The sequence below is a fragment of the Pseudomonas sp. YuFO20 genome, assembly GCF_035064975.1.
In the GTDB taxonomy this organism is placed as follows: Bacteria; Pseudomonadota; Gammaproteobacteria; order Pseudomonadales; family Pseudomonadaceae; genus Aquipseudomonas; species Aquipseudomonas putida_AE.
This window is the reverse complement of record NZ_JAXDEO010000020.1, coordinates 55467-109574: the sequence shown is the minus strand read 5'-3', so window position 1 is coordinate 109574 and position 54108 is coordinate 55467. Positions and strand designations below refer to the sequence as shown.

Sequence of the window (54108 nt, the reverse complement as noted above, 5' to 3'; positions counted from 1 at the left end):
CGCGGGGCAGGAAGTCGGCGACCTTGCCGGACCGGGGGCGGTAGTAAACGTGCAGGCCGCGTTGTTCGGGATCGTCGGGGTGCGGATCGTTCGCTGTCACCTTGACCCGATGTACTTCGGCCCAGAATCCCGGGCGCGCCAGGGTCGGATCGTCGTAATAATTCATCCAATCCTGCAGGTGCATGTACAGGCTGTAGAAGACCAGGCTCGGCGGCTTGTCCGTGCAGCCCTGGATCTTCGGTGGCTGCAGGCGATGGCGGACCAGCACAAAGTTGCGCGAGAAGGGTTTGTCGACGGTGATCTTGTGGTCGTAGTAGGTCGTCTTCGGCGATTCCTGGTCGATGCGGTAAGCCACCACTTCGCCGTCGGCCAGGCAGTGCACGCTGGATTGCTCCAGGCCCACGGCGGTACCGCTGTCGAAATGCACGCCGCCGTGCCACAGACCATTGCGGCCCAGAGGGTAGTAACCGGCGGTGGCGTTGGCAAGGTGGGTCAACTGCTGCAGTGGGTCGCGCGTGTCCTTGAACGGGTGGCACCAGTTTTTCAGTGGCGGCAAGCCGTCGGTTTTCGAGGCCGTCGGCGGGGTGATGGGCTGGGTGTCGGGGGTAGGCCACACCGAGGGCATGGTCCTGGGGGTGCTTGAGTCGTAGTGGCGTCCAAAAATCCAGTCGAGCAGCTTTCCCATGATGTGTACGCTCCTTGTAATGGAAGGGGATCAGGCAGAGGAACTGTTAGCTTCAGGAGGCTGGCGGGCGCTCAGGCATCAGGGGATTTTTATGACCATCCACGTGCCAACGCTCGCAAGCTTTTACGAAGTCGGTCGAAGTGGAAATAGGGCTTTTCTGATGGATGCGTAGGACGCTTCTGAACATCCTAATCTTTGTCAGAAGGCCCACATTGCCTTGCGTCGTTGCCTACATGTACTCCAGAATCCGCCGGCTTGTGCGCCTTGGGGCTGCTCGGTAACTTGGATCGGGTCACTGATTGTCAGTGATCGGGTTTAGTAGCCCGTGGTGTTATCAGTAAGGTGTACAGGCTCTGTCAATCAGGTATCCCATCCCTGATCTTGATGGTGGCTGGCGCAGGGCGCTTCGGCGCGCCGGTAAATGCTGATCTCCCCGGTCTACTAACCTGCGTCCAGCCGCCACCCTTCTTTTAGTAGAGAAGGGTTGGCGGCTCCAATCAGGAGTAATCAGCATATGATCAGAGAAACGCCGAATCCCCAGCACACTGATCCGACACCCTCATCGGAAAATTCCGAATCTAACAATCCCAACGACCGCATCCCCTCGGCTGCCGACATTCAAGCCACCCCACGCAAACTCTGCAGCATGTTCATCGTCAACCCTGAACTCGATGTCGAAACCCTGCTGGCCCACGCCTGTGAGTCGCTGGCTTCGGCCAACGTCATGGCGTTGGATCTGGCGGATCATATGCAGGGGACTGGCCGCAATTCACTGTTGGGGATTGCCCAGGTGATCATGCTTGGGGAGTTGGCGGTCAATCGCGCGTTGGATCGGATTGATTCGGCGGGATAGAAGATCAAAAGATCGCAGCCTTCGGCAGCTCCTACAGGGGAATGCGTACACCCTGTAGGAGCTGCCGAAGGCTGCGATCTTTTGATTCTGAAATAACGCCCATAAAAAAATGCCCGCATCTCTCAATGCGGGCATTTTTCATTTCAGCTCAGCGACTCAGAAGTCGTACTTGGCCGTGAGTTGAAAGTTACGCGGCTCGCCGTAGAAGGTGGTGCCGAAGTTGCCCAGGCCTGTCAGGTACTTCTTGTCGAAGACGTTGTAGGCGTTGGCGGTGAAGCTCAGGTGTTCGTCGTACTGGTAACGGGTCATCAGGTCGACGAGGGTGTAGCCGCCTTGCTTGAGAGTGGCGGTTGCACCTTGACCGCTGCCATCCACGCTCGGGTTGAAGCTCTGGCCGTAGAAGGCGCTCTGCCAGCTGACGCCACCACCGACGGTGACCTGATCCAGGGCGCCGGGCAGGCGGTAGGTGGTGAACGTACGCACGACGTGTTCCGGTTTAGTGGTGGCCAATGGGAAGCCGTAGATGCGTTGTTCGTCATCGTCACGCGAACGCGCGTAGGTGTAGCCAGCCGACAGGTTCCAGCCTTCGGCCAGTTCGCCGGCCATTTCCAGTTCTACACCCTCGGTGGTGGCGCCGGAGATTGGCTTGTAAACGTCCTGGCCGGTGGTGGTATCCGTGGTGACGTACTGGGCGACGTTGTCCTGTTCAATGCGGAAGAAGGCCAGGCTGGCGTTCAGTCTGCCTTCGAAGTAGGCCGCTTTCAGACCGGTCTCGTAGCTGTCGCCTTCAACCGGGTCCAGGGTCTTGCCGCTGGCATCCTTGTAGATTTGTGGCTGATAGATGTTGGTATAGCTGGCGTACACCGAGTACGTGTCGTCGAGGTCATAGACCACACCCGCGTAAGGCGTGACGACGCCGTGTTCCTTGTAGCTGGCATGGGTGTCAGCCAGGCCGGCGCCGGGGTAGTAGGTGTAATCCTCGTTGTACTTGAAGGTGCTGACACGGCCGCCGAGGATGAACGACAGGTCGTCTGTCGGACGCAGGCGGGTGGCCAGGTAAGCGCCGTTCTGGCTTTGGGTGCGTTCGTACTTGCCGTTCTTCGGAAACTCCGGTTTGGCAATGTGGCCTTTCCAGTCGAAGATGTCACCCGGCACCAGTCCGAACTCGGAGCTGTCGTAGGTCGCACCGGTCTGGCGTGAATGGGAGGTCATGAAACCCGCCACCAGTTCATGCTCGCGACCGCCCAGGCTGAACGGGCCGGAAACGTTGACGTCAGCGGTGTTCTGCACGCGATGGCCTTCCCAGCGCCCCCAGTAGAAGAACATGCCTTCGCCGGTGTTGCGATCCGGGTTGCCGCCGCTGGCGGAGGCCAGTTGGGTATCGTGATCGGTGGTTTTCTGGTCGAACGTGGCCTTGAGTTTCCAATCGTTGGCCAGTGCTTGTTCCAGGGAGGCGAAATAAGTAGTGCTGTCGAAATCACGACGGCTCCAATCGGAACCCGGGTTGAAACTGCGAGAGAAATCGGTACGACCACCGTCGCTATAGAACGGTGAGTTACCGGTCCAGGAACTGCCGCGAGGGGTTGCGCTGGACCTGTCCACACCCAGGGTCAGCAAGGTGTCGTCGGTCAGGTCGGCTTCGAGGATGCCGTAGTACAGGTCTTTCTTCTGGCTGTAGTGGTCGATGTAGGAGTCCTTGTCCTGCAAGGCTCCGACAAAGCGGCCGCGCACGCTGCCGGTGTCGTTCAGCGAACCGGAGATATCACCTTCGGTGCGGTAATTGTCCCAGGAGCCAACAGTGCCGCTGACCGAAGCCTTGAAGTCCTTGGTCGGTTTCTTGCGCACCAGGTTGACGGTGGCGGCCGGGTCACCAGCGCCGGTCATCAGGCCGGTCGAGCCCTTGATGACTTCGATGCGGTCGAGGCTGGCGGAGTCGTCGCTGTTGTTCGGGTTTTCACCGTAGACACCGTCGTAGGGAATGTTGACGCCATCGTACTGAAAGTTGGTGATGGCAAAGCCACGGGTGGAAAACTCGGTACGGTCGCTGTCGTACTTCTGCATGGTGACGCCGGGCGTGTTACGCAGGACATCACCCACACTCTTTGAGCCTTGATCGTCCATCTGCTGACGGGTCACCACGGTCACCGACTGCGGCGTTTCGCGAATGGTCAGTGGCAGCTTGGTGGCGGTGGTGGTCGCGCCCGTGGTGTAGGAGTCGGTGCCTTCAGTGGTCAGTCCCAGGGCCTGGCCGGAAATGGTGGTGGCGCCCAGTTGCAGGCTCGACGAGCCGCCGGACACCAGTGTCACGCTGTTGCCGTTGATCTGGAACGAAATGCCGGTGCCCTTGAGCATCTCGGCCAGGGCCGCGGAAGGCTCCAGCGAGCCGGACACCGCACGGGACTTGATGCCGGCCACCTGATCCGGGCTGTAGAGGATTTGCAGGTTGGTCTGCATGCCCAGCTGGGTCAGGGCGCTGGCCAGTGGCTGAACGGAAATACTGACTTTCACAGGTGCCGCATTGACCATCGAGCTCCCCAGCAAGGTGGCGGTCAGCAGAACGCTGGTCAACAGGGTTTTATGCAGTGACGGGCGCTGTACGGCCAGCGCGAGAGGTGTACGGCGTGGAAGAGATCGCATTACTTGCCTGTGCTCCTGAAAAGTGTTTTGTGAAGTTTTTGTTAATGGGAATGATTATTAAGACGGAGCACTGACAGGAAACCGGAAAAATAATTTTTGAAGGTTCGGAACTGCGCAAAACCTGTGGGAGCGGGCTTGCTCGCGAAGGCGGTGTGTCAGTCAGCATTAATGTCGCCTGACACGACGCTTTCGCGAGCAAGCCCGCTCCCACATTTGAATGGCGCCAGACTTGATCAGGCGGTTGTCAGCTCGGTCACGACCCGTCCGCTTTCCATGCGCACCAGTTGGTCGGCGACGTCGAAGTAGCGGTCGTCGTGGGAGATCACGATGATGGTCTTGCCCAGGCGCTTGAGGTCCGGCAGTAGCTCGGTGTAGAAAATCCGCCGGAAGGTCGGGTCCTGGTCGGCCGCCCACTCGTCGAACACCAGCACCGGACGCTCTTCCAGCCAGGCATTGACCAGCGCCAGGCGCTTGCGCTGGCCGGTGGACAGGTCGGTGGTGGTGAAGTTGCCGTCCTTGACGCTGACCTTGTGCGCGATCTCCAGGCGCTGCAGGTATTTGTTGGCGTCTTCGGGGATATGCGTATCGCCCTGGACCACGTCGTCGAACAGGTAGTAGTCGGCAAAGATGGTGGTGAACAGCTGGCGATAGTCGTCGCGGTTGTGCGCGTCGATGGCCTCGCCGTTGACCCGGATCTGCCCCTGTTGCGGCGTGTATAGACCCAGCAGCAACTTGATCAGGGTGGTCTTGCCACAGCCGTTCTCGCCGACGATGAAGGTGATGTCGCCCTGCTTGATCGACAGGTTGACCGGGCCCAGCTGGAACGGCGCCGCCCCCTCGACCGCCGGGAAGGCGTAGCGTACGTCCGCCAGTTGCAGTTCGTGCACGGCCTGCTTGACCTTGCCCTGGTCGCTGAGCAGCAGGTGCGGTTCCGGGGTGGAAAACTGTTCGGACAGTTCGGCGATGCGGCGGAAGGCGATCTGCGCGCGGCTGACGATGGGCAGGGTGCTGATCAAGTGCTCCAGCGGGCCTTTCATGTACAGCAGCACCAGGACGAAGCCGCTCATCACGGTTTTGTCGGCGCTCGGCCAGAAGGTTTGCAGGGCCAGGGCCAGGCCGATGACTACGAAGAACAGCATCGAGCCGAAGGTCTTGGCGATGACGAAGGTGTTGATCGAACGCACCTGGGTGTTGCAGATGAATTCGGCGGTGCCCTTGATGCCCGCGGTGAACATGCGCTGGCGGCGTGGGCGATGAATGCGCAGTTCCTTGGCGCCTTCGGCAATCGCGTTGTAGTGCTTTTGCAGCTCGTCTTCAGCCTCGCGAGCGGCCATGAAACCTTGCACGCCCTTGCTCTGGGCGTAGGCCTGGATGGCGGTGCCGATCAGGATCGCGGCGACCATGATCAGGAACATCGGCCACGACAGGATCGCCAGGTAACCCATGCAACCCAGGGTCACGGTGACGGAAATCGCCAGCGGGGCGAAGGCGAAGGCGAAGTCGCTGATGGTGTCGACGTCGTGGGTCAGCACCGGGATCAGGCGATGGCTGCGATAGCGCTCGATCTGTTCGATCGGCGCCGACAGCACCTTCTCGCCCAGCTGTTTGCGCAGCTTGGCAATGATGTGCTGGCCGACGTAGTTGGTGCCGATGTCCGAGCAGATCGAACTGGCCAGCGCCAGCAGGCACAGGCCGGCGAACAGCGCGACCACGCCCTGGGTCAGGCCGCTGTCCGAATGCAGGGCATTGTTGATGGTCGCCAGCAACACCGTGACGCTCAGGCCGCCGACCATGCCCAGGAAAGTGGACGCGGCGACGATGAGTCGAAAGGGTTTGAGCAGGGCGAACAGCTCGCCGATGGCGCCGCGGGTGGGCTGGGTCATGGAAGACGGTTCCTTGGGTCGGAAGGCAGATACCCAGTAGAACGTCTGGTCGAGGGGTTAATTTAGACAGTGGGCGACTGGTGGTGACTGTGGGTTGTCAGTTGATTTCTTCAGCGACTGACGCTACGTCTTCGCGAGCAAGCCCGCTCCCACATTCGACCGTGTTTCGTCAGGCGGGATGCGTTCAAGTGTGGGAGCGGGCTTGCTCGCGAAGAACGATTATGCGGTGACCCTGTCGGGCCTAGAGTTCGCGGATTACGCGAAAGCCCATCCAGTCCCCACGCTCCTGCGGGTACTGGCTGTTGCGGTTGCCGGAGCGGGAGAACACCGGGGCTTCACCCCAGTCGTTGCCGCGGATGCGCACGGCTTCGCAGTTGGCTTCCAGCCAGGCGCTGCCGTCGGTGGGGGCGCCGACGTAGTTCGGGTGTTCGCAGTCTTCAACCCATTCATAGACGTTGCCGTGCATGTCGTACATGCCGAAGGCGTTCGGTGGGTAGCTGCCCACCGGCGAGCTGAAGCTGAAACCGTCGGCCGGGCCGTAGGTGTTGGCGTGTTTGGCGATGCTGTATCCCTTGCCTTCATCGAACGGGAAGGGGAATGGGCCTTTGGTGCCTGCGCGTGCGGCGTATTCACGTTGGGCCTCGCTGACCATGCCGTACTTCTGCCCGGTTTTTTTCGACAGCCAGGCGACATAGTTTTTCACGTCGTCGAAGTTCATGCACACCGCCGGCTGGCGCGGGCTCTGCGGGTAGCGCGGCTTGCTGGCGACGCACTCGCGGCCTGGGCGGGTATCGCCGTTGGCGATGGTCACGCCGCTTTCTTTCACATAGCTGTCCCACTCACCGGCGGTGATCTGGAAGCGGCTCATGGCGAAGGGCTTGGCGAAGGTGACTTCATGCATCGGACCTTCATCGGGCTCGCGGCCGACTTCGTCATCGGGGGTGCCCATGGTGAAGGTTCCGGCGGGCAGCACGACCATTTCGGGGCAGTTTTTGCAGTCCTTGAAGACCTTGCCGGGTTGGGGTGGCGTGGCGGCCTGCGCAGCAGCCGGAAGCAGACTGGCGAGGATGGCAGCCAGTCCGGCGGTCAGCAGATTTCGGTTCATGACTCATCTCGATCAAAGAAAAAAACGGGTGTTGTGCGAGGTCCAATGTGGGAGCGGGCTTGCTTGCGAATGCGGTGTGTCAGGCAACATGAGTGTCGACTGACACACCGCATTCGCGAGCAAGCCCGCTCCCACAGGGTTTCGCGTCATGCCTTCAGGCGGTTTTGTTCAGCAGGGACATGAAGCGGTCGATTTCGTGTTCGTTGTTGAGCAGGCCGGGGGCGATGCGGATCACCGGGCCGACGTCGCGGTCCACCGAGTCGCAGACCACGCGGTTCTGCATCAGTTGGCCGGCGACCTTTTCACAGTCCTGGTCCTTGATCCGGAAGAAGGTGAAGCCGGCGGACAATTGCGGGCTCTTTGGCGTGACCAGTTCGATCCGCGGCTGTTCCAGCAGGCGGTCCTTGGCATAGCTGTTGAGTTCATGGATGCGCGCCTGCACCTCGGCCTTGCCCAGGTCCAGATGCAGCTTGAATGCTTCGTCTGCGGCCCAGCGGTGTTCGAAGCTGTGATAGCCGCCGGGGGTCATGATGGTTGCGAAGTCGATGGATTCGCTGAAGGTCGGAATGATCGGCGTGACGTCCCTGACCTCGGCGGAGCGGGCGCAGATGATCCCGGTACCCCGGGGGCCGAACATCCATTTGTGGGTGCCGGCGATGAAGAAGTCGCAGTGCATATCGGGAAACTCGAGGTCCTCGACGCCAAAGCCGTGCACGCCGTCGACCACATAGAGGATGCGGTCTTTCTCGTCGCGCTGGCGGTTCAACTCTTCGACCAGCTTGCCGATTTCGCCGATCGGCAGTTTCACGCCGCTGCCCGATTGCACCCAGGTCATGCCCAGCACACGGGTCTCGGGGCGGATGCCCTGGGTGATCGAAGCGAGCACTTCATCCACGGAAACGTCGCGGCTGTTGTCGAACAGCTTGAGCTTGCGCACCTGGGTCCCCTGGCGTTGCTGACGAAATTCCAGGGTGTAGTTGGTCGAGTAGTGTTCGTGTTCGCTGACCAGGATTTCCTGGTCCGGGCGCACATGAATGCCGCCATAGATCATCGCCAGGCCTTCTGTGGTGCTGCCGGTCAGCGCGATCTGCTCAGGCTTGGCATTGAGGTAACGACCGGCCCAGACCCGCACGTTGTGCTCGCGTTTCTCGGTTTCCTGCAGGTCCCAGTCCATGGCCCGGCCAGGGTTGCGGTCGATGTTGGCGCGGTGCATGTCGATCGCGTTGCGCACCGGCGTGGGGTGCGAGGTGACGAGGAAATTGGCGAAATGCAGGTAGTCCGGGTCCTGATTGAACAGCGAGCGCAATTGCGCCCATTTGCCCTTTGGCAAGGGCTGGGGATTGCCGGCCAGCGCCGGCAGGTTCACGCCAGCAGCCAGGGGCAGGCCAGCGGCGAGAATGCCGGCCTGCTTGAGGAAGGAACGACGGTTGGTCATGGCTTGGGCTTCGCTTGGCAAAAGTGGCATCAGTTTTTCGCGACGGGGCGGGCGGATTTCTCGACCTGGTCCCAGACCCGCAGGAAGTTGCCGCCCCAGAGCTTGGCGATATCAGCCTCGCTGTAACCGCGGCTGATCAACTCGGCGGTCACGTTGCGTGCCTCGCTGACGTCCTTCCAGCCGTCCAGGCCGCCGCCATCGTTGAAGTCGGAGCTGATGCCGACGTGATCGATGCCGATTTTCTTCACCGCATAGTCGATCGCGTCGCCATAGTCCTTGAGGGTGGCCTTGGGTTCTTCGTCGACGATCGCGTAGAGCTCGCTGGCGTATTCGCCGAACCGTTGCTCAGACCACACGGTGATGATCGGGTCGCCCGGCATCAACGCCATCTCCAGGCCTTGCAGCGGTTGCAGGTCGAAACGCGCACGCAGGGCGTTGAGTTTGTCCTGGGTGGCCTGGCTCAGCGGGCGGATGTAGGTCGGGAAACCGACAATCTGCACCACGCCGCCGCTGTCCTTGATCAGCTGCATCTCGTGGTCGCTAAGGTTGCGCGGGATGTCCACCAGGGCGCGCGGGGCAGAGTGCGAGGCGACCATCGGCGTGCGGCTCAAACGGGCTACTTGCTCCAGGGCCTTGGTCGACATCTGCGACACATCGATGATCACGCCGAGGTCGTTGAGGCGCTGCACGGCTTGCTTGCCGATGTCCGAGAGACCGCCGAGGGCGTCCCGGGAATCGTTGAAGAACGGCAATGGCCTGGAAGAATCAGCCCAGGCGTTGTTGCCCACATAACTGAAGCCGAACATGCGCATGCCCCGCGCCGCCCATTTGTCCAGGGCGTTGAGGTCGTTGCCCAGCGGGTAGGCGTTGAGCATGCTCATGAAGATCGCGAACTTACCTTCGCCATGCAGGCGGCGGAAGTCGTCGGGGGTGTAGGCGATGGCGGCCTGATTGGGAAAATCCCGCACCAGGGCGCTGATGATCTTGTAGCGGGTTTCCTGCTCGAAGCGTGCCTCTTCGATGAACCCGGCGGTGGGGCGATGTGGCGCGTTGGCGCCGTTCCAGATTTCCGGCCAGCCGAAAATCGTCAGGGCCGCGCCGGACAGGCGTCCGCGCCCGCTCTTGACCAGGTCGAACTGGCCGCTGCCGTCCTTGTCGGCTTCATTGCCGGCGGTGCCGAAGTCCATGGGGATGGTGATGTGGCTGTCGAACGAGAGAAGGCGCTCATGCAGATCATCGGCCTGTTTCATCACCTTGACCGGGTAGCCGGGATTGTCCTTGAACCAGTAGTTCCAGGCCGCAAAGCCTGCGCCCGCGCTGATCGCCAGGGCCAGCGGCAGGCCGATGAAAAGAGCCTTTTTCGAACGTGGTTTTGTCATTGCCGTCTCAGTCAGGTTCGCCTTTGCTATCTGTGGGGAACGAGTGGCCGAGGAAGGAATTTAGTGTTTGTGCTGGCCTCTTCGCGAGCAAGCCCGCTCCCACATTGGAATGCGTCCTCATGTGGGAGCGGGCTTGCTCGCGAAGCTTTTAAATTTGTGCAGGCAACAAACGTTCTAGCTTGGATAAAGCCTGCTTCATGGCTGACACAGGTAGGGCAATGACGATTTCTCGACGATGGTTCATGGCAGGCCTGGCGCTGACCGGCGCTGCCGTGCCTGCGGCTTTTTATGGGCATCGTGAATGGACGAAGCCGGACCCGACGATCACGCCGGGGGAAGCTTCATTCGATGTGGCGGATGTCGCCGGCCAACGCCTGGCGGACACCCTGCGCGGGGTCTGGCAGATCCGTTTCGAAGGTCGCGATGCCGGGCTCGAGGGCTTGCCACAGGACGGGTTGGAGCTGTTTCTCGACATCGGCCACAAGGGCCGTGGCCTGATCGGCTTTCTCGACACCGCCGAGCGTTTGCGTGGCAGCGAAGCGCCGCGTTATCGGGTGCTCGGCGATGTGGCCGGGGTCAAGCCGGCCCAATTGAGTTGGCGCTTGCTCAGCGCCCGTGGCAGCTGTGATTACGAATTCAGCATGGCACTGGACGAAGTCTGGGCCGGTTTCGGTAACGCCGGCAGCGGCAGCCTCAGTGGTCGCGTGCTGGATCTGGATCGTCCCTTGATGCTGACGGCCCAGGACAATCGCTTCGTCGCGGTCAAGAAAGTGTTCCCCGAAGCCCGCGAGCGAACCGGTCTGAATCCGCCACTGCTGGCCTGGCTGACGTCCCAGGAACATCGGTTGTTCCACCAGCTCTGGCATGCGTCCCGGGACAAATGGCACACCTTGCCCGAAGACAAACGCAACGCCTTGCGCGGCATCGGCTGGCAGCCCGGGCCGCGGGACCAGGAGCGTGACGCCCGGGGCAAGCGCAAGGATCGCAACGGCTCGGGGGTGGACTTTTTCTTCATGCACCGGCACATGCTCGGCACGGCGCGTTCGATGATGGACTTGCCGTCGTGGACGCAGTTCCCCTTGCCGCAACCGGAGCTGGCCCGTGACCGCATCGGCTTCGCCAATTATTTCGACAACCACGACGGTACGGCGCTGCCGCCGACCTGGTTGGCCGAAGACGATGACGAGTATTCGCAGTGGGTCAGCGACATCAAGACCGCCGAGACCTACCACAGCAATTTCCAGGTATGGGAGTCGCAATACCGCGATCCGCGTTACCTGTCGAAGCTGACCCTGGGGCAGTTCGGCTCAGAGGTCGAGTTGGGCCTGCACGACTGGCTGCACATGCGTTGGGCCTCGGTGCCGCGCGATCCGTCCAACGGCCAGCCGGTACCGTTCGCCCGCGATCCGTCGGACTTTTCCGCGCGCTGGTATGCGCCGGAAAACGACTTCCTCGGCGATCCGTTCTCGTCCCACGTGAACCCGGTGTTCTGGCACTTCCACGGCTGGATCGACGATCGCCTGGAAGACTGGTTCCGCGCCCATGAGCGTTTTCATCCGGGGGAGGTGAGTCGGCTTGAGGTCAACGGCGTGCAGTGGTTCGCGCCGGGACGGTGGGTCGAGATCGATGATCCGTGGCTCGGCCCGGGGACCCATGGTTGCAGCACCACGCCGGGGTTGCAGGCGGGGAAATCGGTGGAGATGGACCCGGAGACCATGAAACTGGCGTTGCGGATTACCTTTGGTGAGGATGAAAAGAAGCTCGCGGATCTGTTCCGCAAGGTGCCGCAGCGGCCTTGGTATGCGCGGAATCTGAAGGCCAAGACGGTTTCGAGTTAACCGCCCCCCAACCATGCGGCACACAAAAAACCTGTAGGAGCTGGCTTGCCAGCGAAGGCGGCCAGACAGGAGATATTGATATTGGATGTGCCGGCCTCTTCGCTGGCAAGCCAGCTCCTACAGGTATTGCGGCAATATCACGATCACAAGGCCTGCCACCCACCGCCAAGCGCCTTGTACAACGCAATACTCGCCTGCATCCGCGCCAACCTCAGCTGCACATTCAAATCCTGCGCCGCATACAGCGTGCGTTGCGTCTCCAGCACCGTCAGCAAATCCTCGGCCCCCGCTTCATAACGGCTTTGCGCAATGTTGAACGCGGTCTGCGCCTGGCTCAGTTCCTCGCTTTGCCATTGCCGCTGTCCGTCCAGCCCGCGAATGCTGTTGAGGGCTTTTTCCACATCGGCGAAACCATTGATGATCGCACCGCGATAGGTCTCCAGCAGTTCTTCCTGGCGGCCCAAAGCCTTGTCGCGTTGGGCGCCCAGGCGCCCGTTGTTGAACACCGGCGCCAGCAGCCCGGCGGTGAGGTTGTGAAAAGGGCTGCGCAGGATGTCGCCAGCACTGTCGGCACCCGAGCCGATTTCCGCGCTCAGGGTAACGGTCGGCAGCATGGCGGCGCGGGCGACGGTGACGTCGGCCTGGGCGGCGGCCAGTTGCGCTTCGGCCCGGGCGATGTCCGGGCGCCGGCTGAGCAATTCACTGGGGACACCGGCGTCGATGGCGGGCCAGGACAATTGATCGAAGTGTTCCTGGACCAGCGCCAGTTCCTGCACCGGGCGGCCGAGGAGGGTGGCGAGGCTGATCTGCGCGTCCCTGGCCTGTTGTTGCACCAGCGGCAATTGGCGTTGCTGCGCCGCCACCAGGCTTTTTTGCTGGGCCAGTTCCAGGGCGGTCGCGGAACCTGAGTCGAAGCGGGTCTGCACCAGTTTCAACACGTTCTGCGCGTTGGCCAGGTTCAGCTCGGCAATGCGACTCTGCTCCTGCAACGACAAGGTTTGCGCATAGGTGTTGGCCACGCCGCTGAGCAGCGTCAACTCGACGGTGGCCTGATCGAACTCGCTGGCCTGCAAGGCAAATTGTGCGCTGTCACGGGACGCACGCTGGCCACCCCAGAAATCGATTTCGTAGCTGGCACTGAGGCTGGCGTTGAAGTAATCGACGGCGCTGTTGTCGCTGTCCGCATCCAGTTGGCTGTAGCCATCGCCGCGCAGCAGTTTTTGCCGGTTGGCATTAAGCGCGGCCTTGACCTCCGGCAGCTGTGAGCCCGCCGCGACCACCGTTTGCGCCTGAGCCTGGCGCACCCGGGCGATGGCGGAGGCCAGGTCGTAACTGCCCACCCGGGCCTGTTCGATCAGGCGACCCAGTTGCGGGCTGCCAAAGCGGTTCCACCATTGCTGGTTGTCGCGGCTGGCGCCGGCGGTGTGCGGCGATTGCCAGGCGGCGGGCGGCGTTATGCCGCTGTCCGGGCGCTGGGCAGGACTGCCACAGGCGCCGAGCAACAGGCAGAGGGTCAACACACTCAGTTGCGGCTTCATCGAGAGATCATTCACTGGTAAGGGCCGTGACCGGGTCGAGTCGGGCAGCTTTGCGGGCCGGCATGAAGCCGAAGACAACACCGGTGACCAGGGCGCAGCCGAAGGCGCCCAGCACCGCTATCAGGGAGAACGCCACGGCGACTTCGCTGAGGATCAGCACGCCGCCGACGATCAGCGCCAGGGCGATCCCGGCCAGGCCGCCGACCACCGAGAGCATCACCGCTTCGGTGAGGAACTGGCGCAGGATGTCCCGCTGGCGGGCACCGGTGGCCATGCGGATGCCGATCTCGCGGGTGCGTTCGCGCACGGTCATGAGCATGATGTTCATCACGCCGATGCCGCCCACCAGCAGCGAAATCGCGGCAATCGACCCGAGCATCAGCGACAGGGTGTTTTGCGTGCGTGCTTCGGCCTGGATCATTGCCGCGTTGTTGGTCAGCTCGAAATCCTTCTTGCCGTTGTGCAGGCGCAGCATCAACTGTTCGATGGCGTGCTCGGTCTCCTTGACCTTGCGCGCATCGGCCGCGGCAATCGCGATGTATTCCGGGTTGTGGGTACCGAACAGCCGCACGCTGGCGGCGGAGTAGGGGATGGCGATGCGGTCGTCGCTGTCGGAGTCGCCGGAGCTGGCGCCTTTTTCCGCGAGCACGCCGACCACCTGGAACGGCACGTTTTCGATCAGGATGTACTGGCCGATGGGGTTGGCCACGTCCTTGAGCAGTTTGGTCCGCACCTTGTGGCCGATCACCGCGACCGCAGCTGCGTTCTGTTCATCGGCCTCGGTGAAGTAACTGCCTTCGACCACCGGCCAGTTGAAGATCGCCGGGAAGTTGGTGTCGTTGCCGCCGACGTAGCTCAGGTGGTCGAGGTTGCCGAAACGTACCCCGGCTTCCTGGCCATTGACCGGCATGATGCGCATCACCTGGGGCAGGCTCGCCACCGCCTTGACTTCGTCCAGGGTGACGATGCCCAGCGGCGTTCGCGGGTTGGGCGACGAGCCGCTGAGGTAAATGATGTTGGAGCCGAACGCGCCCATCTGGGCCATGACCTGGCGCTTGCTGCCTTCGCCGACGGCCAGCATCACCACCACCGACGCCACGCCGATGATGATCCCCAGCAGGGTCAGCGCGGTGCGGAACTTGTTGATCCACATCACCCGCCAGGCGGCTTGCACCGCGTCGATCAGTTCGCCTTTCCAGGCGCCGTTGGCTTGCGCGCCTTCCGTCAGGCGCTTGCGCAGGTCCACGGCCTGCAGCGCACCGGGATTGGCCGAGGTTTGCGCGGCGGGATTGTCCCGGGCGCTGTCGCTGATGATCAGACCGTCGCGGATCTCGATGATGCGCTTGGCCCGCGCCGCCACTTCGCGGTCGTGGGTGATGAGGATCACCACGTGGCCCTGGCTCGCCAGCTCGTCGAGCAGCGCCATGACTTCCTTGCCGCTGTGGCTGTCAAGGGCGCCGGTGGGTTCGTCGGCGAGAATGATATGGCCGCCGTTCATCAAGGCGCGGGCGATAGACACCCGTTGCTGCTGGCCGCCGGACAGTTGGTGCGGGCGGTTGCCGGTGCGCGTGGCCAGGCCCAGGCGTTCGAGCAGGGCCGCGGCGCGGGCATGGCGCTCGGCGGCCGGAGTGCCGGCGTAGATCGCCGGCATCTCGACGTTTTCCTGGGCCGAGCCCGACGGGATCAGGTGGTAACCCTGGAACACGAACCCGAAGGCTTCACGGCGCAGCCAGGCCAGTTCATCGCTGCCCAGGGCGGCGACGTTTTCTCCGGCGAAACGGTATTCGCCTGAGGTAGGGCGGTCGAGGCAGCCGAGGATGTTCATCAGTGTCGACTTGCCGGAACCGGAGGCGCCGACGATCGCCACGAACTCGCCGGCATGGATCGACAGGTCGATACCGCGCAACACATGGACTTCAGGGGCGTCGCCACCGCCGTAGGCTTTGCGGATGTCAGAAAGGCAGATCAGGGGCGTCTGCATTCAACCGCCACTCCCGTCGGCCGGGCCGATCAACAAGTGATCGCCCTCCTGCAGGCCGTCGAGGATCTGCACCCGCAGGCGGTCGCTGATGCCGGTGCGCACGTTGCGTTGTTCGATGCTGCCGTTTTTCGCCACCACTTGCGCGGTCTGGCTGTCGGCTTGCGCGCCGGCCTGCAGGGCGGCGATCGGCGCAGTCAGCACGTTCTGCGCCTGATCGGCGACGAAAAATACCTGGGTGGTCATTTCCGCCATCAGTGCGTTGTCGGCGTTGTCGACGTCCAGCAGCACGGTGTACAGCACCACCCGCGCGCTGCCGCTTTTGCTCGAGCTGGCGGGGCTGCCGCCACCCTGGCTGGTCTGGTCCAGGGGTTTGGGCGGTACGGGCAGAATCTGCCGCACGGTGCTTTGCCAGCGCCTGGTGCCGCCGCTGAGGGTGGTGAACCAGGCGTTCATGCCGGGTTTGACGTGGCCGATGTCGGCTTCGGAGACCTCGGCCCACACGGTCATCGGCGACAGCTTGGCGATACGCAGGATCAACGGGGTCTGCTGCTGGGCATTGAGGGTCTGGCCTTCCCGGGCATCCAGCGCGACCACGGTGCCGGACATCGGCGCATAGATCCGCGTGTAGCCGAGCTCGGCCTGGTCGCTGCGCAGGCTGGCCTGGGCCTGGCGGATCTGTGCCTGGAACATGTCGATGCGCGCTTGGGTGGCACGCAGTTCGGCCTGGGCGGTCTGCACGTCTTCTTCGCGAGTGGCGTTGCCGGCCTTGAGGTGTTGCTGGCGCTGGTATTTCTGCTGGGCGAGGTCGTGTTGCGCGCGTTGCTCCTGCAACTGCGCCTTGAGGTTTTCGATGGAGAAGCGCCCCGCATCGAGTTTGGCCTGTTGCGTGGAAGGGTCGATTTCCACCAGCAACTGACCTTCCTTGACCCGGTCACCGACTTCCACATGGATCTTCTGGATCTGCCCGGACGCCTGGGCGCCGACGTCGACATAACGCCTGGGTTGCAGGGTACCCAATGCCGTGACACTGCTTTCGATGTCGGCGCGGGTGACCTGCACGGTGGCGAACTGGTCGCGCCCAGGCGGGATGAACTGCCAGGCGGCGACGGCGACAACGGGGATCAGGCTGAGTGCTACAAGCAGGGCGCGTCGGGTGTGACGGGGACGTTTCATGCAGGGTTCCAAAGCAGTTGAACACTGCCGTGGAGCCGGCAGGGACATGGAGCTGTCCTTGTAGACGAGGACAGCAGCAGGGAATTTAGGCCCGGACACACGGCGTTACACCTGCCCCTGTAGGAGCTGCCGAAGGCTGCGATCTTTTGATTTTAAAGATCAAAGGATCGCAGCCTTCGGCAGCTCCTACGGGGGCGTGCAAGCCGTAGACCATGACTATTTGTCGGGCAAGCCAAAGCAATACTTTAAATCTATATGAGAATTACTATAAATTACGCATCTCAAACTGCCACTATCGTGCCACTGCCAGCTTTTGTGGTCGAGTAGCGGGCTCAAGGACAGTAACCGCACCCGTGCGGACGGGAGTCATGTTGGAAAACTACTATCGAGAGCTGGTGTGTTTCCTCAACGCCAAGCTCGGCAACCGCCAGGTCGCCGAAGATGTGGTGCATGACGCTTATCTGCGAGTCCTGGAGCGCTCCAGCGACACGCCGATCGAGCAACCCCGGGCCTTCCTCTATCGCACGGCCTTGAACCTGGTCATCGACGATCACCGGCGCAATGCGTTGCGTCAGGTCGAGTCGCTGGACGTGCTCGACAACGAAGAGCGCTACTTCAGCCCATCGCCCCTCAGCAGCCTCGATCACGGCCAGCGCCTGGACATGCTCCAGCGCGCCCTGGCGGAATTGCCGCGCCTGTGCCGCGAGAGTTTCCTGCTGCGCAAGATCGAAGGCCTGTCGCACCCGCAGATTGCCGAACACCTGGGCATTTCCAAGGCCTTGGTCGAAAAACACATCGTCAATGCGATGAAGCATTGCCGGGTGCGGATGCGCCAATGGGATGCCCATTGATCTTCGCGTACATCCGTTCTTGTTAAATTTTATTTCACTGTCCTCGTTCCTAATCAACAGACGATCTGCTGTCCTGCTCAAGGCCGGTCAGGTCACTTAGGCTTATCTCCCCGCCGCTCGGGGGCTTATCCAGAGGACACTGGAAATGACACAGGCAATTGCATCGCCCATCGTTCACGACCTGATCGGCGTTGGTTTCGGCCCTTCGAACCTGGCGCTGGCCATCGCCCTGCAGGAGCGCGGGCCGACCCAGGGCGAGCTGGATGTACTGTTTCTCGACAAGCAGGCCAACTACAGCTGGCATGGCAACACCCTGTCGACCCAGAGCGAGCTGCAGATTTCCTTCCTCAAGGACCTGGTGACCCTGCGCAACCCGACCAGTCCTTATTCGTTCGTCAATTACCTCAAGGCCCACGGGCGCCTGGTGGACTTCATCAACCTGGGCACCTTCTATCCGTGCCGCATGGAGTACAACGACTATCTGCGCTGGGTGGCCATGCAATTCGAGAAGCAGAGCCGTTACGGCGAAGAAGTGCTGACCATCGAACCGGTGCTGCACAACCAGCAGGTCGAAGCGCTGCGGGTGATTTCCCGCGATAGCACCGGGCATCAACAGGTGCGCACCACCCGTTCGGTGGTGGTCAGCGCGGGCGGTACGCCGCGTATTCCCGAGGCGTTCAAGGCGCTCAAAAGCGACAACCGCGTGTTCCACCATTCGCAGTACCTGGCGCAGATGGCCAAGCAGCCGTGCGTGAACAACCAGCCGATGAGTATCGCGATTATCGGTGGCGGGCAGAGCGCGGCGGAAGCCTTCATCGACCTCAACGACAGCTTCCCGTCGGTGCAGGTCGACATGATCCTGCGCGGTTCGGCCCTGAAGCCGGCGGACGACAGCCCGTTCGTCAACGAAGTGTTCTCGCCGGAGTTCACCGACCTGGTGTTCCAGCAGGAGAGCAGCGAGCGTGAGCGCCTGGTCAACGAGTACCACAACACCAACTATTCGGTGGTGGACATTGACCTGATCGAGCGGATCTACGGGATTTTCTACCGGCAGAAAGTTTCGGGCGTTGCCCGCCATGCGTTCCGTACCCTGACCACTCTCTCAAAAGCCACCGCCACCGAACGCGGCATTGAACTGACGATGTGCAACAAAGCCACCGGCGAAATTGCGGTCCGTCACTACGACGCCGTGGTGCTGGCCACCGGTTACGAGCGGCAGATGCACCGCAAGCTGCTGGCCCCGCTGGAACAGTACCTGGGTGATTTCGAGGTGGACCGCAACTACAAGTTGATCACCGACGAGCGCTGCAAGGCCGGCATCTATATGCAGGGCTTCTGCCAGGCCAGCCATGGCTTGAGCGATACCTTGCTGTCGATCCTGCCGATTCGTGCGGACGAGATCGCCGGGTCGTTGTATGACCATGGCAAGAACCGTGGGCATCGTTCGGTGGTGGATCTGTTGTTGGCGACTGCCAGCTGAGAACTTCGGCGGCTGTGAGGCCGCCATCGCCAGCAGGCTGGCTCCCACAATAGATCTGCGTACACAGGTCAAATGTGGGAGCCAGCCTGCTGGCGATGAGGCCCTGAAGAACCCTGCGATTCCCCCACGTATCACCAGCGTCAGATTAAGCGGGCAGTATTTCGGATTTTTCCTACAGAACGCTCGGCAGGTCTTCCGTAGTCTTGCCCCCTCATCAATCTGACCCGGGGGGGCACGTTGCCCAACAAGTCCTTACGCATCCTGATCGCTGACCCACAACACTTCAACCGGATGAAAATCGAGCGGCTGTTCAACCAGCTCGATTATTTTCGCGTGGCGCCGGTGCACAGCCTCGAAGAGCTGCTGAACCTGGTCGAGTACGGTTGCGAACCCTTCGATCTGCTGGTCATCAATGCTGGCATGGCCGACGGTAAGCTCGACCTGCTGGATTTCTGTCTCGACAACCGGCAGGTGGCGCACGCGCTGATTTTCGACGGCGAGCACGCGCAACTGCGCCCCACCGCGCCTTTTGCAAGGCAAAAAGTCCAAGTAAGCCATGCCTTGCTGCCGGACCTGGCGACTATCCAGCGGTTGATGGCGGTCGTTGATCGACCTCTACCGTTCGTCGCAACTGTCATTTCTGTCAGGTAGTCCGATCGGTTTTTACGTGCAAGAGTCTATGCGCAGCTGCTGTGTTCATTTCGGGTTCTTGCCCATGGGCCGTCAGTGCCCGAACGTCGTGTTTATGCATAGGGAGTTGCCATGAAGTCAGCGATGGCTGTGGACGATCATCCGGTGGTTCGCGGTGCAGTCAAAAGCGTACTCAGGCATTTGGGATACAAGCGTATCCACGAAGCGGCCTGCGGTAACGAAGTTTTGCCGATGATCCGCGATAATAAACCGGAACTGATTGTGCTGGACCTCAACCTGCCGTCGCTCGACGGCCTGGATGTACTGGCACGGATCCAGATCGAGGAGATGCCATGTAAGGTGGTGGTGTTCACTGCCCAGGAACCGGCGTTTTTCCAGGATCGTTGCATGCGCGCCGGTGCCATGGCCTACGTCGCCAAGACCAACGATCTGGAGCATTTGCAAAAAGCCGTGCAGGCCGTGATGGCCGGTTACACCTATTTCACCCGGTTGCCCACAAGCTCCGTGTCCCTGAGCCAGGCGCAACGCAGTGAAAAACAGATGATCGACAGGCTTTCAGATCGCGAGTTGTCGATTTTCCAGCAACTGGCCCAGGGTAAGAGCAACAAGGCAATCGCCGAAATCATGCACCTGAGCCACAAGACCGTCAGCACCTACAAGACCCGCTTGACTGAAAAACTCAACGTGGAGTCGTCGGTGCACCTGAGAGATCTTGCCCAACGTCATCACTTGATCTGAATGAACGCCATTCGATACCTGCTGTTGGCCCTTTGCCTTTGGGTATCGAGTGTCTGCGCGCAGCCGCAAACCTTGACCTTGCTGGGTCGTTCCAGCGTGGAGGGCCAAGTGCTGCGGTTGTCGGCCGCCGATGCGCGCTGGTTGCAGCAAAAAGACCGTTTGGTGCTGGCCGTTTCAGCCCCGGATTATCCACCTTTCGACATCACCACCGACCACACGCTCGAGGGGGTGACCGCCGACTACGCCGATCTGCTCCGGCAGTTGCTGCGGGTAGAGATCGAAGTCCGGCGCTATCCATCGCGCGAAGACGCCGTTCGAGCCGTCAAGCAAGGCGCGGCAGACCTGCTGGGAACCTCCAACAGCTACGAGTCCCAGGACCCGCAACTAAAAATGTCCCGCGCCTATGCGGTGGATCAGCCGGTATTGGTGACCCGCGTTGATGCACCCCAGGTGCTGGACCCGACACTGGCCGGCAAGCGCCTGGCGATGCTCTACCACTACTTGCCTGAACAAAACGTCCAGCGGTTCTATCCCGAGGCCCAGGTTCAGCTGTTCCCCTCGACACTGGCGGCTGTCGGGGCCGTCGCCTTCGGCCAGGCGGATGTGTACCTGGGCGATGCGATCAGCGCCCATTACCTGATCAGCAAAAACTACCTGAACAACGTCCAGCTGGCTGACTTCTCGCCCATGGAATCCGGGCGCTTCGCCTTTGCCATGGCCGGCGACAACCCGGCGCTGCTGCGCATTGTCGACAAGGCCCTGGCGTTGATAACGGCCAATGAACAGATGAACATCCAGCGCCGCTGGGGAGCGAGCGGGGTGTCCATGCCGGGCACGCAGTCCCTGCAACTGAGTGTGACCGAGCAGCGATGGCTAGACCGGCACCCGCGAGTGAGCGTGGCGATCAACGAGAACATCCCGCCAATTACTTTCCTGGACAGTGAAGGCCGGTTTCGTGGCATCGGTGTCGATGTGCTGGCGAAAATCAGTTTGCGCACCGGTCTGCAATTCGACATCCGCGCCATGCCGTCGGTGGCGCAGATGGTGCAAGCGATCAAGCGTGGCGAGGTCGACGTGCTGGCGGGTATCGGCCTGAGTTCCCTGCGTGAGGAAGACCTGCTGTTTACCCGGGCGTTCCTGACCAGCCCATCGGTGCTGGTGACGCGCCTGGCGCCGGACAGCCCCAGGACCCTGGATGACCTGGCCGGAAAAACCCTGGCGCTGACCCAGGGCAATATCTCAGGCGAGTTCGTTCGCCAACACTTCCCGTTGATCCGGTGTGTGGATGCGCCCTTGTCGGCCGATGCCATGGAAATGGTCGCCCAAGGCAAGGCACAAGGTGCCATCAACTCATTGATCAGCGCCCGTTACCTGATCTCCCGGCAGTACCGTGATCGCCTCCAGGTCACCAGCACGGTGGGCATCGATCCCGCGCGCAGTACCCTGGCGACCGGGCGCGAGGCCAGCGAGTTGCACTCGATCCTGGACAAGGCCTTGCTCAGTATCCCCCCGGAAGAAATCGACGAACTGATACTGCCCTGGCGCAATGACCTGATGGTGGAACAGAGCTATTGGCTGCGCCATCGCCAGAGCATTTTCCAGGCGTTCGCGGTGGCCGGCGCCTTGCTCTTGCTGGCCCTGGCCTGGATCGCCTGGCAGCGCCGGCAGATCCGTCAGCGCCAGCAATGGCTGGCCCGATTGCAGGAGGCCAAGGACGCCGCCGACGATGCCAACCGGGCCAAGACCACGTTCCTGGCAACCATGAGCCATGAGATCCGCACGCCGATGAATGCCCTTATCGGCATGCTTGAACTGGCGCTGAAAAGCGCCGATGAGGGCGTGACCGATCGCCCGGCCATCGAGGTGGCGTCAGATGCCGGGCAACAGTTGCTTGCCTTGATCGGCGACATCCTGGACATTGCCCGTATCGAGTCCGGGCACTTGTCGCTGACGCCGGAGCGAGCCAATCTGCAGGCGCTGGTGCTGTCGGTGTGCCGGGTCTTTGAGGGCCTGGCCCGGCAGAAGAGCCTGCAGTGGCGGGTCGAACTGGACGAGCACAGCGACCGCGATGTGTTGATCGATCCCACGCGATTCAAGCAAGTGCTGTCCAATCTGCTGAGCAATGCCATCAAGTTCACCCACAAAGGCGAGGTCAGCCTGCGCTTGCGAGTCGTGCCCGCGTCGGCGGAGCGTCTCGCGGTCAGTGTGCGTATCGAGGACAGCGGCAGCGGTATCAGCGCCTTTGACCAGCAACGCCTGTTCAGCCCGTTCGTACAGGCCGGCAACCGTCAGCAATCAGGCCGTCAGGGTTCCGGCCTGGGTCTGGTGATCAGCCGCACGCTGTGCGAAATGATGGGCGGGCGCTTGCAACTCTCCAGCGTCCTGGGACGCGGAACCCGGTTGGACATCAGCCTTGAACTGCAGGCATTGCAGACGTTGCCCGGCACTGAAATGGCGCCGAGTGAATCGACGGCAAGGACCCGGCCGCTGACGATTCTGGTGGTGGACGATTACCCGGCCAACCGCTTGCTGCTTTCGCGGCAACTGAGTTACCTGGGGCACCGGGTGCTGCTCGCAGAGGATGGCCAGCAAGGGTTCGAGCAATGGCGTGAACACGCTTGCGATCTGGTCGTCACCGACTGCAACATGCCGGTGGTCAGCGGTTATGAACTGGCGGGTGCGATCCGCGATGAGGAACGCTTCCAGCTGGGGTCGCCAACGGTGATCCTGGGCTTCACCGCCAACGCTCAACCCGAGGAGAAAATGCGTTGTATCGAAGCGGGGATGGACGATTGCCTGTTCAAACCCATTCGACTGGTCGACCTGAGCGCCTGGTTGGCCACGCGTTTTTCCAGCGAATCGCCAGGCCTGAGCGCAGCGCCTTCCAACAGCGAAATCGATTTAAGCGGCTTGCAACGCTACACAGGGGCCGACAATGAACTGATCACTCAGTTGTTGCATGACCTGGCCGTTGCCAATCGCGATGATCGCGAACGTCTGCGGCAAGAACATGCCAGTGGTAACTACCACGGCTTGAAGGACCTGGCGCACCGCATCAAAGGTGGCGCGCAGATGGTCCGGGCGCAGGCGCTGGTGGCGTGTTGCGAGCAACTGGAGCGTGCCTGTGGCGAGGGCGATGCCGCACTGATCGACGCCGCCGTCGATCAGTTGCACCAAGTCATGACGCGCCTGGACCGCAGTCTTGAGCAGGGCTGCGGCTTGAACCCGGCGGTTTAATCCCAGGCTGGCGCCAGGCCCTTGGGCTTGCCCTTGGCGGCGTTCCGACGATGGGACGACTCGGCCTACAGGCTTAACCCCGAGCCTCAAGAATCATGCAAGTCGTCGTCCCCGTCGCATACAACCGTCCATCCACATCATAAATCCGCCCCTCGGCCAGCGCCGTCGAACGCCCCAGATGCACAATCTTGCCCTCGGCCCGCACCGGTCCGCTGGCGCTGTTCAACGCCCGGACATAACTGATGCGCAGATCCAGCGTCGTATAACCCTGGCCTTTTTTCAGTTGCGTATGGATCGCGCAGCCCATGCACGAATCCAGCAAAGTCGCGGCATAACCGCCGTGCACGGTGCCCAGCGGATTGTAATGCCGCGCATCCGGAGTGCCCTGGAAGACGAACAGCCCGGCGGACCATTCGACAGGGATGAAATCCATCAGCGTGCCAATGGGCGGCGAGGGCAATTCACCGTTGCCGATGCCCTCGAAAAATTCGGCGGGAGTCAGCGCACTGACTTCGGCCATGGACAAACTGCCAGGCCCGGCCAAGCGGGCGCGCATGGCCTGCTCCTGGGCGACCCATTGGGCAAGCGTGGCCTCGCGGTTTGGGCTTTGCATGTAAAAGTCCTCTGAAGAAAGCGAATATTATGGTTGTAATTTTCAAACCATATTATGTTCAGAATAAAATCTCCGCTACCCCTCAAATCAACTTGACGCTTGCAGCTGAAAACCTGCAGCTGCTGTCAGGCAATATCGCTGCGGCTGAACTCCTCGCCCAGAAAGTCGATCAAGCTACGCACCGACGGCAGCAGGCCACGCCGCGACGGGAAGATCGCATGAATGACGCCACTCCTGGGCGCCCAGCCCGGCACCAGTTCGATCAACTGGCCGGCCTTGATCTCATCCCGCACCACCACACTGGGCAGGTGGACAATCCCGATGCCGGCCACCGCCGCGTGGCGCAAGGCCAACAGGTCATCGGTGACCATCCGTGGCGAGTGCCTGATCAGCGCGCTGCTGCCATCACCACCGAACAATTCCCACTGATACTCACGTTGCGCCGCCCCCCAGTGCAGGCTCGGCAAGCCACTGAGGTCGGCCGGGGAGGCGGGTGTCGACAGGCGCGGCAAAAAGGCCGGGCTGCCCACCACGCTCTGGGTGCTGTTGCCCAGCACCTTCATCACCATGTCGGTGTCTTCCAGCGGAGGAAATCGCACGCGCAAGGCGATATCGAACCCTTCATGGATCAGGTCGACCCGGCGGTTGGTGCTCTCGATGAACAGCTCCACCAGCGGATATTTGAGCAAGTAGCGGGTCAGCATCGGCCCGACCCAGGAGTTGAGCAGCGCCGTCGGACAACTGATGCGCACCACGCCCTGGGGCTCGGAGCGGTTACGTTCGATCAGTTCGGCGGCGCTTTCCGCCTCCACCCGCATTGCCAGGCAACGCTGGTAATACGCCTGGCCGATTTCCGTCAGCGAACAGTGGCGACTGCTACGGTGCAGCAAGCGTACGCCGAGGCGTTCTTCGAGTTCGGCGATGCGTCGGCTGAGCTTGGACTTGGGCATGTCCAGGGCCCGTCCGGCCGCGGCGAAACCCTGATGTTCGACCACTTGGGTGAAGTAATAGAGAGTGTTGAGGTCTTCCATCATCGTTCTCCAGATAGAACGCTAAAGCTGATTTTTGCAGTCTAGCGCAACAAAGGTCGCAGTTTTAAGCTCTGTCCATGGCTTCACTCACCTCATCAGGAGACACCATGAAAAACATCATCGGTATCTACACCAGCCCACGGGCCCATTGGGTCGGCGACGGTTTTCCGGTTCGCACGCTGTTTTCCTACGACAACCTGGGCAAGCACATCAGCCCGTTCCTGCTGCTGGATCACGCCGGCCCCGCGGAATTCACACCGACCACCGCGCGACGTGGCGTTGGTCAGCATCCGCACCGCGGTTTCGAAACCGTGACTATCGTTTACAAGGGTGAACTGGAACACCGCGACTCCACCGGCAGTGGTGGCAAGATCGGTCCCGGCGACGTGCAATGGATGACCGCGGCCTCGGGGATTCTCCATGAAGAGTTTCACTCCGAAGGTTTCGCCAAGAGCGGCGGCACCCTGGAAATGGTCCAGTTGTGGGTCAACCTGCCGGCCAAGGACAAGATGGCCGACGCCGGTTACCAGACGATTCTCGATAGCGACATCCCGAGCATTGCCTTGAAGAACAACGCCGGCAGCCTGCGCTTGATCGCCGGTGAATTTGAAGGCCACACAGGGCCGTCGCGCACCTTTACCCCCATCGACGTCTGGGACCTGCGCCTGAATGCCGGCAAGTTGCTCACGCTGGATCTGCATGAAGGACGCAACACCGCACTGGTGGTGTTGCGCGGCACGATCGAGGTCAACGGCCTGGAGTCGGTGCGCCAAGGGCAGTTGGCCTTGTTCGACCGCAAGGGCGATCAGATGACCCTCCAGGCCAGCGAGGACGCGGTGGTGCTGCTGCTCAGTGGCGAACCGATCGACGAGCCGATCGTCGGACACGGTCCGTTCGTGATGAACACCGAGCAGGAAATCCACCAGGCGTTCGCCGACTTCCAGTCCGGTCGCTTCGGCCAGATGCACGGTTAATCCGTTTCGCTTCAACAACCCGCTCTACACAGGATGAGTAGGCCGGTTCCCAGGCCAGGGATGGCTGTTGCCTGTCAAAAAGAGGAAACACTGATGAACACCGTCAATGCAGCCAATTTCAATGGCCAGAAACCGACGATCGACCCCAATGACAGCGCCATGCTGTTGATCGATCACCAGAGCGGACTGTTCCAGATCGTCAAGGACATGGATGTACCGCAACTGCGCGCCAACGCCATTGCCCTGGCCAAGGCGGCCACCTTGCTGAAGATGCCGGTGATCACCACCGCTTCCGTGCCCCAAGGGCCAAACGGGCCGCTGATTCCGGAAATCCACGAGGCTGCACCGCATGCCCAGTACGTGGCGCGCAAGGGCGAAATCAACGCCTGGGACAACCCGGAGTTTCACGCGGCAGTGAAAGCCACCGGCAAGAAAACCCTGGTGATCGCCGGCACCCTGACCAGCGTGTGCCTGGCGTTTCCGTCCATTGCCGCGGTGCATGAAGGCTACAAAGTGTTTGCCGTGGTCGATGCCTCGGGCAATCACTCCAAATTGGCCACTGATCTGACAGTTGCCCGCCTGGCCCAGGCCGGGGTGGTGCCGATCGACATCATGGCTACGCTCTCAGAGCTGCAAGGCTCGTGGAACCGTCCGGACGCCGAGCAGTGGGCCGCCGTCTACGCCCAGGCCATGCCGCATTATCAATTGTTGATCGAGAGTTACCTCAAGGCTCAACAAGTGGCGAACGAACATGAAACGCTGGATTCCCAGCGCTAACCGGGACACCCACGCCGACTTTTTATTCGGCATCGATAACACGCGAGGACCATTGCCATGACAACTTCCTACAAACGTCTCGACAAGGACAACGCCGCCGTTCTGTTGGTGGATCACCAGACAGGCCTGCTGTCGCTGGTGCGCGACATCGACCCGGACCGGTTCAAGAACAACGTGCTGGCCCTGGCCGACCTGGCCAAGTACTTCAAGCTGCCGACCATCCTCACCACCAGTTTCGAAACCGGCCCCAACGGCCCGCTGGTGCCCGAGCTCAAGGCGCTGTTCCCGGACGCGCCCTATGTCGCGCGTCCCGGCCAGATCAATGCCTGGGACAACGAAGACTTCGTCAAGGCGATCAAGGCCACCGGCAAGAAGCAACTGATCATTGCCGGCGTAGTCACTGAAGTCTGTGTAGCGTTTCCGGCACTCTCGGCGCTGGCCGAAGGCTTCGATGTGTTCGTCGTCACTGACGCCTCCGGCACCTTCAACGAGCTGACCCGTGAATCGGCGTGGAACCGCATGTCCACTGCTGGCGCGCAGCTGATGACCTGGTTCGGCCTGGCCTGTGAGCTGCATCGCGACTGGCGCAACGACATCGAAGGCCTGGGCACGCTGTTCTCCAACCACATCCCGGACTACCGCAACCTGATGACCAGCTACAGCACGCTGACCAACAGTAAATAAACCAGGCACACATTGCCCTCTGTAGGAGCTGGCTTGCCAGCGAAAGCGGTCTGTCTGGCGCCACGATGTGGAAGGTGCTGGCCTTTTCGCGAGCAAGCTTGCTCCTACAGTGTTCCGAAGCCACCAATTGCTCCTACACTCTGGCCAATCTGTGAGATCTTTCGCTCATTGTCCCGTGCCGGAGCTGCTTGATGCTGTCATTGCTCACCGAACACCCGTTGATCTGCGCTTTCGCCTTGATCCTGATCGATCTGTTGTTGTGGCGCTTGATCGGTACCCGTGGCCACAACGTGAAGCTTCTGGTTCGGCCGGTGATTTTCACCCTGTACAGCCTGGTTCTGTTCAACGAAGGCATGAACCCGTTGGAACCCGCACCCTGGGTCGACAATGTACCCTTGCATCTGGCGGCCACGGGGTTGCAGATCGGCTGGTGGCTGTTCGCTGCGCGCACCCTGACCGTACTGATCGGTGCGGGACTGATGCAACGGGTGGGACATACCGGGCGACTGCTGCAGGACCTGCTGGGTGCTGTGATTTTTCTTGTCGCGGTCATCGCCGCCTTGGCTTATGTGCTCAATCTGCCGGTCAAGGGCGTACTGGCCACTTCCGGCGCCCTGGCGATCATCGTCGGCCTGGCCTTGCAAAGCACCCTCAGCGACGTATTTTCCGGGATCGTGCTGAACACCACCAAGCCCTATCAACTGGATGACTGGATCGCCATCGACGGCACCGAAGGCCGGGTCATCGATATCGACTGGCGGGCCACGCGATTGCAGACCTCCCAGGGCAGCATGATCGTGATTCCCAACTCGCTGGCGGCCAAGGCCAAGATCACCAACTTCAGTCGGCCCAGCGATATGTTCGGCCTGTCGATCAGCCTGCAGGTCAGCCCCCACGTCCGCCCACAAACCGTGATCGATGCCCTCGAGCGCGCGATGCAGGGCTGCCGGAACATGTTGACTTCACCCGGCCCCAAAGTCGCGCTCAAAAGCTCCAATGCTTCCGGCAACGAATACGAAATCAGCGGCTTTGTCGCCTCGATGAGCGAAAAGCGCTCGGCACGCAATCAACTGTTCGACCTGGCATACCGGCATTTGCGAGCATCGGGGATCCATCTGCTGTCGAGTGTCGAACCCAGCCCCTCAAGCGACATCACGCGGCCACGGGCGCTGCTCGACAGCTCGCCGCTGTTTTCCACCCTGCGCCACGAAGAGAAAGAAACCTTCAGCCAGAACATGGCCCTGCAAAGCTTCCGCATCGGCGAGACGATCCTGGAGGCGGGGGAGATCAGTGATCACCTGTTCATCATCGAGTCCGGGGTGGTTTCGGTCACGCTGAACCGCAACGGTATACCTATCGAATCCGGACGCATGGGGCCGGGGGAGGTGATCGGCGAGGCCGGTATCCTGACCGACAGCGCGCTGCCCGCCCATTTCACCGCGAAAACCCCTTGCACGCTTTATCGCATCGAAAAGCAGTATTTGAAGCCCTGCCTGGATGCCCGCCAGGACATCAACGATGCGATGAAATCCTTGATGGAATTCCGCCTGAACAAGGCCCAGTCGCTGATCGCGGATGTACCCGTCGTTGTGCCGAAGAAAGGGTTCTTGCAATGGCTGCGTAGTCGGGTCTGATGGACGCGAGGGGCCATTGGCCTCCTCGATTTCTGCAGGATTGGCTATTTGTGCACGCCGCCCCGGGGGCTAACTTAGTGCCACACCCACTTGCCCAGGAACATGCCATGCAACAGCGTATCGATTTCTACACCGCTTCCCCAGACGCCCTCAAGGCCATGATCGCCCTGGAATCGGCGGTATCAAAACTGCCGCTGGAAAAAAGCCTGATCGAACTGGTCAAGCTGCGCTCTTCACAAATCAACGGCTGCGCCTTCTGCATCGACATGCACACCGCCGACGCGATCAAGGACGGCGAAACCCCACGCCGTCTGTTCGCCGTGACGGCCTGGCGCGAGGCGCCATTCTTCACCGACCGCGAACGCGCCGCGCTGCTCTGGACCGAAACCCTGACCCAGTTGAGCCTGACCCATGCGCCGGACGAAGACTACGAAGTGGTCAGCGCCCAGTTCACGCCCAAGGAAATGGTCGACCTGACTGTGGCGATCAATACTATCAACGGCTGGAACCGTCTGGCGGTGGGCTTTCGCAAGACGCCTCAGGCCTGATTTTTTTCGCTGTTGTTCTGATGTTGAAAACGCCTCCTGTTTGGGGGCGTTTTTTTGCAGGAAGTATGGATTTGAGTCGTTTCGAGGAATGGTCTTAACCTTCCCACACGATGAGTATTTATAACGTTTTTATGCTGCGTCTGGGCAGTTTATGAACAGATGATCTAATAAGCTGGTATTTTTGACAGTGTCATTGGTTTACCCGTTGGCTCTAGCATCTCCTCGTTGTTCCGGGCTTATCTACGAGGAAAATTGTAATGTCCAAAGAAAAAGGCGCTCGTTTATCCCACCTGTATAAAAGCCTTGAACGTCCAGACTGGTTGATTAACGCTGGCATGGATAAGGGCATACACCACGATAAATATACCGTGGGCGCAGTGGTTTCTGCGGGTGCTAAAGTACGCTTTCGGCAAACGCGCCCGGCGTCGACAATCGGAATCAATCTTCAATTGTTGAATGATGATCAGAAAACTGAGCTTCATCGCAATGTGACTATGGAATGGAGTGAAGTGCTTTGCAGTCATCCCTCGGTTCTATTTTTAACTACGCCTTTCACTGATGAAGCAGGTCAGATTGTTACTGTTGATATAGAAATCGTGGGCGATTGGAAAGTACTGCCGATTTACAAGAAGGGAGTCAATCCGAGCGGTTTTTTAAATTTTTGGGATGGGCAGGGGACGCAATTTGCGTTGTTTGAATCTGATTATACAAAAATTTTAATACCGGCTCGCGACAAGGCCGCATTAAGGGCATTGCATCAGGCCTCTGGGTTGGACAGCCTGGGTAAATACTATGATGGAATGTTTGAGTTTTTTAATCATCTTGTCGGGATTTCATCTGAGTCGAATGTGCCTGACAAGAACATTCCCAATCGTTACTTCATGAAGGCAGATAAGAAGGGTGGAGGTGCCGCTTATTATGGTCGTGATTGGACTGCTGAGTCCACAAATTCGGTAGAGGCTTTTTGGTTGAAACCCGTGCCAGAAAACTTTGGAAGTCTTCATGAGGTTGCCCATGGCTACCAAGGTCATTTCTTTAACCATTCGGTCATCCAAATGCACGAGATTTTCCATAACGTATTGGCGACCCTTTATCAACAAAAGTACATGGGAGAGGAGTTTTACACGAAAGGCTGGCTTTACGAAAATGGTGAGGAGAAACTTTACGAGAATGCCCGTATTGCGTTTAATAAAGGTCTGAACGATGTGGCGGGAGCGGGGCACCTGATCCAGTTTTTTTATATGCTTTTAGTCAAGTCCATGGGCGAATCAGGAGTAATCGAGTTTTATCGTCGATATCGGCAAATCAGTAATTCGGACAATTTTGTTGCCAGTGATCATCCGACAATGGACTTGCTGAGTAAGGTGGGTATCGATATCGGTAACGTCGATTTTTCCCCGGCCATGCAGTATGTCAAGGCTTTACCGTTGCAGCGTCAAGTAATCGAAAACAGCTATAGTTATGCATTCCCCGTTTTGTCGCTTTATTTGCTGGTTAAAGAAAGTAGCCTTAAATCGGTTCAGACCCAGTTGAAGCTAAGAAGTCCTTTGGATTTGGTCAGTTCTAAAGACCTGAGTGTAACCGGGTTAAAGTCGAGCGTGTCGTTTACATTTACTCCAGAGATTTATAGTAAGGTTTTGGGTAAGTGTATTTTAATAAGAGATTTGGTCGGGGGCGCTAGAATTGTAAAAGTTAACCACTCAACAGTTCTGGTTGATGATATTTCCGTTGGGGTTCATGCTGTGCAATTGCCTCCTGCTGGTGATGATTGGCCCAAAAATAATTATGTGGCAGTCACTGAGGTGGCAAGTAACTTTGACTGCTCGTATGCACGACGAAGTGCAAGTATTTTGGCCGATCAAACGATCGTGTTTAATGGTTTTTACGGAATTTTCTGCAGGCTTACCGTGCAGGTTTCAGCAGGGCGCCTGTTAGTTGATGTTGTTGGTAACGAACCGCATAACCTCTTTCCTGGTATGGTATATGCGCAGTTTGTGGTGAAAGACTCTGGTGGGGGGGTTGTATTTTCCCTTGAAATGTTTGGTGATAAAACAGAGTTGCTCTCCAAGAGTATTCCGATTGCACCGGGCTTTTCTATCGAGGTGTATCATAGGGAAGCGGTGGGTCTAAGTGTATCTAATAGTAAGCCCTCCGCAGTGATTGATACCGACGCAGAGATCAATTTCCTGGTTGTGACTGAGCAGGGGCTGGTAAACTCTAGATTGGCTACTGAAGCATGGAAAAATCTTAAGCAGGCAGTTGAAAGATGTGCTGCGACTTTTGAAGCGTCACCGCATCTTGCTCTTCATGATGACTATCCTATTAAACAGGATCTGCAGCGGGCGATTAATACGTTCGATCAACCCTTGCGGGGTGAGTTGTTGCGGAAATATCGCACCATTGGATTCACTAGACCGCCGATTACTCGTTATGCTAATGGTCTGGAATTTAGATGGACTTTCAAGGGTAACGCTGATCGCGTTGTGGGTTATATCAATGTTAACCGGGTATCGCGTAAAATTGATCTGGTTTTTTATGCGGTTGTCCCTCATGAGTCCTTTTCATCGGTTTACTTGGCGGTTGTGGTGAAGTCAAAAGAGGGTGAGTTGCTTTACCAGCGAGAACTTCGCGGGGATGTAGTAGGCCAGGTAAGCCAAGTGCAGTTACCCTTCCCGCCGGGAAGCGTAGTCAGTGTCATGCATAGAGAGCCGACGCGAAGCCCTATTATTAATAACGGCCAGTTCACTTTTTCCGTAGGGTGTGTGCAGCATGCCACAAACACCGAAGTGGTTGGGTTGGGCCTGGCCAGCTACTGGCCAGTGACGACGAGCGACATTGATGGAGCGGGAAATACTGTTGAAACAACCTAGACCTCAATGCGCATCCGCACTCGGCGCAGCCGGCGGCTGCACCTTGCGCATCAAGGGCACCATCGCCGTGGCGATGATGAAGCAGACCATGATCATCAGGAACGCATCACCGTAGGTTTGCGTTTGCGCTTCGCGGTAGGTCAGCGACCAGAGCTGATGCAGGCTCGCGGTGACACCCAGGTCGCCGCTCTGGCCGAGGGCGGCGAAGTTGTTGCCGACCTGGGACAGCCACTGGTTGAGCGCTTCGTTGGTGCTGTTGAGGTTTTCCGCCAACCGGGTGAAATGCAGGTTGGTGCGGTCATTGAGGATGGTCGCGCACGCGGCAATGCCGATGGCGCCGCCAAGGTTACGCATCAGGTTGAACAACCCCGAAGCATGCTTGAGTCGCGCCGGTGCCAGGCCGCCGAGGGTCAAGGTCACGGCGGGCGGGACCGCCAGTTGCTGGGCAATCCCGCGCAGGGCTTGCGGCAGCATCAGTTCCCTGGCCCCCCAGTCATGGGTAATCGGGCTGAAATCCCACATCGATAAAGCGAACAGGCCAAGGCCGGACATCATGATCCATCGCAGGTCGACGCGATTGGCCAGAAAGGCATACAGCGGAATCGCCATGATCTGGAACACGCCGGTGGAGAAAACCGCCAGACCAATGTCCAGCGCGCCATAACCACGGACCCGGCCGAGGAACAGCGGTGTCAGGTAGATGGTGGCGAACAGGCCGATGCCGGTGACGAACGAGAAGAAACAGCCGAGGGCGAAGTTGCGGTCTTTGAGGGCACGCAGGTCGACGATCGGGTTGGCCACGTGCAGGGTGCGGCCGATGAAGGCCAGGCCGGCCAGGCCGCTGATCCACGCGGTGGTCAGGATGGTGCGGTCGCTGAACCAGTTCCAGCGCGGGCCTTCTTCGAGGGTGTATTCCAGGCAGCCGAGGAACAGCGCCAGGAACACCATGCTCAGGTAGTCGGCGCCCTTGAGCAGCGACAGTTCCGGTTGATCAATCTTTACCAGCATCGGCACAGCCACGGCGACGAAAATCCCCGGCACCAGGTTGATGTAGAACAGCCAGTGCCAGGACGATATATCGGTGATCCAGCCACCGATCACCGGCCCCAGGGTGGGGGCCAGGGACGCGACCGCGCCGATGGTCGCGGCGGCGATCACCCGTTGTTTGCCAGTGAAGAAAACGAACGCCGTGGTGAACACCAGCGGGATCATCGAGCCGCCGAGAAAGCCTTGCAGGGCGCGGAAGGCGATCATGCTCTGGATGTTCCAGGCCGCGCCGCAGAGCAGGCTGGTCAGGGTGAAACCCACTGCCGACGCGCAAAATAACCAGCGTGTCGAGAACACTCGCGAAAGCCAACCCGACAGCGGAATCACGATGATTTCGGCGATCAGGTAACTGGTTTGCACCCAGGCGGTTTCGTCGGTGCCGGCGGAGAGCCCGCCGCCGATGTCGCGCAGCGATGCCGAGACGATCTGGATATCCAGCAGCGCAATGAACATGCCGATGCACATGCTGGCGAAGGCGAACACCTTGGTCGCCGTCGCCATGCTCGCGGCATTGAACGGTTGGGCCGGAGCGGCGAGGGCGCGGCTCATGGCGCGCTGGCCACGGCTGGGGTTTCAGGCTCCTTGCGCGTGTCCACTTCGGCGGTGACCGACAGGCCGGGACGCAGGTGGCCAAGCACGCTGTCGGCCGGGTCGAGGTGGATGCGTACCGGTACCCGCTGGACGATCTTGGTGAAGTTGCCGGTGGCGTTTTCCGGCGGCAATACGCTGAACTGCGAACCACTGGCCGGCGCCAGGCTGTCCAGGTGACCATGGAATTCCTGGCCGGAGAGCACGTCGGCACGGATGGTCACCCGTTGCCCGGGGACCATGTGCGCCAGTTGGTCCTCCTTGAAGTTGGCATCGACCCACAAGCCGCTGGACGGCACCACCGACAGCAGTTGCGAGCCGGCCTGGGCATAAGCGCCTGTGCGGGCGCGGCGGTTGCCGATCACGCCATCCACGGGAGCTTTCAATTCGGTGTAGCCGACGTTCAACTGCGCCAGGTCGCGTTCGGCTTTGGCTTGGATCAAGGCGGCGCGGGCCTGGCCGATCACGGCCTGTTGCAGTTGTTCGGTGGCGTCGAGATTGGCGAGCAGGGCTTCTTCCGCCGCGACCGCGCCTTCGGCCTTGGCCAGGTTGGCGCGGTAGTCCCGCGAATCGAGACGGATAAGTACGTCGCCGGCCTTGACCGGCTGATTGTCGGTCACCAGCACTTCTTCGATGTAACCCGCCACTTTCGGCCCGATCACCGTCACGTCGCCACCGATGTAGGCGTCGTCGGTTTCCTCGATGAACCGGCCATTGGTCCACCAGTGCGCGGCATACACGCCGGCCAGCACCAGCGCGGCGATGCCCAATGTCGGCAGGAGCAGGCGTTTGAGCAGCGGCTTGCGAGGGTTCACCAGGACGGCAAGGTCGGGCTCTACGGCGGGCATGCTGGTCATGAAGAGGTAACCTGTGGGTTTGATTACGCACGTAATATGACGCATGTCATATTTAGTCGCAAATGATTTTTGCTGCCGGCTGTCAGGTGTTCGTTTGGAGGAGGGGGCGGGTCGTGGATGGCGGTCGAAGCGGCGGCGCGGTGATGTTGACGGTTGAGACGGTCCTGTAGGAGCTGCCGCAGGCTGCGATCTTTTGACCTTGATTTTTTTAGATCAAAAGATCGCAGCCTCGTTTCACTCGACAGCTCCTACAGCTCCTACAGCTCCTACAGGTCCTACAGGTCCTACAGGGAGCAGGGGGGTCAGGCGCGTTCGAAGATCGCCGCGATCCCCTGGCCGCCGCCGATGCACATGGTCACCAGCGCGTAACGGCCGCCGGTGCGGTGCAGTTCGTGGATGGCCTTGGTGGCGATGATGGCGCCGGTCGCGCCCACCGGGTGACCCAGGGCGATGCCCGAGCCGTTCGGGTTGACCTTGGCCGGATCCAGATCCAGTTCCTGGCTGACCGCACAGGCTTGCGCCGCGAACGCGATGTTGGCTTCGACCACGTCCATGTCGGCGACGGTCAGGCCGGCGCGCTTGAGTGCCAGGCGGGTGGCCGGGATTGGGCCCAGGCCCATCAGTGTCGGTTCGACGCCGGCGTGGGCGTAGCTGACCAGGCGGGCGAGTGGGCGCAGGTTGTTGACCTGTACCGCCGCGCCGGTGGCCATGACCAGTGCCGCAGCACCGTCGTTCAGGCCGGAGGCGTTGCCGGCGGTGACCGAGCCGTCCTTCTTGAAGGCTGGCTTCATCGCCGCCAACTGTTCCAGGGACGTGGCGCGTGGATGCTCGTCGACGCTGAACAGCTTGGTGCCCTTGCGATCCGGAATCTCGACGGTCGCGATCTGATCAACGAAGTAGCCGTTGGCAATCGCATGGGCGGCGCGTTTCTGGTCTTCGAAAGCCAGGGTATCCTGCATTTCGCGGGTGATGCCGTTGCGTTCGGCGACGTTCTCCGCGGTGATGCCCATGTGGATGTTGTGGAACGGGTCATGCAGGATGCCCAGCATGTAGTCGACGGCCTGGACGTTGCCCATGCGCGCGCCCCAACGGGCGGATGGCAGCAGGTACGGCCCGCGGCTCATGGATTCGGCACCGGCGCCGACGGCGATGTCGGCATCGCCCAGCATCAGGGTCTGCGCCGCGCTGATGATCGCCTGCAGGCCGGAGCCGCAGAGGCGGTTGACGTTGTAGGCCGGGGTTTCTTTCGGGATGCCGGCGTTCATCGCGGCGACCCGGGAGATGTAGGCGTCGCGGGTTTCGGTCGGGATCACGTGGCCCATCACCAGGTGGCCGACGAGCGCCGGGTCCACGGCGGCGCGTTCCAGGGCGGCTTTCACTGCAGTGGTCGCGAGCTCGGCCGGTGGTACGTCCTTGAGGGAACCGCCGAAGGTGCCAATGGCGGTACGGGCGGCGCTGACGACGTAAATTTCCGGAGTGTTCATGGCTGTGTTCCTTTCGGTGGATTCTTATCTGTACTGCGATTGAGCAGGGCGTTCAAGGCCGTTTTCGCCTCGACGGTATTGAGGCGCTGGATGAACAGCAGGTTTTCTTCGCGCAAGGTGGCTTGCAGTTCGGCCATGCCGGCCTGGGTCATCAGTTGTCGGGACTGACGCAAGGCTTGCGGAGGCATGGCCAGGAAGCGCTGGGCGATCTTTTCTGCCGCGGCCAGGCATTGCTCGCCGTCATCGAAGGCTTCGTTGGCCAGGCCCCAGGCCACCGCCTCGTTGCCGTCGAGGCTGTCGCCCAACAGCAGCAAGCGCGCGGCGCGAGCCTGGCCCAGGCGGCGTGGCAGCAGCAGGCTGGCGCCGAACTCGGGGCACAGGCCCAGATTGACGAACGGCGTGCGCAACTTGGCGTTGCGGGTCACCAGCACCTGATCGCAATGCAGCAGCAGGGTGGTGCCGATGCCGATGGCCGGCCCGCACACCGCCGCAATCAAAGGCTTCTGCAGGTGGGTGACGGCGCGCATCAGGCGGAAGGCCGGGCTGTCCAGGTGCGTCGGCGGATCTTGCAGGAAGTCCACCAGGTCGTTGCCACTGGTAAAGCAGTTCGCACCACCGGTCACGATGATCACGCGAATTTCGTCGTTCTCGTCAGCCGCAAACAGCAGGTCGGCCAAGCGCGTGTACATGCCATTGGTCAACGCATTGAGCTTGTCCGGGCGATCGATGGTCAGTGTCAGCACGCCATCGTGATGGTCTTGCTTGATCAGGTCGGTCATTGCTGGCTCTTGCAGAGTCGGTTCGACGGCCACTTTAAGCGTCAGCTTAGCCCCACAGCTATGACAAAACGGGTCAACCGACCTGATGCTTTTTGCCATATCGCGCCGTCAAAGCCGCCCACACACCCATTCGGGGTATGGTGCGGTCCGGCGAATCCACCAATAGTAGGGTCATCCGCTCATCCAGAGCCGAACTCGCTTGATAAGGTGCATTTGCTATGGGCAAGACACTGCTTAAGGTGATTTCCAGTCTGTTTGTTGTACCCCTGACCCTGAGTGCCCACGCTGGCGAGGTGAACGACAGCAATACGCTGCGGCTGTACAACTGGGCGGACTACATCGGCGAGAAAACCCTGGCTGATTTCGAAAAGGCCACCGGCATCAAGGTGATCTACGACACCTTCGATGCCTATGAAACGGTGCAGGCCAAGTTGCTCACCGGCCACTCCGGTTACGACCTGATCGTGCTCAACGCGTCCCTCGCGCCGCCGTTGATCCAGGCCAAGGTGTTCCAGCCGCTGGATAAAAAGCTACTGCCGGGCTGGAGCAACCTGGACCCGAAAGTCCTGCAAGACCTGCAAGGGTTCGACCCGGGCCCGACCTATTCGGCGCCTTACACCTGGGGCAGCAACGGCATCACCTACAACGTCGACAAGATCAAGGAGCGCATGCCGGATGCGCCGATCGGCTCGCTGGCGATGATTTTCGATCCGAAGATCGTCTCGCGCTTCGCCGACTGCGGCGTGACCCTGGTCGATGCGCCCACCGAAGTGATCCCCCTGGCCCTCAAGTACCTGGGCCGCGATCCACGCAGCGCCAAGCCCGAGGACCTGAAGGCGGCGCAGGAACTGCTGCTGTCGGTGCGGCCGTACATCCGCAAGTTCGATTCGGTCAATTACCTGACCAGCCTGCCCAACGGTGATGTGTGCATGGCCATGACCTGGTCAGGCGACTACGCGACGGCCATGGCTCGCGCCGAAGAAGCCAAGCTGAACATCAACCTGTCCTATTTCATTCCCAAGGAAGGCTCGTTGATCTGGTTCGACAACATGTACATCCCGGCCGACGCGCCCCATGTCGCCAATGCCCACAAGTTTCTTGAATACCTGATGCAGCCGCAGGTGATGGCGGACGTCACCGACTACATCCATTACGCCAACAGCAACGCGGCAGCCACGCCATTGTTGAACGCCGATGTGCGCAACAACCCGGCGATTTACCCCGATGAAGCCACCCGCGAGCGTCTGTTCCCGCAGAAGACCCAGGACGCCAAGGACATGCGGGCCATGACCCGGGTCTGGAGCACCGTGAAAAGCGGCATCTGATTCGTTCGATCGTTAGTCAATCCGGTTAGAGGTTTTTATGGCGACGCCAACACGCAGCGTTTTTTCCCCCGCGGACGAGTCCCGGCTGGTCAAGGCCGACAAGGCCCACCATATGCACGGCTATCACGTGTTCGACGAACACGCCGAGCAAGGCTCGCTGAACATCGTTGCCGGTGACGGCGCCTATATCTACGACACCCAGGGCAACCGCTTTCTCGATGCCGTGGGCGGCATGTGGTGCACCAACATCGGCCTGGGCCGTGAGGAAATGGCCGAGGCCATCGCCGACCAGGTGCGGCAACTGGCCTATTCCAACCCGTTTTCCGACATGTCCAATAACGTCGCCATCGAGCTGTGCGAGAAACTCGCCAGCCTGGCCCCCGGCGACCTCGACCACGTGTTCCTGACTACCGGCGGCTCAACCGCCGTGGACACCGCGTACCGGCTGATCCAGTACTACCAGAACTGCCGTGGCAAACCGGAAAAGAAGCACGTCATCGCCCGTTTCAACGCGTACCACGGCTCCACCACCCTGACCATGTCGATCGGCAACAAGGCCGCCGACCGGGTGCCGGAGTTCGATTACGCCAACCCGCTGATCCACCACGTGTCCAACCCCAACCCCTACCGCGCGCCGGAGGGCATGGACGAGGCGCAGTTCCTCGAGTTCCTGGTCAAGGAGTTCGAAGACAAGATCCACTCGATCGGCGCCGACAAGGTCGCCGGCTTCTTCGCCGAGCCAGTGATGGGCTCAGGCGGGGTGATCATTCCGCCAAAGGGTTACCTCAAGCGCATGTGGGAAGTCTGCCAGCGCTACGACATCCTCTTTGTCGCCGACGAGGTGGTGACGTCGTTCGGGCGCCTGGGCAAGTTTTTCGCCTCTCTCGATGTCTTCGACGTGCAGCCTGACATCATCACCACCGCCAAGGGCCTGACCTCGGCCTACCTGCCGCTGGGGGCGTGCATCTTTTCCGACCGCATCTGGAAGGTCATCGCCGAGCCGGGCAAGAGCCGTTGCTTTACCCACGGCTTCACCTACAGCGGCCATCCGGTCTGCTGCACGGCGGCGCTGAAGAACATCGAGATCATCGAGCGGGAAAACCTGCTGGCCCACGTCGACGATGTCGGCGGCTACCTGGAACAGCGCCTGGCCACCTTGCGCGATCTGCCCCTGGTGGGTGATGTGCGCTGCCTGAAACTGATGGCGTGCGTGGAGTTCGTCGCCGACAAGCGCACCAAGGCGTTGTTCGCCGACGAGATCAACATCGGCGAGAAAATCCATGTGCGCGCCCAGGCCCGGGGATTGTTGGTGCGGCCGATCATGCACCTGAACGTGATGTCGCCGCCGCTGATCCTCACCTATCCCCAGGTCGATGAAATCGTCGAGATCCTGCGAGTTTGCATTCTCGAAGTGGCAGCCGAACTTGAGGCGAGCGGACAGTACGCCGGCCAATGATTTCGTCAGTCCGGCTGTTACCAAGGGGGTGTTCAGCCGCTAGACTGCGGGGCATGAGCAGACCAAACGACGATACGCTGATCGCGGTGCCCTTCGGGGCATTGCATAAATGGCATGGGGGCATGCGCGAGGCCTTCGCCCATGTCGATGAGCCTGACGCGCTGCAATACCTGGTGACGGCGTTGGGCCAACTGGTGTCCATCGAGTCGGTGATGATCAGTCTGGAGCGCAAGGACCGCGCACCGCAGTTGCTGCATCAGCGCGGCATTGCCCAGGAGTACCAGGTGTCGATCCTCGAGCGCTATTTTGCCGGGGGGTATCTGCTCGACCCGTTCTGCCTGGCGGTGGAGCAGGGCCTGGCGCAGGGTTTCTATCACCTTGCGGACATTGCGCCGGACAACTTCTTCGACAGTGACTACTACAAGACCTACTACCTGAAGGCGAACTGTTCGGAAGACAGCTACTACATCGTCGATACGGGCAATGACACGAAAATCTCCGTGAGCCTGTTTCAAGGTTTCGGCGGCGACTGCCTGGGCGTCGAGCAATTGAACCTGCTGCGCGCCGTCGAACCGCTGGTGCGAGAATTCATCAGCGAATTCAGCCGGCGTGGCCTGCAACGTAGCAGCAAGATCCAGGGCGATAACGATCAAGGCCTGCGCGATGATCTCAAGCATCGGGTGCAATCGGCGTTCGAGCAATTCGGTTGCGACCTGCTCACCGAACGCGAGCGGGAAGTGGCGCACATGGTGCTCAGGGGCCACTCGGTGAAATCCACGGCCAGCCAGATGAACATCTCCCCGGAAACCGTGCGCATGCACCGCAAGAATCTGTATCTGAAGCTGGAGGTGGGGTCGCAGTCGGAGTTGTTTGCGTTGTTTATCGAGTGGTTGCGCGGGCATTGAAAGTCAAAAGCTCGTCGGAACGCGGCCCGAACCACCTCAAACCCTGTGATTCATTCAAGGGTTCGAGTGATTGATGACATGACCCGGCTGCGCATACAAATCGATACCCAGTGCGTGAATCACTTTCAAAACCGTATGGAAGCGGGGTTTTGCGCCTGGAGCGAAGGCCTTGTACAGACTTTCGCGACCCATTCCGGAATCTTTGGCTACCTGTGTCATGCCACGCGCCTTTACCACGTACCCGATGGCACGAAGAAACTCCTCATTGTCACCATCCGCTAGCACCTGGGACAGGTATTCGCTGATGGCCTCATCGCTGTCGAGCAAAGTCGCCATGTCGAAAATCGTCAAAGTCTGGCTCATGGTTAAACCTCCTTTGCGCAAGCGCGTTCAATGCGACGAGCTATGGCAATCCTTGCCCGCAAATCACGGATTGAGGCGTGCCAGGCGCAGAAGATCGCTGTTTGCTGGACAAGATAATTCATTGCGCGACTGTATCCAAATGGATACGGCTGAACAGTCAGACATTTCTTGGATTGCCGATGATTTTTCCGAGGAATGAGAGGGACTGTGTGGTGATCAGTCTCCGTGTTTACGACCAACTTCAGAATGTCATAGCTGGCCACCAGCTCACCCGGCTGGTGTGTGACTTCCACATCCCACGCCACCCCCGCCTCGCGGGATGCCCCGCGAGCTTTTCTTGCGATGGTCGATCTTATTTAGACGGATCAATCCGATCCAGCGCCCGATTCACCGCCAGTTCGCCCAGTAGTCTGACCGGGGCAATGCCTGGCAGCGTATGACGATAGGTCTCCTTCGAAGGCACTGTGACTTTCACAAAGTAACGTGAGGGCCTTTTAACAAGCGCTCAGAAGCGTCCTACGCCTCAATCAGAAGCGTCCTATTTCCACCTCGACTGACTTCGTAAAAGCTTGCGAGCGTTGGCACGCGGATGGTTACAAAAATCCTCTGCTGCCTAAGCGACTGCCGGCCCTCCGATGCTGACAGTTTCGCTGCCTGATCCCCTTTCGTTACAAGGAACGTACACGCCATGGCAAAGTTGCTCGACTGGATTTTTGGACGCCACTACGACTCAACCACCCCCAGGTCCATGCCCCCGGTCGGGCCAACGCGCGAACCCCAACCCATATCCCCAACGACGGCCCCGAAAACCGACGGCTTGCCACCGCTGAAAAACTGGTGCCACCCATTCAAGGACACGCGCACCCCGTTGCAGCAGTTGACCCACCTGGCCAACGCCAACGCCGGTTACTACCCCTTGGGGCGCAATGGCCTGTGGCACGGCGGCGTGCATTTCGACAGCGGTACCGCCGTGGGCCTGAAGCAATCCAGCGTGCACTGCCTGGCCGACGGCGAAGTGGTGGCTTACCGCATTGATACGTACTCGCCGACAACGACGTACTTCGTCAATGAAGAAGTTGAAAAAACCTTCTCGCGCAACTTCGTGCTGGTCCGCCACCACCTGCAGCCGCCGACGATCCAGGACAGCACGGAGACGCCGCCGAGCCTGATCTTCTACAGCCTGTACATGCACCTGCAGGATTGGGTGATGTATGACGAGGATCCGACCCTCGCGCGCCCCGGATTCTGGCCCGAAGTGCACCGGGTCAAGGCCACGGCAAACGATCCACATCCCGACGATCCCGAACAACGCGGCCTGCACGTTTACTACCGCCCCCGGTCCGGCAAGGTCGCCGACTTCCTGCCCCGCGGCGTCGAGGTGGTCATCAGCGGCCAGGGCGATTACCGCCGCCTGAAAAACCGCCTGGGCCCGGCCAGCCTGAGCAACGACGACGGTTCTCTGCGCGGTTATATCGCCTCCCGATATCTGCAGTCGCAGGTGGGTGGCGAGCATCGCATCGAAACGAGGGGAGACGAGCTCAACGTGCGTCCCGAAGCGAGCCTGCGCAACGAGGCAATCAGTAAGCTGCCCGATGGCACGATCGTCACCGTCAGCGGTGAAGGCGATTTTCGCAAACTGGAACGGCTCCCCCAGTACGTACAGTTCGCGGGGCTTCAAAGCGTACTGGAACCGCTGGCGACGGACCGGATCGTGGTCCTCGACACCCCCGTCGCGATCAAGGCTGGAGACTTGATCGGTCACGTCGGCCTGTATCAGGACGGTGGCGCGAGTCAGCCGGAAAAGAAGCTGCACCTGGAAACGTTCAGCGGTGATGACGTCGAGGCGTTCATCGACGCCAGTCGGGTTTGGGCCGATCGCCTGCCGGAAAAAGACCGAACCTGGCTCAAACTCGCCAAGGGCACTCCTGTGGTGCCGCCTGAAGGCAATATCACCGCTGCGAAACTACAGGTGGCGAGTGCTTCCAGCCCACTCAGTGCTGCCGACTTGCTGGTCCCCAAGAAGTTGCTCGATGATCTGCCAGCAGACCGAAAAATCCAGGTACCCGCGACCCCGACGCGCAAAGCCCGCACTTGGTATCGCCTGGAAAATTTGCTGCACGACGCCAACCACAATCTTCTCGATGGTTGGGTCTGTGAAGAGCCAGGTGTAACAACCTGGGTCAATCCGTGGGTTTGGGAAGGCTACGACGTCATCATCGACTACAGCCGACCCAAACACTTGATGGCCTCTTTTCTCAGCGCAGTCGCCCGTTTCACCGAAGCACAGCGCGAGCGTTATCGGCCCATTGCCGAAAAAGACGACAAGGGCCCGATGAAAAGCCGCTTGTACGAGATCATCGATCGCAATCGCGACGGCAAGATGACAGCCACTGAATTGCAGGCAGCTCTTGAACTGCCGGCTCATGCGCAGTCGATTTCGCAGATGATCCTGTACAAGGAAAGCGAGTGGTTTCACCAGCCGAAAATATGGGACGCATTGGATGAGTTGCTAGGCCATAGCGGCTCTACGCCGCACTTGAACTGGTTGGCGGAGAAGCAGCGGATTGCAGAGATGGGGTGGTGGAAGGAAGTCACGGAGCAGGTGGGGCTGCCTTCTTGGGGGAGTGCGTATCACTTTCATCCCGTTGGGATGATGGGTCACTTCTCGAACAGTGAAAACGGAATACTGAACTGCAAAATATGCGGCGTAACGCTCAAATTAACGAAAGATTTTTTGAGCGAAATATGCGGTTATGAAGTGGACCCGCTTTTCATCAATGCAATGGTCGAAGCATCTAAAAGCCTGTTCAATAAATACGGAGTAGATAGCTGTGAGCAAGTCACGCATCTGCTAGCGCAAGCAAAGAAGGAGACTGGCGGATTTGTACATTTTCGAGAGTCCTTGAACTATTCTAGGCGCACATACACTGCCGCCAAACTTTATAGATTATCTCCAACTGTTATCAACGCGGGATTTTCTAGAAAAGGGCTCTCCTTCACAAGCGATGAAGAAAAACTTGGTTGGATAGATGAACACCTTATAGGCAACGATGCAGCTTACGGCCTACATTGTTACGGCAATGCTAATCAGCCAGGAAAAGATTTTAGGGGGCGAGGATTGATCCATCTCACTCATTATGAAACCTACAAGAAATGCGCCAAAGACACAGGTCTGCCGATTGACTCTAATCCAGAGCTCTTGGAGAAAGATTTCTCTGTTGCCATAGAAACAGCACTGTGGTTCTGGAAGGTAAGGCGTATAGCAGCGATTGCTGAAGATCCTTCCCTGAATGGGGACGTCAGCGTTACTGCAGTGACTCGCCCCATAAACATCGGATTGGCAGGTTTGTCCGAGCGACAAAAATACAAGCAGGAGATCACTAAAGAATTTAATACTCATTTTGATAGTCGGTGTAAAAGAAATGATTAAGTTAATTATATTTTTTGTTTGCTTGCTTGGGTCAACGGCAAAGGCGGGTGATGAAGGGTGCAGCGGTATTGGCCTTCGGAAAGCTTATAGCGCTATGGATGTGCACGGAGTGAAAGCATGCTTTCTCTACACAAAAGCAGATGTGCAAACTGAAGGGCAGTTGTCCCGTGATCCCGATGAAATATCCATCTTCTCGGTTATTCCACCTGAAAGTCCAAAGCTTGTTTATAAGTTTCCATATGCGGGCACGAAAGGAGAAATCACCGAAGCTTTTTTCCTTCCAGTTGCTGGGGTGGACGAGGAAATGCTCTTCGTTATACATCGAATGGAAGCGCCAAGATCGTGGGATTCGATAAGTGACATCTATAATGTTAGCGCTTTTAGGTGGGAGAGTGGGGCTCTACATCTGGATCAAAAGCGTACACGTTTTTTTGATTTGGGTGGGGATACTATCGATGAGCAGGGGCGATCAACGTTTGCATATCCTTACAAAGATAAAAAAAGTGTAGAGGCGGCGATTAGTTCGCCATTGTTTTACAGCGTCATCGCTGACAACAAAATCACAGGCACCATTCTGGAGAAAACATTTCTTCATGATGGTGATTCCGAACCGTTACCGCAAAATTCTAGCAAGATGTATTTAATAAAGGGGGACAGGGTTGTAGTGGAGGATTCGATGGCCGGATGGTGCAGGGTTTCATACCAAGCAAAAGTAAAGATAATTAAGAAGTGGGCGCAGTGCAAGTCAATAAACTTTTCGGCGAGTTAGGTGAAATCATGGCAATCAGACTGGATAAAATACCTCCTCTCGCTTTGCGCCCTCAACGACCACGATTTTTACTTTGGCTCGGCCTGTTGTTGCTGTTTTGTTTGCTGGGCACAGGAGGGGCACTGGTGTTCGGCGATGAAAAGCTACCCGAGCGGCCTTTGGATTTCTGGCGTGAAGCCTTGAGCATTCCACTCCTGGCTTGGTGCGTGCTGGGTTTCGGGCGAGTGCTGTTGCACGTCGGCGAACAAGGTGCTGCCGATGGTTGGGATGAAGCTCGCGAGGAAGACATTAGCCGCAAGATTCGTCTGGGGCGTCGCTCGCAACAGGTGTTGGCAGTGAGTTTGCAGACTGCGCTTCGAGAGCCTGGGGATGATCCGGCAATACAACTGGAGGCTCTGTTGAGTGGGACGATGGCGCTGCAGTCACAAGCGTCCAGAATGGATGGAGCAACGCTGCGCCATAGTTGTTTATCCTGCGACGCGGATGAAAATCCGGAAGCAATATTGCTGAGTATCTGGGCGCAGACGCTCGCCGACCTGGTGCCCACTTTGGCGCAGTTGCCGGACGATCAACCGCTGGCCCTGTTGCTGGACGTCGACAGCGGTTTGCCGGAGAACCAATGGCGCCGAGTCTGGCGACAGGCATGGCGCGAATCCGGTATTCGCCAGCCCGTTACCCCTGTCGACGGGAGCGGTCTGGCTGCACTGGACCGGTGGCTCGACCAGCGTATTGAGGATCGGGCGATGCTGATGGTGTTGGCCGTGCAGTTTGCGCCGCTGCAGCCTGAGCGCACGGCGGAAGCCGCCGTCGGCTTGTTGTTTGGCAACCGTCTGACGCAAACCACATTAGCGCCGATAGCCTATCTTCATCGCCCGGAGCAGGAGCGCAAGCCCACCTCCGATGCTCTGCTTTACGCTACGCGCCAGGCCCTTGATTGGGTACCGCTTGAATCAACATCAATCGAGCGGGTTTGGCGAGTGGGTATTGACGTGCAACGGGCTGTCGCTGTCGCGAGCGTATTGAGTAAGGTCCCCATGTCTGTCAATAAGACGGGGTTGAGCGACCTGGATGCAATGTTGGGTCATCCAGGCTGCGCGTCACCTTGGGTGGCCATCGCGGCTGGGACGCAGGCGATTGCGCGTGGTGGTGGACCGCAATTCATCTTCAGTGGCGGGGGTGCAGCTGGGCTGTGGGGTACGGTGTTAATGCCGGTATCAGCACTTTTGAAATAGTTCTGGCGGAGAGCTCTACCGTCAGCCAGATGAACATCTCACCGGAAACCGTGCGCATGCACCGCAAGAATCTGTATCTGAAGCTGGAGGTGGGGTCGCAGTCGGAGTTGTTTGCGTTGTTTATCGAGTGGTTGCGCGGGCACTGAGTCTGGCGGTTGACCACAGACCGTGGGCCGCCGAGATCCAATGTGGGAGCGGGCTTGCTCGCGAATACGGACTGACATTCAACATTACTGTTGACTGATACAGCGCATTCGCGAGCAAGCCCGCTCCCACATTGGTTTCTGATTGACCTCAAGATCTGTGGTCAACCAAAAGCCGACGACCGCGTGTACTTCATCGATTGCCCAGTTGGGTGAAGCGGAGAAGGACGGCAAGGTCGTCACCCCAATGCACCTGGACGCCGAGTGATGGGCAAACACTGCAATTAAACAACACACATACCAATGTGGGAGCCAGCCTGCTGGCGATAGCGCTGTAACAGTCAACATAGGCGTTGGATGTCACACCGCTATCGCCAGCAGGCTAGCTCCCACAGTTGTTTTGCCTAGACCGAAATAGAGGCCCCGACACGAATGCCGGGGCCTGTAATGACCACATCCTTGTGCCCTGTTTTTGATCAATCCTCGCGCTTGACCACCAGCGTCAGAATGTCATAGCTGGCCACCAGCTCACCCAACTGGTTGGTCACTTCCACATCCCACGCCACCACCCCTTGCGGAATGCCTTGCGGGCTCTTCTTGCCCTGGTCGATCTTGCGTTTGCAGGTCAGGCGCGCCTGGATGGTGTCGCCGATGCCCACCGGGTTGATGAAGCGCAGGGTGTCCAGGCCGTAGTTGGCCAGGACCGGGCCGACGCCAGGGGATACGAACAGCCCGGCCGCCGCCGACAGCACGAAGTAACCGTGGGCGATGCGCTTGCCGAACTGCGATTCCTTGGCGGCGATGTCATCGAAGTGCATGTAGAAGTGATCGCCCGACAGGCAGCCGAAGTTCACCAGGTCCGCTTCGGTGACGGTGCGACGGTGAGTCAGCAGCGACTCGCCGATCTGCAGGTCCTGGAAGTAGCGACGGAACGGGTGCACCTCGGTTTCGATGACCTTGGCGCCGCGCACGTATTCGCCGGTGACCGCTGCCAGCATGGTCGGCGAGCCTTGTACCGCCGCGCGTTGCAGGTAGTGCTTCACTGCGCGCAGGCCGCCGAGTTCTTCACCGCCGCCGGCGCGACCCGGGCCGCCGTGCTTGAGTTGCGGCAGCGGCGAGCCGTGGCCGGTGGATTCGCCGGCGCAGTGGCGATCCAGTACCAGCAGACGCCCATGCAACGCAGCCGCCACCGGAATGGCCTTGGCGGCGATCTGCGGGTCCTTGGTCACCAGGCTGGCGACCAGGCTGCCCTTGCCGCGCGCGGCCAGGGCCAGTGCTTCGTCCAGGTCGTCGTAGACCATCAGGGTGCTGACCGGGCCGAACGCTTCGATGTCGTGGGCACCGCCTTCGGCGTGCGGGTCGCGGGCTTGCAGCAGGGTCGGGGCGAAGAACGCGCCCTTGTCGACATTCTCGCCACGCGGTTCGAAACCGTCGCGGGCGCCGAACAGCATGTCGCTGCTCTGCAAGAGGGCTTCCAGGCGTTCGGCCACGTCTTTCTGCTGGTCGTGGGAGGCCAGCGCACCCATGCGCACACCTTCCACTGACGGGTCGCCGACCACGACTTTGGCCAGGCGATCACGCAGGCGGGTAGCAACGGCGTCGATGTGCTTGGCCGGGACGATGGCGCGGCGGATGGCGGTGCATTTCTGCCCGGCCTTGGTGGTCATTTCCCGGGCGACTTCCTTGATGAACAGCTCGAACTCTTCGTCGTCCGGGGTGACGTCCGGGGCGAGAATCGCGCAGTTCAGCGAGTCGGCTTCTGCGGTGAACGGCACCGAGTTGCGGATCAGGTTCGGGTTGACCCGCAGCTTGGCCGCGGTGTCGGCGGAACCGGTGAAGGTCACCACGTCCTGGCCTTGCAGGCGGTCGAGCAGGTCGCCGGTGCCGCCGATGATCAGTTGCAGGCTGCCCGCCGGGAGCAGGCCGGATTCGTCCATCAGGCGCACCACGGCTTCGGTCAGGTAGCTGGTGGCGCTGGCCGGTTTGACGATGCATGGCATGCCGGCGAGGAAGCTCGGGGCGAATTTTTCCAGCATGCCCCAGATCGGGAAGTTGAAGGCATTGATGTGCACGGCCACGCCGCCGCGCGGCACCAGGATGTGGGTGCCGGCGAAGGTGCCCATTTTGCTCAGCTGCAGCGCCGGGCCTTCGTGCACCACGTTACCCGACGGCAGCTCCCGCGCACCAAGGCTGGCGTAGGTGAACAGGGTGCTGTTGCCACCCTCGATGTCGATCCAGCTGTCGGCACGGGTCGCGCCGCTGTGGTGGGAAGTCGCGTAGAGCTGTTCCTTGCGTTCGCTCAGGTACAGGGCCAGGGCCTTGAGGCGCTGGGCGCGTTGCTGGAAGTCCAGCGCCATCAGGCCGCTGACGCCTTGGCGGCGACCGTGTTCGATGGCTTCTGCGAAGTCCGGACGCTCTTCATGGGTACGGAAGATTTCATGGCCATCGAGGGCACTGCGCAAGACTTGTGCGCCGTGTTGGCCGATCCAGCGACCGGCGATGAAGCTCTGCAGGGTCGGGGCATGCAGTGTAGGTGAGGAGGACATCACGATTGCTCCTGATTGTGAAAAGTCTGGGTGCGGTCGCGACCGCACCCTTGCGGAATTACCAAAGCGCCAGGGTGTAACCGACGATCAATCGGTTCTCATCGAGGGCGGTCGTCAGGCCATTGCCGGAGCGGAAGGTCACGTTGCGCCAGCGCAGGCTGACGTTCTTCAACACACCGCTCTGGATGACGTAGCTGATATCGGTGTCGCGTTCCCATTCGCGCCCGTTGTCGACGGTGCCTGCCTTGACGTGGCGACCATCGGTGTAGCGGGTCATGAAGGTCAGGCCGGGAATGCCTTGGGCGGCGAAGTCATAGTCGTAGCGCAGCTGCCAGGAATCTTCCTCGGCGCGGGTAAAGGTATTGAAGGTCACCAGGTTGACCACGTACGGATCGCCGCCGTTGAGGAACGGAAAGGCGCTGTCGCCGGACAACTGCTGGTAGGCGGCACTGACCTTGTGGGCACCCTGGGATACGGTGAACATGCCGTTGAAGTTGCGGTTGTCGATGCGTCCGGCCTTTTCCGCGCCGTCGCCGCGGCTGTCGAAATAACGCAGGTCGCTGCGCAGGTTGAAACCGTTGCCCAGTGGTTGCGTATGCACCAGTCCGGCGAATTGCTGCCGATAGATCTGCTCGAGCTTGCCGTAGTAGTAGCTCACATTCAGTTGCGGGCTGAATGCGTAGCTGCCGCCGCCGAAGTCGAAGTGATCGCTGCTGGCGGCGGCGTAGCCGATGTCGTCGTTGCTGGAGGAGTCGCGCAGGTTGGCCTTGGTCAGGCGTCCGGCGTTCAGCGTCAGGCCGTCGATTTCCTGGCTGGTCAGCAATCCACCTTCAAAGGTCGAACCCAGCAGGCGGGTGTCGTTGTAAGTTGCCACGGGCAACAAGGGTTGCAGGGTGCCGAGCTTCAACAGGCTTTTCGACACGCGCAGTTTGCCGGTCAGGCCCAGTTCGCTGTAGTCGTCGTCGGGTTCATGGCTCTGCGGGCCAAAGGGCAGCAGGCCAGTGCCACGGCGATCCGGGCTGGAGTCGAGCTTGATCCCCAACTCGCCCAGGGCGTCGAGACCGAATCCGAAGGTGCCGTCGGTGAACCCGGATTCGACACGCGCCGTGAAGCCCTGGGCCCATTCTTCGGCCTTGGCTTGCGGCGCGTTGTCCTGGCGGAAATCGCGGTTGAGGTAGAGGTTGCGCATTTCAATACGGGCCTTGCTGTCGCCGATGAAGTCGGCCATGGCGCTTGGCGCGAACAGGGGTAGACTCAATGCGGCGGCCAGGGAAAACAGTGATTCACAAGGTGCGTTACGTGCGGGCTTCATTATTTTTATTCCCTGCCAATATTCAGTGTTTGCTGGCGCCAGAGGCACCGATACCGGTCATCGAGCGGATGAACTGCGCCAGATAACGGCCGCGCTCAAGGGCTGCACGGGGCGAGGTGTCGGTGACGGAAAACAGCCAAGCACTGAAGAACGCGAGGCTCATGGAAAACAGCGCCGGGTTGGAGTACGGGAACAGCGCCTTGTCGTGATGCATCACGTTGACCCACACCGCCGGGCTCAGCACCAGCAGGACAATCGCCGAGACCAGTCCGGACAGGCTGCCGACGACGGCGCCGCGGGTGGTCAGGCCTTTCCAGTACATCGAAAGGAACAGCACCGGGAAATTCACCGACGCGGCGATGGCCAGCACCAGGCCCGAGAGGAAGGCGATGTTCTGCGACTCGAACAGCAGGCCGAGGATGATCGCCAGCACACCGATGCACAGGGTGGCGATACGCGATACGCGCATTTCCTGCTGTTCCGTGGCCTGGCCTTTGCGCATCACGCAGGCATACAGGTCATGGGACACCGCCGAGGCGCCGGACAGTGCCAGTCCGGCAACCACCGCCAGGATGGTGGCGAAGGCAACCGCCGAGATGAAGCCGAGGAACAGGTTGCCGCCCACGGCCTGGGCCAGGTGCACGGCGATCATGTTGCCGCCGCCGATGATCGCGCCGCTGGCGTCACGGAATGCCGGATCGGTGCCGACCATGACGATGGCGCCAAAGCCGACGATGATCAGCAGCAAGTAGAAGTAGCCGATGAAACCGGTGGCGTAGAACACGCTTTTACGCGCTTCCTTGGCATCGCTGACGGTGAAGAAACGCATCAGGATGTGCGGCAGGCCGGCGGTGCCGAACATCATGCCCAGCCCCAGGGAAATCGCATCGATCGGGTTGGACAGCAAGCCGCCGGGGGCCATGATCGCGTTGCCCTTGGCATGCACGGCGGTGGCGCCGGCAAACATCGCTTCAGTGCTGAAACCGAAATGCTTGAGCACCATGAACGCCATGAAGCTGGTGCCGAACAACAGCATCACGGCCTTGATGATCTGCACCCAGGTGGTGGCGAGCATGCCGCCGAAGGTCACGTAGAACACCATCAATACGCCGACCAGCATGACGGCGTAGAGGTAGTCGATGCCGAACAGCAACTCGATCAGCTTGCCGGCGCCGACCATCTGCGCCACCAGGTACATCAGGGCTACGGTCAGGGTGCCGAACGCCGAAGTCAGGCGCACCGGCGTCTGTTCCAGGCGGTAGGAAACCACGTCGGCAAAGGTGTACTTGCCGAGGTTGCGCAGGCGTTCGGCGATCAGGAACAGGATGATCGGCCAGCCGGCCAATACGCCCAGTGCGTAGAGCAGGCCGTCGTAGCCATTGAGGAACATCATCGCGGAAATGCCGAGGAACGAGGCTGCCGAGATCATGTCACCGGCAATCGCCAGACCGTTCTGGAAACCGGTCATGCCGCCGCCGGCCGTGTAGAAGTCGCTGGCGGAACGGGTGCGCAGGGCAGCCCAGCGTGTCACGCCAAGGGTGAACAGGACGAACACCATGAACATGCCGATGGCGTTCCAGTTCAATGGTCGGGAAGCGCCGTCGGCGGCCACTGCCAAATCAGTGACCACCGCCAGCGGCAGAAGGAACAACGCAAGAAGACGGCTCATCGGGCGCACTCCTGCTTGAGTTTTTCATTCAGCGGGTCGATCACGTTGTTGGCGCGATAGACATAGAACCCCGTCAGCGCAAAGGCCAGCCCGACGATGACGACACCCACCAGCATGCCCACGGTGGTCACGCCGCCGCTCAGGGATTGGCCGAGGGTAGAAGGGGAGAAAGCCACCAGCAGCACGAAGCCGTAATAGATCACCAGCATGGCCAGACTCAGTGACCAGTACAGTTTCTGTTTGCGGCGCACCAGCTGGATGAAATCCGGGTGCTGGCGGATGAGTTCTATTTCCTGGGGTGTCATGACGCGCGCTCCTTTGTTGTTTTTGTTTTGGGTGAAACAGTGTGTTCGGGTCGATCACCGGTCCCCCTGTAGGAGCTGGCTTGCCAGCGAAGGCGGCCTGAAAACATACAGTGATCTCAAGGGCCTCTTCGCTGGCAAGCCTGCTCCTACAGGGTTTTGCGTTGTTTCAGAGCTGGTCGAAATCCAGCACCACCTTGTCGCTGATCGGGAAGGCCTGGCACGACAGCACATAACCGGCGGCCACCTCGTAGTCTTCCAGGGCGTGGTTGCTGTCCATTTCCACTTCGCCTTCGACGACCTTGCACTTGCAGGTCGAGCACACGCCGGCCTTGCACGAGTAGGGCAGTTCGGCGCCCTGGGCGTTGCCGGCGTCGAGGATGCTCTGGCTGTTGCGCGGCAGGTCGAAGGCCAGGGCGCGGCCGTCGCTGATCACGGTGATCTGGCTGACTGCTGCATCCACCTGGCGCGCCGCTTCGCGGGCCTCGCGTTTCTGCTGGCTGCCAGCAGCGGCGAAGAGTTCGAAGTGGATTCGCTCGGGCGCCATATCCTTGGCCTTGAGGCTGTCGCGCACGGTTTCGGTCATTTCCTGCGGGCCGCAGATGAAAGCGGTGTCGAGGGCCTTGACGTCGAGCCAGCGGCTGAACAGTTGCTCGCATTTCTCGGCGTTGATCCGGCCGTTGTACAGGTCGACATCCTGCTGCTCGCGGCTGAACACGAAGATCAGGTTCAAGCGCTGCAGGTAGCGGTTCTTCAGGTCTTCCAGCTGTTCGCGGAACAGGGCGCCGGAGCTGGAGCGGTTGCCGTACAGCACGGTGACGCGGCTGTTGGGCTCGGTTTGCAGGGTGGTCTTGATGATCGACAGGATCGGCGTGATGCCGCTGCCGGCCGCGACCGCCAGGTAGTTGCCGTGGCGAGCGGGGTCGAGTTCCACGCTGAAATGCCCGGCGGGCGGCATCACTTCCAGGCTGTGCCCGGCCTTGAGCTGTTCGTTGGCAAACGCGGAAAAGCGTCCACCGGCCACACGCTTGATGGCGACACGCAGTTCACCGTCGTTGACACCGGTGCAGATCGAATAGGAGCGGCGCACTTCTTCGCCGTCCAGTTGGGTACGCATCACCAGGTGCTGGCCCTGGGTGTAATGAAAGCTGTCTTGCAGATCCTGCGGAATCTCGAAGGCGATGGACACCGCATCACGGGTCTCGGTGCGCACATCCTTGATGGTCAGGCTGTGAAATTTGCTCATTGTTGTTCTCCAGCTGGGTCGGCCGATTCGCCGCTCAGATGCACTTGAAATAGTCGAACG

Annotated in this window: 40 protein-coding genes and 4 pseudogenes (1 of these 44 cut by a window edge); 20 read left to right on the top strand and 24 right to left on the bottom strand. The window is 60.2% G+C overall.

From position 1 onward, the window contains the following. Window positions 1-685: pseudogene (locus tag SOP85_RS13520) on the bottom strand (hypothetical protein); the annotation flags it as partial. A gap of 514 nt (window positions 686-1199) precedes the next feature. Between SOP85_RS13520 and SOP85_RS13515 the strand changes: the two are divergent. Beyond that, window positions 1200-1538 (top strand): DUF6124 family protein, encoded by a 339-nt coding sequence (locus SOP85_RS13515; RefSeq protein WP_323606891.1) that lies wholly within the window; start codon window positions 1200-1202, stop codon window positions 1536-1538. A 156-nt stretch (window positions 1539-1694) separates the two neighbouring features. Here the strand turns inward: SOP85_RS13515 and SOP85_RS13510 are convergent, their stop codons facing one another. From SOP85_RS13510 to pvdM, 5 genes are all read right to left on the bottom strand, one after another. Further along, a complete protein-coding gene (locus tag SOP85_RS13510) occupies window positions 1695-4175 on the bottom strand; it encodes a TonB-dependent siderophore receptor (RefSeq protein ID WP_323627221.1) in 2481 nt (826 codons plus the stop codon). Between the two features lie 233 nt (window positions 4176-4408). Then, window positions 4409-6058: a cyclic peptide export ABC transporter gene (locus SOP85_RS13505; protein ID WP_323627220.1), complete on the bottom strand. Its 1650-nt coding sequence runs from the start codon at window positions 6056-6058 to the stop codon at window positions 4409-4411. Window positions 6059-6299: 241 nt separating this feature from the next. Further along, complete coding sequence (gene pvdO / locus SOP85_RS13500; RefSeq protein ID WP_323627219.1) at window positions 6300-7163, bottom strand: dihydropyoverdine dehydrogenase; 864 nt, start codon at window positions 7161-7163, stop codon at window positions 6300-6302. Between the two features lie 154 nt (window positions 7164-7317). Then, entirely contained in the window at window positions 7318-8598 is a 1281-nt protein-coding gene (pvdN, locus tag SOP85_RS13495) for a pyoverdine-tailoring periplasmic protein PvdN (RefSeq protein ID WP_323627224.1), read from the bottom strand. Window positions 8599-8627: 29 nt separating this feature from the next. Further along, entirely contained in the window at window positions 8628-9977 is a 1350-nt protein-coding gene (gene pvdM, locus SOP85_RS13490; RefSeq protein ID WP_323627218.1) for a pyoverdine-tailoring dipeptidase-like protein PvdM, read from the bottom strand. A gap of 218 nt (window positions 9978-10195) precedes the next feature. Here pvdM and pvdP point away from each other — a divergent pair, with 218 nt between their 5' ends. Beyond that, window positions 10196-11815, top strand: coding sequence for a pyoverdine maturation tyrosinase PvdP (gene pvdP, locus SOP85_RS13485; RefSeq protein WP_323627216.1), 1620 nt, complete (start codon window positions 10196-10198; stop codon window positions 11813-11815). Between the two features lie 143 nt (window positions 11816-11958). On the opposite strand, the gene SOP85_RS13480 is transcribed toward pvdP, so the two are convergent. From SOP85_RS13480 to SOP85_RS13470, 3 genes are read right to left on the bottom strand one after another with little or no spacing between them, the layout of a single operon-like run. Then, the gene (locus SOP85_RS13480) at window positions 11959-13353 is read right to left on the bottom strand and encodes an efflux transporter outer membrane subunit (RefSeq protein WP_323627215.1); all 1395 of its coding nucleotides are present in this window, start codon (window positions 13351-13353) and stop codon (window positions 11959-11961) included. Between the two features lie 7 nt (window positions 13354-13360). Further along, entirely contained in the window at window positions 13361-15334 is a 1974-nt protein-coding gene (locus SOP85_RS13475) for a MacB family efflux pump subunit (RefSeq protein WP_323627214.1), read from the bottom strand. Next, window positions 15335-16507 carry an efflux RND transporter periplasmic adaptor subunit gene (locus SOP85_RS13470; protein ID WP_323627213.1) on the bottom strand — a complete coding sequence of 391 codons (1173 nt, stop codon included), beginning with the start codon at window positions 16505-16507 and terminating at the stop codon, window positions 15335-15337. 368 nt (window positions 16508-16875) lie between these two features. Here SOP85_RS13470 and SOP85_RS13465 point away from each other — a divergent pair, with 368 nt between their 5' ends. The 5 genes from SOP85_RS13465 (at window position 16876) to SOP85_RS13445 (ending at window position 23464) form a co-directional block, all read left to right on the top strand. Then, the gene (locus tag SOP85_RS13465; RefSeq protein WP_168758677.1) at window positions 16876-17358 is read left to right on the top strand and encodes a sigma-70 family RNA polymerase sigma factor; all 483 of its coding nucleotides are present in this window, start codon (window positions 16876-16878) and stop codon (window positions 17356-17358) included. A 145-nt stretch (window positions 17359-17503) separates the two neighbouring features. Next, complete coding sequence (locus tag SOP85_RS13460) at window positions 17504-18838, top strand: lysine N(6)-hydroxylase/L-ornithine N(5)-oxygenase family protein (RefSeq protein ID WP_323627212.1); 1335 nt, start codon at window positions 17504-17506, stop codon at window positions 18836-18838. A gap of 237 nt (window positions 18839-19075) precedes the next feature. Beyond that, entirely contained in the window at window positions 19076-19489 is a 414-nt protein-coding gene (locus SOP85_RS13455) for a response regulator (RefSeq protein ID WP_323627211.1), read from the top strand. 111 nt (window positions 19490-19600) lie between these two features. Further along, window positions 19601-20227, top strand: a complete 627-nt coding sequence (locus SOP85_RS13450) for a response regulator transcription factor (protein ID WP_274075502.1) — start codon at window positions 19601-19603, stop codon at window positions 20225-20227. Beyond that, entirely contained in the window at window positions 20228-23464 is a 3237-nt protein-coding gene (locus SOP85_RS13445) for a transporter substrate-binding domain-containing protein (RefSeq protein WP_323627210.1), read from the top strand. It abuts the gene before it with no gap. A gap of 73 nt (window positions 23465-23537) precedes the next feature. Here SOP85_RS13445 and SOP85_RS13440 read toward each other — a convergent pair whose 3' ends face one another. Together SOP85_RS13440 and SOP85_RS13435 are read right to left on the bottom strand one after the other, a co-directional pair. After that, window positions 23538-24077 carry a PaaI family thioesterase gene (locus SOP85_RS13440; RefSeq protein WP_323627209.1) on the bottom strand — a complete coding sequence of 180 codons (540 nt, stop codon included), beginning with the start codon at window positions 24075-24077 and terminating at the stop codon, window positions 23538-23540. A 125-nt stretch (window positions 24078-24202) separates the two neighbouring features. Further along, window positions 24203-25111 (bottom strand): LysR substrate-binding domain-containing protein, encoded by a 909-nt coding sequence (locus SOP85_RS13435; protein WP_274075499.1) that lies wholly within the window; start codon window positions 25109-25111, stop codon window positions 24203-24205. Window positions 25112-25215: 104 nt separating this feature from the next. Here SOP85_RS13435 and SOP85_RS13430 point away from each other — a divergent pair, with 104 nt between their 5' ends. The 6 genes from SOP85_RS13430 to SOP85_RS13405 all read left to right on the top strand — a co-directional run bounded on the left by SOP85_RS13430 (window position 25216) and on the right by SOP85_RS13405 (window position 32595). After that, a complete protein-coding gene (locus tag SOP85_RS13430; protein WP_274075498.1) occupies window positions 25216-26082 on the top strand; it encodes a pirin family protein in 867 nt (288 codons plus the stop codon). Window positions 26083-26175: 93 nt separating this feature from the next. Continuing rightward, window positions 26176-26859, top strand: a complete 684-nt coding sequence (locus SOP85_RS13425) for an isochorismatase family protein (RefSeq protein ID WP_274075497.1) — start codon at window positions 26176-26178, stop codon at window positions 26857-26859. A 57-nt stretch (window positions 26860-26916) separates the two neighbouring features. Continuing rightward, on the top strand, window positions 26917-27543 hold the full coding sequence (gene ycaC / locus SOP85_RS13420) for an isochorismate family cysteine hydrolase YcaC (RefSeq protein WP_274075496.1): 627 nt from the start codon (window positions 26917-26919) through the stop codon (window positions 27541-27543). A gap of 191 nt (window positions 27544-27734) precedes the next feature. Further along, window positions 27735-29177, top strand: coding sequence for a mechanosensitive ion channel domain-containing protein (locus SOP85_RS13415; RefSeq protein WP_323627208.1), 1443 nt, complete (start codon window positions 27735-27737; stop codon window positions 29175-29177). A 107-nt stretch (window positions 29178-29284) separates the two neighbouring features. Continuing rightward, complete coding sequence (locus tag SOP85_RS13410) at window positions 29285-29725, top strand: carboxymuconolactone decarboxylase family protein (RefSeq protein WP_274075494.1); 441 nt, start codon at window positions 29285-29287, stop codon at window positions 29723-29725. A gap of 257 nt (window positions 29726-29982) precedes the next feature. Continuing rightward, window positions 29983-32595, top strand: coding sequence for a putative mucin/carbohydrate-binding domain-containing protein (locus SOP85_RS13405; protein ID WP_323627206.1), 2613 nt, complete (start codon window positions 29983-29985; stop codon window positions 32593-32595). A 3-nt stretch (window positions 32596-32598) separates the two neighbouring features. Here SOP85_RS13405 and SOP85_RS13400 read toward each other — a convergent pair whose 3' ends face one another. The 4 genes from SOP85_RS13400 to SOP85_RS13385 all read right to left on the bottom strand — a co-directional run bounded on the left by SOP85_RS13400 (window position 32599) and on the right by SOP85_RS13385 (window position 37350). Beyond that, window positions 32599-34191 (bottom strand): DHA2 family efflux MFS transporter permease subunit, encoded by a 1593-nt coding sequence (locus SOP85_RS13400; protein ID WP_323627205.1) that lies wholly within the window; start codon window positions 34189-34191, stop codon window positions 32599-32601. Then, the gene (locus SOP85_RS13395; protein ID WP_323627204.1) at window positions 34188-35087 is read right to left on the bottom strand and encodes an HlyD family secretion protein; all 900 of its coding nucleotides are present in this window, start codon (window positions 35085-35087) and stop codon (window positions 34188-34190) included. Before SOP85_RS13395 ends, SOP85_RS13400 begins: the two co-directional genes overlap by 4 nt. A 302-nt stretch (window positions 35088-35389) precedes the next feature. Continuing rightward, window positions 35390-36571, bottom strand: a complete 1182-nt coding sequence (locus tag SOP85_RS13390) for an acetyl-CoA C-acyltransferase family protein (protein ID WP_323627203.1) — start codon at window positions 36569-36571, stop codon at window positions 35390-35392. Then, a complete protein-coding gene (locus tag SOP85_RS13385; RefSeq protein ID WP_323627202.1) occupies window positions 36568-37350 on the bottom strand; it encodes an enoyl-CoA hydratase-related protein in 783 nt (260 codons plus the stop codon). Before SOP85_RS13385 ends, SOP85_RS13390 begins: the two co-directional genes overlap by 4 nt. Before the next feature lie 218 nt (window positions 37351-37568). On the opposite strand from SOP85_RS13385, the gene SOP85_RS13380 reads away from it, so the two are divergent. Genes SOP85_RS13380 through SOP85_RS13370 form a run of 3 tightly spaced genes read left to right on the top strand, consistent with a single transcriptional unit; the run spans window position 37569 to window position 41036 of the window. Further along, window positions 37569-38675, top strand: coding sequence for a polyamine ABC transporter substrate-binding protein (locus SOP85_RS13380; RefSeq protein ID WP_323627201.1), 1107 nt, complete (start codon window positions 37569-37571; stop codon window positions 38673-38675). Between the two features lie 37 nt (window positions 38676-38712). Then, window positions 38713-40131 carry an aminotransferase gene (locus SOP85_RS13375; protein WP_323627200.1) on the top strand — a complete coding sequence of 473 codons (1419 nt, stop codon included), beginning with the start codon at window positions 38713-38715 and terminating at the stop codon, window positions 40129-40131. Continuing rightward, the gene (locus SOP85_RS13370; RefSeq protein WP_274075487.1) at window positions 40128-41036 is read left to right on the top strand and encodes a LuxR C-terminal-related transcriptional regulator; all 909 of its coding nucleotides are present in this window, start codon (window positions 40128-40130) and stop codon (window positions 41034-41036) included. The genes SOP85_RS13375 and SOP85_RS13370 overlap by 4 nt, the downstream gene beginning before the upstream one ends. A gap of 54 nt (window positions 41037-41090) precedes the next feature. Here SOP85_RS13370 and SOP85_RS13365 read toward each other — a convergent pair whose 3' ends face one another. From SOP85_RS13365 to SOP85_RS31370, 3 genes and pseudogenes are all read right to left on the bottom strand, one after another. Further along, complete coding sequence (locus SOP85_RS13365; RefSeq protein WP_274075486.1) at window positions 41091-41399, bottom strand: addiction module antidote protein; 309 nt, start codon at window positions 41397-41399, stop codon at window positions 41091-41093. 14 nt (window positions 41400-41413) lie between these two features. Further along, window positions 41414-41521 (bottom strand): annotated as a pseudogene (locus SOP85_RS13360) (type II toxin-antitoxin system RelE/ParE family toxin); the annotation flags it as partial. A 230-nt stretch (window positions 41522-41751) separates the two neighbouring features. Further along, window positions 41752-41847, bottom strand: a pseudogene (locus SOP85_RS31370) (DUF6124 family protein); the annotation flags it as partial. Window positions 41848-42087: 240 nt separating this feature from the next. Here SOP85_RS31370 and SOP85_RS13355 point away from each other — a divergent pair. From SOP85_RS13355 to SOP85_RS13340, 4 genes and pseudogenes are all read left to right on the top strand, one after another. After that, window positions 42088-44829, top strand: coding sequence for a glycoside hydrolase family 19 protein (locus tag SOP85_RS13355; protein WP_323627199.1), 2742 nt, complete (start codon window positions 42088-42090; stop codon window positions 44827-44829). Then, window positions 44822-45598 carry a hypothetical protein gene (locus SOP85_RS13350; RefSeq protein ID WP_323627198.1) on the top strand — a complete coding sequence of 259 codons (777 nt, stop codon included), beginning with the start codon at window positions 44822-44824 and terminating at the stop codon, window positions 45596-45598. Before SOP85_RS13355 ends, SOP85_RS13350 begins: the two co-directional genes overlap by 8 nt. Window positions 45599-45606: 8 nt before the next feature. After that, the gene (locus SOP85_RS13345) at window positions 45607-46830 is read left to right on the top strand and encodes a hypothetical protein (RefSeq protein ID WP_323627197.1); all 1224 of its coding nucleotides are present in this window, start codon (window positions 45607-45609) and stop codon (window positions 46828-46830) included. 29 nt (window positions 46831-46859) lie between these two features. Beyond that, window positions 46860-46976 (top strand): annotated as a pseudogene (locus SOP85_RS13340) (helix-turn-helix transcriptional regulator); the annotation flags it as partial. Window positions 46977-47449: 473 nt separating this feature from the next. Here SOP85_RS13340 and paaZ read toward each other — a convergent pair. The 6 genes from paaZ to paaD all read right to left on the bottom strand — a co-directional run. After that, window positions 47450-49519: a phenylacetic acid degradation bifunctional protein PaaZ gene (gene paaZ, locus SOP85_RS13335; RefSeq protein ID WP_323627196.1), complete on the bottom strand. Its 2070-nt coding sequence runs from the start codon at window positions 49517-49519 to the stop codon at window positions 47450-47452. Window positions 49520-49577: 58 nt separating this feature from the next. Further along, a complete protein-coding gene (locus tag SOP85_RS13330) occupies window positions 49578-50831 on the bottom strand; it encodes an OprD family porin (protein WP_323606875.1) in 1254 nt (417 codons plus the stop codon). A 22-nt stretch (window positions 50832-50853) separates the two neighbouring features. Further along, on the bottom strand, window positions 50854-52500 hold the full coding sequence (locus tag SOP85_RS13325; protein WP_323606874.1) for a cation acetate symporter: 1647 nt from the start codon (window positions 52498-52500) through the stop codon (window positions 50854-50856). Continuing rightward, window positions 52497-52805 (bottom strand): DUF485 domain-containing protein, encoded by a 309-nt coding sequence (locus SOP85_RS13320; RefSeq protein WP_007978006.1) that lies wholly within the window; start codon window positions 52803-52805, stop codon window positions 52497-52499. The genes SOP85_RS13325 and SOP85_RS13320 overlap by 4 nt, the downstream gene beginning before the upstream one ends. A gap of 166 nt (window positions 52806-52971) precedes the next feature. Beyond that, on the bottom strand, window positions 52972-54048 hold the full coding sequence (paaE, locus tag SOP85_RS13315; RefSeq protein WP_323627195.1) for a 1,2-phenylacetyl-CoA epoxidase subunit PaaE: 1077 nt from the start codon (window positions 54046-54048) through the stop codon (window positions 52972-52974). 34 nt (window positions 54049-54082) lie between these two features. Further along, window positions 54083-54108 carry the 3' end of a 1,2-phenylacetyl-CoA epoxidase subunit PaaD gene (gene paaD, locus SOP85_RS13310; RefSeq protein WP_323627194.1) on the bottom strand. 508 nt of this gene lie beyond the right edge of the window, so the window shows 26 of its 534 coding nt (coding positions 509-534); its start codon lies beyond the right edge, outside the window; the stop codon is at window positions 54083-54085.

Coding starts and splice junctions, on each gene's coding strand:
- SOP85_RS13425 (WP_274075497.1), top strand. CDS start 26,176: ATGAACACCGTCAATGCAGCCAATTTCAATGGCCAGAAACCGACGATC.
- SOP85_RS13505 (WP_323627220.1), bottom strand. CDS start 6,058: ATGACCCAGCCCACCCGCGGCGCCATCGGCGAGCTGTTCGCCCTGCTC.
- SOP85_RS13430 (WP_274075498.1), top strand. CDS start 25,216: ATGAAAAACATCATCGGTATCTACACCAGCCCACGGGCCCATTGGGTC.
- SOP85_RS13390 (WP_323627203.1), bottom strand. CDS start 36,571: ATGAACACTCCGGAAATTTACGTCGTCAGCGCCGCCCGTACCGCCATT.
- SOP85_RS13320 (WP_007978006.1), bottom strand. CDS start 52,805: ATGACACCCCAGGAAATAGAACTCATCCGCCAGCACCCGGATTTCATC.
- pvdN (WP_323627224.1), bottom strand. CDS start 8,598: ATGACCAACCGTCGTTCCTTCCTCAAGCAGGCCGGCATTCTCGCCGCT.
- SOP85_RS13470 (WP_323627213.1), bottom strand. CDS start 16,507: ATGAAACGTCCCCGTCACACCCGACGCGCCCTGCTTGTAGCACTCAGC.
- SOP85_RS13480 (WP_323627215.1), bottom strand. CDS start 13,353: ATGAAGCCGCAACTGAGTGTGTTGACCCTCTGCCTGTTGCTCGGCGCC.
- SOP85_RS13405 (WP_323627206.1), top strand. CDS start 29,983: ATGTCCAAAGAAAAAGGCGCTCGTTTATCCCACCTGTATAAAAGCCTT.
- SOP85_RS13445 (WP_323627210.1), top strand. CDS start 20,228: ATGAACGCCATTCGATACCTGCTGTTGGCCCTTTGCCTTTGGGTATCG.
- ycaC (WP_274075496.1), top strand. CDS start 26,917: ATGACAACTTCCTACAAACGTCTCGACAAGGACAACGCCGCCGTTCTG.
- SOP85_RS13450 (WP_274075502.1), top strand. CDS start 19,601: ATGAAGTCAGCGATGGCTGTGGACGATCATCCGGTGGTTCGCGGTGCA.
- paaE (WP_323627195.1), bottom strand. CDS start 54,048: ATGAGCAAATTTCACAGCCTGACCATCAAGGATGTGCGCACCGAGACC.
- SOP85_RS13510 (WP_323627221.1), bottom strand. CDS start 4,175: ATGCGATCTCTTCCACGCCGTACACCTCTCGCGCTGGCCGTACAGCGC.
- pvdM (WP_323627218.1), bottom strand. CDS start 9,977: ATGACAAAACCACGTTCGAAAAAGGCTCTTTTCATCGGCCTGCCGCTG.
- paaZ (WP_323627196.1), bottom strand. CDS start 49,519: ATGTCCTCCTCACCTACACTGCATGCCCCGACCCTGCAGAGCTTCATC.
- SOP85_RS13475 (WP_323627214.1), bottom strand. CDS start 15,334: ATGCAGACGCCCCTGATCTGCCTTTCTGACATCCGCAAAGCCTACGGC.
- SOP85_RS13330 (WP_323606875.1), bottom strand. CDS start 50,831: ATGAAGCCCGCACGTAACGCACCTTGTGAATCACTGTTTTCCCTGGCC.
- SOP85_RS13365 (WP_274075486.1), bottom strand. CDS start 41,399: ATGAGCCAGACTTTGACGATTTTCGACATGGCGACTTTGCTCGACAGC.
- SOP85_RS13375 (WP_323627200.1), top strand. CDS start 38,713: ATGGCGACGCCAACACGCAGCGTTTTTTCCCCCGCGGACGAGTCCCGG.
- SOP85_RS13400 (WP_323627205.1), bottom strand. CDS start 34,191: ATGAGCCGCGCCCTCGCCGCTCCGGCCCAACCGTTCAATGCCGCGAGC.
- SOP85_RS13465 (WP_168758677.1), top strand. CDS start 16,876: ATGTTGGAAAACTACTATCGAGAGCTGGTGTGTTTCCTCAACGCCAAG.
- SOP85_RS13460 (WP_323627212.1), top strand. CDS start 17,504: ATGACACAGGCAATTGCATCGCCCATCGTTCACGACCTGATCGGCGTT.
- pvdO (WP_323627219.1), bottom strand. CDS start 7,163: ATGAACCGAAATCTGCTGACCGCCGGACTGGCTGCCATCCTCGCCAGT.
- SOP85_RS13345 (WP_323627197.1), top strand. CDS start 45,607: ATGGCAATCAGACTGGATAAAATACCTCCTCTCGCTTTGCGCCCTCAA.
- SOP85_RS13435 (WP_274075499.1), bottom strand. CDS start 25,111: ATGATGGAAGACCTCAACACTCTCTATTACTTCACCCAAGTGGTCGAA.
- SOP85_RS13355 (WP_323627199.1), top strand. CDS start 42,088: ATGGCAAAGTTGCTCGACTGGATTTTTGGACGCCACTACGACTCAACC.
- SOP85_RS13350 (WP_323627198.1), top strand. CDS start 44,822: ATGATTAAGTTAATTATATTTTTTGTTTGCTTGCTTGGGTCAACGGCA.
- pvdP (WP_323627216.1), top strand. CDS start 10,196: ATGACGATTTCTCGACGATGGTTCATGGCAGGCCTGGCGCTGACCGGC.
- SOP85_RS13440 (WP_323627209.1), bottom strand. CDS start 24,077: ATGCAAAGCCCAAACCGCGAGGCCACGCTTGCCCAATGGGTCGCCCAG.
- SOP85_RS13515 (WP_323606891.1), top strand. CDS start 1,200: ATGATCAGAGAAACGCCGAATCCCCAGCACACTGATCCGACACCCTCA.
- SOP85_RS13410 (WP_274075494.1), top strand. CDS start 29,285: ATGCAACAGCGTATCGATTTCTACACCGCTTCCCCAGACGCCCTCAAG.
- SOP85_RS13395 (WP_323627204.1), bottom strand. CDS start 35,087: ATGACCAGCATGCCCGCCGTAGAGCCCGACCTTGCCGTCCTGGTGAAC.
- SOP85_RS13370 (WP_274075487.1), top strand. CDS start 40,128: ATGATTTCGTCAGTCCGGCTGTTACCAAGGGGGTGTTCAGCCGCTAGA.
- SOP85_RS13385 (WP_323627202.1), bottom strand. CDS start 37,350: ATGACCGACCTGATCAAGCAAGACCATCACGATGGCGTGCTGACACTG.
- SOP85_RS13380 (WP_323627201.1), top strand. CDS start 37,569: ATGGGCAAGACACTGCTTAAGGTGATTTCCAGTCTGTTTGTTGTACCC.
- SOP85_RS13415 (WP_323627208.1), top strand. CDS start 27,735: ATGCTGTCATTGCTCACCGAACACCCGTTGATCTGCGCTTTCGCCTTG.
- SOP85_RS13325 (WP_323606874.1), bottom strand. CDS start 52,500: ATGAGCCGTCTTCTTGCGTTGTTCCTTCTGCCGCTGGCGGTGGTCACT.